This window comes from Streptomyces sp. NPDC085932, from assembly GCF_044540525.1.
GTDB lineage: Bacteria > Actinomycetota > Actinomycetes > Streptomycetales > Streptomycetaceae > Streptomyces > Streptomyces levis.
Genome location: NZ_JBITSJ010000002.1, coordinates 1 through 57,671, shown reverse-complemented (window position 1 = coordinate 57,671; position 57,671 = coordinate 1). Strand labels below are relative to the sequence as shown.

Below are 57,671 nucleotides of genomic sequence, written 5' to 3'. Positions count from 1 at the left end.
CCGGCGGCCGAGGACGGCGGGGCCGGCGCCCGGAGCCACCACGGTGGGGGCACCACCCCGCGGGGCTCCCACGGGTCCGCCGACTCCGCTGCCCCCGCCACCCCCGCCGACGCCCCGCTCCCCGCCGACGAGCGTCTCGGCCGTGGGCGCAAGGGCACGCCCCTCCGGGGCACGGACGTACCGCCCGGCACGCGGCGGCGTGGCGGGCTCGGGGCGTGGGCCCGGCGGTGGGCCGGAGGGCGTGCGGAGCAGCCTGTCCAGCCGAGCGGGGCGTACGACGAGGACGAGCCGGCCGGGCCGCCCCCGGCGGAGCACCCCGCGGCGGGCCCGGCCGTCCCCGAGACCTGGCCGGATCCGGCCGCACTGCTGCTGACGGCCCTGGGGCCCGGCCCCCGGCTCTGGGAGCGCGGCCCGGGCCACCCCGAGGCGCTCGCCGTGCGGCTCGGCACGGCGGACCGGGCGGCACCGGACGGCTCGGGTCTGCTGCCCGCCGTGCCGGTGACGGTCGGGCTGCGCGAGGTCGGCGCGCTGGGACTGGCCGGACCCCGGGCGCGACTGTCCGGGCTGGCCCGTGCGGTGCTGGCCCAGCTCGCCGCGCTGCACTCCCCCGACACGCTGGAGATCGTCCTGATCACGGCGGACCGCTCCCGTCCCCTGGAGGAGCGCACCGCCGAGTGGTCCTGGCTGGGCTGGCTGCCCCACGTCCGCCCTGGACACGCGCAGGACTGCCGCCTCCTCCTGGCCCACGATCGCGAACAGGCCGCGGCCCGCACGGAGGAGTTGCTGCGCCGCCTGGAGGACCAGCTGGCGGAGGAGGGGGCGAGCCCGGGCAGCGCCGGGGCCGGGCCGATCCCCGGCGCCCGCGGCTCCGGCACGTACGCCACCCGGTCCGACGACCGCCCGGGTGCCGCGTCCTCCTCCACCCGTGCGAGCGGCGGACCGGGCGCCCGCGCCCCACGCCCGGACGACCGCACACCGGGCCCGGGCGCACCGCTGCCCGGCGCACGGAGTGTGGACGGAGCGGGTCCCGCCGGCGGCTCCGCCTTCCCGGCCTCCCACCTCCGCGGGAGCGACAGCCCTGTCGACCGGCCCACAGGCCCGGGCGCACCGCTGCCCGGCGCACGGGTTCCCGGCGCCCCCGGCTCGCCGGCCCAGGGGAGCGCCGGCCCGGGCGCCGCACAGCCCGGCTCCCGGGCCCTCGGCGCCCACCCGGACGGATCCGGCTCCCCGGCTTCCCGCACCCCCGGTGCGCACCCCGCGGCGACCGCCGACCCGGCGGGCCCCGGCGGTGGGCGTCCGGCACAGCCGCGGTCCGGCACGCGGCGGCCCTCCTGGGCGCGGGACGACGCCGTCGGCTCAGCCGCCGCGGGCGGTTTCCCGGGGCCGTACACCGTGCTCGTCGTGGACGGTGACCCCGGCGGCGCCGATCTGCGGGACGCCGTGGCGCGGCTGGCCGTGGAGGGGCCCCGGGCGGGGATTCACGTGATCTGCCTGGCCGAGACCGCCGCCGCCTCGCCCGCCTCCCCCGTGAGCGAGACCTACGAGGCGGCCTGCTCCGTGGCGCCGACGTTCCGGCAGTGCGGCGCGGTCGCGCTGCTCAGCGGGGACGTGGCGACCGCGCTGCGGCTGATGCGTGTGGCCCACACCGGCGGGACGCCCGGCCCCGTCGGGCACGGCACCGTCGCCACCGTCGACGCCGTCTCCCCGGCCTGGGCCGAGCGGTTCGCCCGGGCGCTGGCGCCGCTGCGCACGGACGGCCCGGCGGGCGACCGGCAGCCGCGCGTCTCGGCACCGCTGCCGCAGGCGGCCCGGCTCCTGGACGAACTGGGTCTGGCCCGTGCCACCCCGGCCTCGCTGATGGCCCGCTGGGCGGACGCGGCCGACGACACCGACGCGCTGGGCGGCCGGGTGCGCGCGGTGCTGGGCGCCGGTCCGCGCGGCCCGGTCGGCGCCGACCTGGCGGCGCAGGGCCCGCACCTGCTGGTCGAGGGCCCGCCGGGCAGCGGCCGTACGGAGCTGCTGCGGGCGGTCGTCGCGTCCCTGGCCGCCGCCGAGCGGCCGGACCGGCTGGGCATCGTGCTGGTCGACGGCCGGGGCGGCCCGGGCGCGGGCGGCGGCCCGGGCGAGGGACTGCGGGTGTGCACGGACGTCCCGCACGTGAGCACGTATCTCACGGCTCACGATCCGGTGCGGATGCGGGAGTTCGCGCAGTCGCTGAGCGCGGAGCTGAAGCGCCGGGCCGAGCTGCTCGGGCGGAGCGACTTCACCGAGTGGCACACGGGACGTGAGCTGTCGGGCCGTATGGTCGCCCAGCGCACGGCGACGGCCCGCGGCACCCAGCCGGGCGAGTCCGCCACCGGCGATCTCGACAGCCCGTCCAGTTCCACCCTGCGGCTGCGACCCGGCAAGGCCCGGCGGCAGTCGGAGGCCGCGGCACCTCCCCTGCCCCGGCTCGTCGTGGTCGTGGACGACCTGGACGCCCTGGTCTCCCCCGCCCTCGGTTCGACGGGACGCCCCGCGGCCGGGTCGGTGATGCGCGCCCTGGAGGCCGTGGCCCGGGAGGGCGAGCGGCTCGGCGTGCACCTGGTGGCGGCCACCGGCCCGTGCGCCCGTACGGCGGAGACGGAGCCGGCCCGCCGGGCCACCCTCCGCGTCACGCTCGACGCCCCGGCGCAGGGCCCCGACGAGCCCGCTCCCGGCCGGGGGAGCCTGGCCGGTGCGGACGGGCGCGTCACGCCGTTCCAGGGCGGGCGGGTCACCGGCCGGATCCCCCGGACGGCGACGCTGCGCCCCACGGTCGTGGCGCTGGAATGGCACCGCATGGGTGACCCTCCGGCCCGGCGACCGGTGCGGGAGCTCGGAAACGGCCCGACCGACCTGGCACTGTTGGCCAGCGCGCTGGAAAGGGCGGCGCGGGAGGTCGCGGCGGCGCGGGTGCCGTCCCTTCTGTGAGGGGGACGGCCGCCGGCCCCGCCCGGCGTCGCGGGGCCCCGTCCCTGGTCACGAGGGAGTCACGATCCCCCGCTTGACAGCCGACGCCATCTTGCCGCCCCCGCACACCCGGGCGTAGACCAGATCGCACGGGAGCGCGCTCGACGTTCGACGAGGAACGAAGAACGGGGCAGTCATGCACATGACGAGCAGCACCATCCGGAAACGCTGGTCGCCCGAGCGGGACACGGCGACCCCCCACAGCCGCAGAGCCACCAGGGCCGCGGCAGCCGTCGCCGCGGGAGCGCTCGCGCTCTCGCTCACCGCCTGCGGAGGCGACGACGGAAACGACAGCGGTGGAAACACCGGCAACTCCGAGGAGACCGCCAACAGCGTCACCCTTCCGAAGCTCGACGGGACGAGCCTGGAGATCGCCGCCGTCTGGACCGGTACCGAACAGGCCAACTTCAAGAAGGTCCTGGCGGAGTTCGAGAAGCGCACGGGCGCCAAGGTCACGTTCGTGCCCGCACAGGACCCGATCATCAACTTCATCGGCTCGAAGGTGGCCGGCGGGCAACCGCCGGACATCGCGATGCTGCCGCAGCCGGGCGCCATCAAGCAGGCCGTGGACCGCGGCTGGGCCAAGCCGCTCGGCGCCGACGCCCAGAAGGAGCTCGGCGAGAACTACTCACAGGGCTGGCAGGACATCGGCAAGGTCGGCGGCAAGCAGTACGGCGTCTACTACAAGGCCGCCAACAAGTCCCTGATCTGGTACAACAACCAGGTCTTCGAGAACGCCGGGGCGAGCGAGCCCGAGACCTGGCCCGACCTGCTGAACACGGCCCAGACGGTCTACGACTCCGGCGTCACCCCGTTCTCCGTCGGCGGCGCCGAGGGCTGGACGCTGACCGACTGGTTCGAGAACGTCTACCTCTCCCAGGCCGGTCCGGAGAAGTACGACCAGCTGGCCAAGCACGAGATCAAGTGGACGGACCCGTCCGTGAAGGACGCGCTCACCACCCTCGCGCAGGTGTGGGGCAAGCCGGACTACATCGCGGGCGGGGCGAACGGGGCGTTGCAGACCGACTTCCCGGCCTCCGTGACGCAGGTGTTCACCGGCGGGGACCAGCCCAAGGCGGCCATGGTCGCGGCGGGTGACTTCGCGCAGGTCAACATCCCCTCCTCCATGAAGGTCGGCACGGACGCGAAGGTGTTCCCGTTCCCGGCGGTCGGGGACAACGGCCCGGTGGTCTCGGCGGGCGACGCGGCCGTGATCCTGGAGGACTCGAAGGGGGCGCAGGCCCTGGCCACCTGGCTCGCCTCGCCGGACGCGGCGACGATCCAGGCCAAGCTGGGCGGCTACCTCTCGCCGAACAAGAACGTGGAGAACTCCGCGTATCCGAACTCGGTGCAGCAGAAGATCGCCAAGGCGCTCATCGACGCCGGAGACGACTTCCGCTTCGACATGTCCGACCAGGCCCCGCAGGCCTTCGGCGGCACGCCCGGCAAGGGCGAGTGGAAGATCCTCCAGGACTTCCTGAAGAACCCGAAGGACGTGGCGGGCACGCAGGCGAAGCTGGAGGCCGAAGCGGCCGCGGCGTACGGGAACTGACGTCATGACGTCGGCCACGGCGGCAGGGGGCGTCGAGCCCCCTGCCGCTCCCAAGTCGCGCAAGAGTGTGACCGGCACGCGCAGGATGGTCGCGGCGCTGTTCCTGCTGCCCGCGCTCGTCCTGCTCGGCGCGCTCGTGGTGTACCCGATCGGGTACTCGGTGGTCCGCAGCTTCTACGACCAGTCCGGCGACGGATTCGCCGGCATCGACAACTACAAGGCCCTCTTCACCGACGAGGGCATCCGCACCGCGCTGAAGAACAACGTCTTCTGGGTGGTGTTCGCGCCGACGGTCGCGACGGCCCTCGGCCTGATCTTCGCGGTGCTGACCGAACGGGTGCGCTGGGGCACGGCGTTCAAGCTGGTCGTCTTCATGCCGATGGCGATCTCGATGCTGGCCGCGGGCATCATCTTCCGCCTGGTGTACGACCAGGACCCGGACAAGGGCGTGGCGAACGCGGTGTGGGTGGGCGTGCACGACACGTTCGCCCAGTCGTCGGCGTTCCCCAAGGCCCACCCGGGCCGGGAGTCGCCGCTGGAGCCGGCGGGCGGAGGCGCGTTCATCACGAAGTCGCCGGTCCGTGCGGGCGAGCCGGTCTCGCTGCCGCTGGTGGGCGTCGCGCCGGACCTGATGCCGGACGACGCGAAGCCGGCGGTGGCGCCGAAGCCCGAGCCGGACAAGGTCACCGGCACGACCTGGCAGGACTTCACGCGCGGCAAGGGCGTCGGCACCCTCAACAGCGTCGACGCCGCCGAACTGGGCTACGCGGGGATGCGCGTCGAGGCCGTGAAGGACGGCAGGGTCGTGGCCTCCACGACGGCCGGCGACGACGGCACCTTCACGCTGCCGGCCTCGGCCGACGGGGCGCAACTCAGGCTCCCCGAGAGCAACTTCAAGGAGCCGTACAACGGTCTGGACTGGCTGGGCCCGTCCCTGGTCACCCCGTCCATCATCGGCGCGTACATCTGGATGTGGGCGGGCTTCGCGATGGTGCTGATCGCGGCCGGACTCGCGGGCGTGCCCCGGGAGCTGCTGGAGGCCGCCCGGGTCGACGGCGCGACGGAGTGGCAGGTGTTCAGACGGGTCACGGTGCCGTTGCTGGCGCCGGTCCTCGCGGTCGTCGCCGTCACGCTGATGATCAACGTGCTGAAGATCTTCGACCTGGTCTTCATCATCGCCCCCGGCTCCGCGCAGGACGACGCGAACGTGCTCGCCCTGGAGCTGTACCGCAAGGGCTTCTCCGAGGACCAGCCGGGCATCGCCAGCGCCATCTCGGTGTTCCTGCTGCTGCTCGTGATCCCGGTGATGTGGTTCAACGTACGGCGGCTGAGGCGGGAGGTGCGGCGATGAGCGCGGACACGGACGGTCTGCGAGGCGAGGCGGCGCGGCCCACCGGCTCGGTGCGGGCGAAGCGCTCGCTGGGGTCCCGGCTGGTCGAGGGGGTCAGCGGCGGACTGGTGCGGGTGTTCCTCATCGTGGTCGGCCTGTTCTGGCTGGTGCCGACGATCGGTCTGCTGCTGGCCAGTCTCCGCTCGCCGGAGGACATCGCGGCGAGCGGCTGGTGGAAGGTGTTCACCGAGCCGTCGCAGATCACCTTCGACAGCTACTCCAAGCTGCTGGAGAACGACGACATCACCAGCAGCCTGCTGAACACGGTGTGGATCACCGTGCCGGCGACCCTGCTGGTGGTGATCATCGGCTCGCTGGCGGGCTACGCCTTCGCCTGGATGGAGTTCCCAGGGCGGGACTGGTGGTTCCTGGGCGTGGTGGGCCTGTTGGTCGTGCCCGTGCAGGTGGCGCTGATCCCGATCGCCGAACTCTTCGGCAACATCGGCATCTTCGGCTCGGTGATCGGCGTGGTGCTCTTCCACGTCGGCTTCGGACTGCCGTTCGCGGTGTTCCTGCTGCGGAACTTCTTCGCGGAGATCCCGCGCGAGCTGCTGGAGGCGGCGCGGCTGGACGGGGCGGGCGAACTGCGCCTGTTCTTCCGGGTGGTCATGCCGCTGGGCGGTCCGGCGATCGCCTCGCTCGGCATCTTCCAGTTCCTGTGGGTGTGGAACGACATGCTGGTGGCGCTGATCTTCTCGGACTCCGGGAGTCAGCCGATCACGGTCGCACTCCAGACGCAGGTACGGCAGTTCGGCAACAACATCGACGTGCTGGCCCCCGGCGCGTTCATCTCGATGGTGGTCCCGCTGGCCGTCTTCTTCGCGTTCCAGCGGCAGTTCGTGTCCGGCGTGATGGCGGGAGCGGTCAAATAGCGTCCGCAGCACGGCGCTTGGCGGGGCGGACCGGGTGCGGTCCGCCCGCCGGCGTTCCCCCGGATGCCGTAGCCGCCGTAACCAACAGGCCCCACCGGCCGTTCCCGGGCCGAACGCCCGCGCCGACCGATGGATGGCCTCTTGCCCAGGTTCAGTGTCATTGTCCCCGCGTACCAGGTTCAGGCGTACCTGCACGAGTGCCTCGAATCGGTGCTCTCCCAGTCCTGTCCCGATCTGGAACTGATCGTCGTCGACGACTGCTCGCCGGACGCGTGCGGAGCGATCATCGACGAGTTCGCCGCCCGAGACGCGCGCGTGCTCCCCGTCCACCTGCCGGAGAACGTCGGCCTGGGCCGCGCGCGCAACGCCGGCGTGGCCCGCGCGAGCGGCGACTACCTGCTGTTCCTCGACAGCGACGACACCCTCACACCCGACGCGCTGCGCGCCGTCGCCGACCGGCTGAAGGAGACGGGCGATCCGGACGTCCTGGTCTTCGACTACGCGCGCACCTACTGGACGGGCGAGGCGGTCCGCAACCAGGCGGCCCTGCAGCTGACCGAGCAGGGCCCGGCCCCGTTCCGCCTGGAGGACCGGCCGGGCCTGCTGCGGCTGCTGATGGTCGCCTGGAACAAGGCCTACCGGCGGGAGTTCGTCGAGAAGGAGGGCTTCGCCTTCCCGCCCGGCCTGTACGAGGACACGCCGTGGACGTACCCGGTGCTGATGACCGCGGAGTCCATCGCGACCCTGGACCGGGTCTGCGTGCACTACCGGCAGCGGCGCCTGGGCAGCATCCTGCGCACCACCAGCGAGCGGCACTTCGACGTGTTCGAGCAGTACGACCGGGTGTTCGCCTTCCTGGAGGAGCGCCCCGAACTGGCGCAGTGGCGGCCGGTGCTGTTCCGCCGCATGGTCCACCACCTGGGGATCGTGTACTCCCGGCGGGACCGGCTGCCGAAGGGCTCCCGGGCGGACTTCCTGCGCCGCGCCCGCGCCCACTACCGCCGCTACCGCACCCCCGGCGTGCCCGTCCCGCTGCGCGCCCGGGTGCAGCACGTCCTGATCCGCTTCGGCCTGCACCACACCTACCGGACGCTCCAGCTCGCGTCGGCCCTGCACCGCCGCGTCTCCCGGCGGACGGGGAAGCTGCTGCGGGGCCTGCGGACGGCCGCCCTGCGAGGCCACTACCGGGTACAGCGCTGTCTTCCGCTGCGCGCCGACCGGGCCGTCTTCGCCGCCGACGACGGCCGCGGCCACGGCTGCGACCCGGGCGCGCTGGAGACGGCGTTCCGCGAGCTCGCGCCGCACATCCGCACCGCGTGGGTCGCCCGCCCCGAGCACCACCACACGATCCCGCCGGGTCCGCGCCGCCTGGTCCCCGGCTCGGCCGCCTACTGGACGGCGCTCGCCCGCTCCCGGTACCTGGTCAGCAACACCGGCTTCGACCCGGGGCTCGCCAAGCGCCGGGGACAGGTCCTGGTCCAGACGGGGCAGGGCACCCCGCTGGGCCACATCGGCCTGGACCTCCAGGAGCGCCCGGCGGCCGCCCGGGGCCGGGACTTCGCCCGGCTGCTGCGGGACGTCGACCGGTGGGACTACGTGCTGTCCGCCAACCGCCACACCACCCTCACCCACGAGCGCGTCCACCCCGGCCGCTACACCACGCTGGAGTACGGCCACCCCCGCAACGACGTGCTCCTGACCGCCGGCCCGGCGGACGTGAGCCGGCTGCGCGCCTCGCTCGGCATCCCGGAGGGCACGGTGGCGATCCTGTACGCGCCGGCCCACCGCGACTACCGCCGCTCCCCGTACCGCAGCCTCGACCTGCAGCGGATCGCGCGCCGCCTGGGCCCGCGCTTCGTGGTCCTGGCCCACGGCCACCACGCCTACGACGCCCCGCTGACCACGAGCCGCGGCCGGGTCGTCGACGTCAGCGACCACCCGAGCGTCCAGTCGCTCTGCCTGGCCTCCGACGCCCTGGTCACGGACTACGCGTCGCTGATGTTCGACTACGCCAACCTGGACCGGCCGATCGTGATCCACACCGACGACTGGGAGGCGTACGAGGCGGCCCGCGGCACCTACTTCGACCTGCGCGCCTTCCCACCCGGGGCGATCGCGCGCGGCGAGGACGAGCTGATCGACATCTTCGCCACCGGCCACTGGCGCGGCTCCCGGTCGGCGCAGCTGCGCGCGGCGTTCCGCGAGCGGTTCTGCCCCCACGACGACGGCCGGGCCGCCGAGCGGGTCGTGCGCCGGGTCGTCCTCGGGGAGACGGAGCTGCCGCCGGTGGTGCCGCTCGGCGAGCGCCGTCCGGTGCCGTCGGCGGCGTCCGCGCTGACGCGCGAGCCGCTCGCCACGGTGCCGCACCCCGCCGGGGCACACCCGGCCGCGCACGCGGCCGCCCTCACCGACCACCTCTGACCACGGTTCCCACTCCGGGGAGAGTCCCATGCCCTCCAGCCCGTCGCGGCCGACGCCCAGCCGGCCGCCCTCCTGGCGCCCGTCCGGACACCCGGGCCGTCCGCGCGCGGCCTGAGGCGGCCCCGGTCCCCTCCGGCCCGGACAACTCGCAGAGCCCTCGACAGCAGCCGCGCACCACGGCAGTCCCGACCCGCAGCAATCTCGACAGAAAGAGCAGAATGCCCCGCTTCAGCATCGTCGTCCCGTCCCATGGCGTCGCGGGCCGGCTGTCCCTGGCGCTGGACTCGATCCTCGCCCAGTCGTTCGGCGACTTCGAGCTGATCCCGGTGTGCGACGCACCCGACGCGCCGGCGGCGGACGTCGTCGCCGGGTACGCCGAGCGGGACTCCCGGGTGACGCCGGTGCACTCGCCGCCCTCGGCCGGCCTGGCCGGGGCGCGCAACACCGGGCTGCGGGCGGCGGTCGGCGGCCATGTGCTCTTCCTCGACGGTGACGACGTCCTGGTGCCGGGGGCGCTGGCGGCGCTGGACGCCCGGCTGGGTGAGACCGGTGACGTGGACGTGCTGTACTGCGAGCACGAGCGCACGCCCTGGTGGGAGGGCGAGCCGAGCAACCCGGCCGCTCCCCTGCTGGCCCGGACGCCCGAAGGGGCCTTCTCCCCGGGCGAGGCCCCCCGGCTGACGGGGGTGGCGTTCCCGGCGTGGAGCGCGGTCTACCGCCGGGCCTTCCTCACCGAGCGGGACCTGGTCTTCCCCGGTGACCACTTCACCGACATCGGGTTCGGCGGTCTGGCCGCGCTGCGGGCGGAGCGGGTCGCGGCCCTGCGCACGGTCGTCGTCCGGCACCTGGTGCGGCGGCAGGGCAACCGGCTGAACCTGCCCGGCGCACACCACACCGAGCTGCTCGACCAGGCCGAGCTGGTGTTGACCGAGGCGGCGGAGCGGGGGCTGCCCGTGGAGCGGCTGGGGCCGTTGTTCGAGCAGCTGTTCGCCACCGTGCTGAAGACGGCCGCGCACCCCCGGCGGCTGCCGGCCGGGCGGCGCGCGTTCTTCCGGCGGGCGAGCACCCTCTACCGGCGCCACCGCCCGGCCGGCTACCGGGCGCCCGGTGGCAGTCTCGGCGTGCAGCACCGGCTGCTGGCGTCCGGCTCGTACGGGGCGTTCCGCGTGCTGCGCGCCGCGAACCAGAGGGCCGCGGGGGCCGCCGCGCTGCTCCCGCGCCCACGCGGGCTGCGCACCCGCCTGCGGTACGCGGCCCGGCTGCGCCTGCCGCTCGATGAGAACCTGGTCGTCTACTGCGCCTACTGGGGCCGCGGCTACGCCTGCAACCCGGCCGCGATCCACGCCAAGGCCCGCGAACTCGCCCCGCACCTGCGGGCCGTGTTCCTGGTGGAGCCGGACGCGGTGGCGAGCATGCCGCCGGACGTGGAGTACGCGGTGATCGGCAGCCGCACGTACTGGGAGGTGCTGGCCCGCGCGAAGTACCTGGTCAACAACGCCAACTTCGCGGACGCGGTGGTCAAGCGGCCGGGCAGCGTGCACCTGCAGACGCAGCACGGCACGCCGCTGAAGAAGATGGGCGCCGACCAGTCGACGTACCCGGTGGTGGCGGCGGCGACCGGGAGCTTCGCCAGGCTGCTGGCCCGCGTCGACCGCTGGGACTACAACCTCACCTCCAACCGCCACTCCACCGAGATGTGGGAGAGCGCCTTCCCCGGCTCGCACGAGACGCTGGAGTACGGCTATCCGCGCAACGACGTCTACTGCACGGCCTCCGGTGAGGACGTCGCCCGCGTCCGCAAGGAACTGGGCGTCCCGGACGGCAAGAAGGCCCTGCTCTACGCCCCCACCCACCGCGACTACGCCACCGGCTTCGCGTCGGGCCTGGACCTGGCGGAGTTCTGCGAGGCGATCGGCGACGAGTACGTGGTGCTGCTGCGCGCCCACTACTTCTACGACGGGGGCGCGTCCCGGGGCGGCGGCCGGATCATCGACGTCACGGGGCACCGCTCCTCGGAGGACGTGTGCCTGGCGGCCGACGCGCTGATCACGGACTACTCGTCGATCATGTTCGACTACGCCAACCTGGACCGGCCGATCGTCGTGTACGCCGACGACTGGGACGTCTACCGGGAGACCCGGGGCGTCTACTTCGACCTGATGGAGTCCCCGCCCGGCCGGGTCGCCCGGACCCCCGAGGAGCTGGCGGCCGTCTTCCGCGACGGCGGCTGGGCCGACGCGACGGCCACGGCGCTGCGGGCCGCGTTCCGCGAGCGGTTCTGCCAGTTCGACGACGGCCGGGCCGCCGAGCGGGTCGTGCGCCGGGTGCTGCTGGGCGAGCCGCCCGAGTCGATCCCGCCCGTGCTGCCGCTCGCCGAGCGCGTCCCGGCCCCCGCCGCCACCCTCACAAGGAGCTGACCGAAGAAGTGCCCCGCTTCAGCATCATCGTCCCCGTCTACAACGTGCAGGGCTTCCTGCGCGAGTGTCTCGACTCGGTGCTCGGCCAGTCCCACGGCGACTTCGAGGTGATCGCCGTGGACGACCGCTCGCCGGACGGCAGCGGCGCGATCCTCGACGAGTACGCCGCCCGCGACGACCGGGTGCGGGTGCTGCACCTGGCCGAGAACGTAGGTCTGGGCCGGGCCCGCAACGCCGGTCTCGCCGAGGCGGCCGGCGACTACGTCCTGTTCCTCGACAGCGACGACCGTTACACACCGGGCCTGCTGGCGGCCGTCGCCGCGCGCCTGGAGGTGACCGGGGACCCCGACATCCTGGTCTTCGACCATGTGCGCACCCACTGGTGGGGCCGGGGCGGGCGCAGCGAGGCGGCGGATCTGCTGGCCGCGGCGGGTCTGGACACCTTCACCGTCCGGGAGAGCCCGCAGTACCTGAAGCTGTTCCTGGTGGCCTGGAACAAGGCGTACCGGCGCGCGTTCCTCCAGGGGCACGGCCTGGAGTACGCGCCGGGGCTGTACGAGGACGCGCCGGTCACCTACCGGTCGATGGTGCTGGCAAAGCGCATCGCCTGCCTGGACCGGATCGGCGTGGAGTACCGGCAGCGCCGGCAGGGCGCGATCACCAAGACGCCGGGCCGCCGGCATTTCGAGATCTTCCCGCAGTACGAGGGTCTGTTCGCGTTCCTGGAGCAGCGGCCCGACCTCGGCTGGGCGCGGCCGCTGCTGCTGGAGCGGGCCCTGGACCACATGCTGTTCGTGCTGGCCCGCGAGGACCGGGTGCGGCCCGCGGACCGGGGTGACTTCTACCGCGAGATCCGCTCCTTCCACCGCAGGCACCTGCCCGAGGGCGGCTTCCCCGAGCCGGACGGCTGGCGCGGGGTGGAGATGCGGCTGCTGGCGTCGGCGCCGTACGCGGGCTACGCGGCGGCGCGCGGTCTGCGGGACCTGCGCGCGGCCACCCTGGGCGGTCGGCGCCGGGTGACCCGGAAGGCCTCGGAGACCGCCCTGCGGGGCTGGTACGGGGTCCAGTCGAAGCGCCCGCTCGACCCGCACCTCGCCGTCTACGCGGCGTCGCACCACCGCGGGGTGTCCGGCGACCCGGCCGCGATCTACGAGAAGGCGCGCGAGATCGCCCCGCACATCCGGGGCGTGTGGGTGGTGCGGGAGGACGCGGTGGACGCGCTGCCGCCCGGCGTCGACCACGTCACCCCGGGCTCGCGCCGCTACCACGAGGTCATGGCGCGGGCCACGTACTGGGTGAACAACGTCAACTGGCCCGGCACCCTCGCCAAGCGGCCCGGCAGCATTCACGTCCACACCCACCAGGGCACCCCGCTGAAGTACATGGGTGCCGACCTGCTGACGAAGCCGGGCGCCCGGCACGGTTTCGACGTGCCGCAGATGCTGCGCCGGGCCGACCGCTGGGACTACAGCCTGGTCGCGGGACGGCACGCGGAGCGGGCCTGGGAACGGGCGTACCCGTGCCACTTCACCTCGCTGCGCACCGGCAGCCCGCGCAACGACGTGCTGGTCGGGGCGGGTCCGGAGCGGGGCCGGGCGGTGCGCGAACGGCTCGGCATTCCCGCGGACCACACGGTGGTGCTGTACGCGCCGACCCGGCGCGACTACCGCAAGGGCGGCCATGTAGACCGGTTCGACCCGGCGCGGTTCGCGGCGGACCTGGGGCCCGGTCACACCCTGGTCGTGCGGCTGCACCCGTCGCTGGCCGCGGGTGTGGCGCGCGGCCTCGGCCTGTCCGACCTGCACCGGCGGGGCGTGCTGGTGGACGCGACGGACGAGCCGCACGTGGAGGAGGTGCTGCTGGCCTCGGACGTCCTGGTCACCGACTACTCCGCCCTGATGTTCGACTACGTCCTGCTGGACCGGCCGGTCGTGGTGCACGCCGACGACTGGGGCGCGTTCGCGGCCAGCCGGGGCGCGTACTTCGACATCACCGCCGACGCGCCCGGCCATGTGTCGCGTTCGTACCGGGAGCTGGCCTGGCTGTTCGCGTCCGGGACCTGGCAGGACGAGGAGGCGGCGCGGCTGCGGGCCGGTTTCCGGGAGCGGTACTGCGAGTTCGAGGACGGGCGGGCCGGCGAGCGGGTGGTCCGGCTGCTGATGCTGGGCGAGCGGGGCGGCGCGCTGCTGCCCGCGGCCCGCCGGACCGAGGGCGTTCCCGCCCGTGCCGAGGCGCTGATCGACAGATGACGACACCCACGACCCCCGAGGCCGTCCCCTCCCTGCCCGGCCAGCGGGCCGCCCCGACCCGGCCCCCGGCCACCGCCGGGCGGCTGGGGCCGCAGGTGCACCGCTGGCACGCGGCCCTGGTCGCCGTGCCCACCGCGGCCCTGTTCGTGCTGGGTTACCGGCGCCGCTGGATCTGCGACGACGGGCTGATCTACCTGCGCCCGGTCCGGCAGATCCTGGCGGGCAACGGGCCCGTGTTCAACGTCGGGGAGCGGGCGGAGAGTTCGACCGGCACCCTGTGGCAGTGGCTGCTGGCGCTGGCCGCCTGGGTCACCGGCGAGGACCCGGCGTTCCTCGCGGTGGGCCTCGGTCTGCTGCTGAGCACGGCCGGGTTCGCGCTGGCCCTGTACGCGACCTGCCGGCTGCACCGGGGCGCGGGGGTGCTGGTGCCGGCCGGGGTGTTCGTGCTGCTGGCCGTGCCGCCGTTCTGGTCGTACATGACCTCGGGTCTGGAGAGCGGGCTGGGTGCCTGCTGGACCGGCCTGTCGTGGTGGCTGCTCACGCGGGTCCGGCGGGGGCAGGAGGCCCGGGAGACGTACCTGGCCGCATTCGTGTTCGGGCTGGGGCCGCTGGTGCGGCCCGATCTGGCGGTGGTCACGGCGTGCTTCCTGGTGGCGCAGTGGTGGGTGCTGCGGCCGTCCCGGCGGGGCGTCGCGGCGCTGCTGGCCGCCGCGGGTGCGGTGCCGCTGGCGTACGAGGTGTTCCGGGCCGGGTACTACGGGATCCTGGTGCCGCTGCCCGCCATCGCCAAGGAGGCGAGCGCCAGCGACTGGAGCCGGGGCGCCGGGTACGTGCAGGAGACGCTCGGGCCGTACTGGCTGTGGCCGGTCGTCCCGGTGCTGGGCGCGCTGGCCGTGCTGCTGGTGCGCCGCGCCCGGCGGCAGCGGCGGGAGCGGTCGCCGGGCCGCGTCTCGCTCGCGGTGCTGCTGGCGCCGTTCGCGGCCGGTCTGCTGCTGGCCGGGTACGTCGTCCGGGTGGGCGGCGACTACATGCACGCCCGCATGATCCTGCCCGCGCTCCTGCTGCTGCTCCTGCCGATCCTGGTGGTGCCCGCGAACCGGGTCACGGGCACGGCGAGCGTCCTGCTGGTGGTGTGGCTGTGCGCGGCGGTCAGTCCGCTGCGGACCCCGTTCGACGTGCGCAGCACGCCCGGCTCGTTCAATGTGCGCAGCTCCGACGTGGAGGGCCTCGGCGACCACAACCCGGTGCGCACGGGCACCTGGGTGCGCAACTGGCCCGCCCTGCCGGAGGGGCGGCGGATGCTGGCGGAGGCCGCCCGTTCGCCCCGGCCGACGCTGCTGTACTTCGACGCCGGGCGGCGGCTGCACGCCACGCCGATGCGCGCGGACGCCCCGTACCACGTGGTGATCGTGGGCCGTCATCTGGGCGTCACGGGGGCGGCGGCGCCGCTCGACGCCTACGTCAACGACGCCTGGGGCCTGGCCAGCCCCGTCGGCGCCCATCTGGCCCTGGAGCGGTGGAGCTGGCCCGGGCACGAGAAGTTCCTGCGCAACCACTGGGTGTTCGCCGAGTGGGCCGTGCGGCACCCGCCGCACCGCGACCTGCTGCGCGCCGGGGCCACCCGGGAGACGGTCGAGGCGGCCCGGGCCGCGCTGGGCTGCGGGCGGCTCGCCGAGCTGACGGAGTCGGTGCGCGCGCCCCTCACCGCCGCGCGGTTCTGGGACAACCTCACCGGGTCCTTCGAGCGGACGCGGTTCCGGTTCGCTCGCTGGCCGGCGGCTGCGGAGAAGGCGCTGTGCGACGGGCCGGCGGCAGGTGGGCGAAGCGGCCTCACCCGATGAAGTGACGCGGGGTCAGGGCATGCGTGACGCCGGGAACATTCGGCGCATGCCCCAGACCCTTCACTCTCTCCTGTGAGCGCCCCGGTCCTCGTCCGGCGGGCGGTGCGCGGTGCGACGGCGCTGCGCGGCGGCCGGGTGGGACGGCCCACCCCGTACCAGCTCTACGGTGCCCTGTTCTGGCTGGTGATGACGCTGGCGTTCTGGCGGATCCCGCTGTGCTGCGACGCCGGGCAGCACGCGGCGGTGATCGAGCGCCTCAGGGACGACCTGCTGCACCCGGCCCACACCATGGCGGACCTGCCGGGCGAGGGCAGCCCCTACTACGGTCCGTACGCCGTCGCGCAGGGCGTGCTGGCGCGGCTGACGGGGCTGTCCGGCTGGGCGGTGGTGAAACTCGCCGGGCCGGTGCACCTGCTGGTGCTGCTGGCGGGGCTCGGCCGTTTCGTGCGGAGCCTGACCGCACGGCCCTGGGCGCCGGTGCTCGCCCTGCTGTTCATGACGCTGCTGTGGGGCACCACGCGGATCCTGTGGAGCGGCTATCTCGGGCTGATGTCGATGACGACGAACCTGGGCTACCCGTCCGCGCTGGCCATCGGCCTGACGTTCTGGGCGTGGGCCTGGACGGGTACCCGCGCCCGGGCAGACGCCGCCGTGCGGTTCGTCGGCCCGAGCGGGCTCGGCGGCTGGTGGGGCTATGCCGGGATCGGCGTCCTGTACGGGCTGATCCTGCTCACGCATCCCGTCACGGCCGCCTCGGCGCTCACCGGGGCGGTGGCGATCGTGGCGTCCCGGCAGCGCGGCTGGCGCCGGCCGGTCGTGGCGCGCTGGACGCTCACCGCCGCGGCCTGCGCCGCCGTCGCCCTGGCGTGGCCGTACTACGACGTGCTGGAGCTGGTGGGCGACACCGGGATGGACGCGATGCACCGGCAGTTGTACGAGCGGATGCTCGCCAACTCCTGGCTGGCGCTGCTCGGCCTGCCCGCGCTGTGGCTGCGGGCGCGGCGCTCGGCGCGTGACCCGCTGGTGTGGATGTTCGCGCTGGAGTGCCTGCTGGTGGCGTACGGCTGGGTGAGCGGGCACTACACGTACGCCCGGGCCCTGTGGGCCGCGCTGGTGCCGCTGCAGTTCGCGCTGGCGGTGGAGCTGGCCGCGCCGCGGCCCTGGCGCACGGCCCGCCGGGTGCTGTGCGGGGCGGCGGCGGCCGGGGTGTGCGCCGGGTTCCTCACCGTGCACGCCGGGGCGGTCGTGCCGCGCTCGGTCGACCCGGTGGGGTTCGCGCAGCCGACGCGCTGGCCGTCGTACGACTGGGCGGCGCGGCACATCGGCCGGGGCGAGGTGGTGCTCACCGACGGGTACTTCGCGAGCCACTCCCTCGCCGGACACGGGCCGAACCTCGCCGCGCCGATCTGGCCCGACCCGGCGCTGGACGAGGCGGAGCGCAAGCGCCGGGCGGCCGATGTGCGCGCCTACCTCGCCCGTGACTCGACCCGCGCCGAGCGGGCCGCCGTCGTCCGCCGCTACCACGTGCGCTGGCTGCTGCTGACGCGCTGGCACCCGGTGCCCGAGGAGGCCGTGGTGGTGGCGTGGAGCGGACGGACGGGGGAGGTCCTGGCGCGGGTCGGGACGCGATGCGCGGCGGCTACTCGATGACGAGGTCGACGTCGATGTTGCCGCGGGTGGCGTTGGAGTAGGGGCAGACCTGGTGGGCCTGCTCGACCAGCTTGCGGCCGGTCGCCTCGTCCACGCTGTCGGGGAGCTCCACCCGGAGGGTGACGGCGAGGCCGAAGCCCTCGCCCTGCTTGCCTATCGAGACCTCGGCGGTCACGGCGGCGTCGCTGACGTCGACCTTGGCCTGGCGGCCGACCAGGCCGAGGGCGCTGCCGAAGCAGGCCGCGTAGCCGGCGGCGAAGAGCTGCTCGGGGTTGGTGCCCTGGCCGTTGCCGCCCATCGCCTGGGGCACGCCCAGGGCGAGGTCCAGCACGCCGTCGGAGCTGACGGCCCGGCCGTCACGGCCGTGGGTGGCGGTGGCGACAGCGGTGTAGAGCGCGTCCATGGAAAACCTTCCCTCTCGGTCGTCGTTCGGCGGCCCGCTTCCGGGCCGCCTGACATCCAGAATTAGAGCACACAATTAAGTTGTGCGCAATTGAATGGCGAGCGCGAGCTACCCTGGAGGCATGAACACGCAGGACGACGACTGGCTCCGCCTGGACCAGCAGATCTGTTTCTCCCTGCACGCGGCCTCCCGCGCCTTCAACGGCGTCTACCGCGGGATCCTCAGGGACCTGGGGCTCACCTACCCGCAGTACCTGGTGATGCTGGTGCTGTGGGAGCACGGCGAGCTGCCGGTGAAGAAGCTCGGGGAGCACCTGCGGCTGGACTCCGGCACGCTGTCGCCGCTGCTGAAGCGGCTGGAGGCGGCCGGTCTGGTGCGCCGGGAGCGCAGCGCGCGCGACGAGCGCTCGGTGCAGGTGCGGCTCACCGAGGAGGGCACCGCGCTGCGGGGGCGGGCCCTTGAGGTGCCACGCCGGATCGCCGCCTCGACGGGTTTCGAGGCCGCCGAGATCCGCGCCCTGCGCGCCCGTCTCGACGAGCTCACCACCGCCCTGGACGCGGCGGCGCTTGCGGAGTCGCCGGGCGGCTCGCCGGCAGCCGGGCCGTCGTAGCGGCGCCGGGCGGCACCTCGGCGGACCGCCGCCGCACGTGCAGGCGCAGCACGACGTCGTCCCGGACGTGCTCCTCCCGGACGGTGAAGTCGCTCGCCAGCACGGCCAGCTTGGTGCGCTCCACGGGATCGGCAGGCGACCAGCCCGGCTCGAGCGCGTACCGCTCGGCGACCAGCCAGACGCGGTCCACGGAGGCGAGCCGCTGCCGCAGTTCCCGGGGCGTCGCCTCCCGCCCCCACAGCGTCCCGGACCGGGGCGCCGACTCGCGCAGTGCGATGTCCCGCACCCGCGCGAAGCCCTTCGGGTAGGCCAGCGCCGCGAGCCTGCCGACCGACGGCACGAACAGCACCGGGTCGCCGGGCCGCATCTGACGGACGGCGAGCGCGGAGACCACGGCGAGGTTGTCCGGGCGGTGCGCGGCCGAGCGGTCCTGGCGGTGCACGGGCAGCTGGTGCAGGAAGGTGGCGGTCAGCGCGAGGACGCCCGCGCATCCGGCCAGGGCGTGCGCGTGCCGGCCGCGGATCCGCATCCGCCGCCCGTCGAACCGCACCCGCCCCAGCGCCGCCGCCACCCGCCCGGCCCCGGCCGCGACCAGCAGGGACGCGCCCGCCAGCGCGTAGAGCACGTACCGGTCGTGGTACAGCGGCCGGACCTGGGAGGCGGTCAGCAGGACGCCCGGCGGCACCAGCAGCAGCGGCAGCGCGACCGCCGCCGTCCGCCGCGCCCGCAGCCCCACGGCCATCAGCAGCAACGCCCCCCAGAAGACGGCTCCGTCCGGGCCGGGCGCGAAGTTCCGGGCCAGCCGCTCGACCCGGTCCCAGCCGGGCGTCACCAGCCACGCCACCTGCCCGGCCTGCCCCTGCGACACCCACACCAGCGGCAGCAGGACCACCACCACGGTGCCCGCCGCGCGGCCCCAGCCCCACCACACCGCGCCCGGGACCCGCCACAGGGCCAGGGTCAGGACGTGCGCGCAGAGCACCAGCACGGCGAACTCGTGCAGCAGACAGCTCACGGCGAGCACCGTCCCGTACGGCCACCAGGCCCGGGCGCCTCCTTCGTCCACGGCCCGCACCAGCAGCAGCGTGGCCGCCGTCACGCCCGCCGCGACGAGCGCGTACGAGCGTCCCTCCTGGGCGTAGTGGCCGGTCATCGGCGTGATCGCGTAGAGGACGCCGGCCCACAGGCCGACCCGCGGCCCGGCCAGCCGGACGCCCAGGGCCGCGACCAGGCCGGCGGTCACCGTCGCCGCCGCCACCGACGGCAGGCGCAGCACGACCTCGTCCGGGTGCACGGCGAGGACGGCGTGCATGACCAGGTAGTACAGGCCGTGCACCGCGTCCACGTCGTGCAGCAGCCGCCAGATCTGCGGGACGGTGCGCCGGGCCACCTGGAAGGTGACGCTCTCGTCGCCCCACATGCCGCCGCGGTCCAGGCCCCACAGCCCGGCCGTGAGCATCACCGCCATCGGGACCGCCACGGGCGGCACGCGCGTGCCGAACCGGCCGCTCCCCCTCGCCTGTCCGATCGTCACGGCCCGATTCTGTGACGCAAGGGGCGCATTGGGGGCGTTTGATGGTGTGTTATCACTTTCATGTCATTCGCCCGGCTTACGATCCGCGGTGATGGATGCCCTGAGGAATGACGGGAGGGGCGTCGCCGTCGTGGTCATCGGCTACGACGACGCCGCCCACGTGACGGACGCCGTGCGCTCGGCGCTCGGCCAGGGACCGGCCGTGCGGGAGGTCGTCGCCGTCGACGACTGCTCCACGGACTGCAGCGCGGACCTGCTCGACCGGCTGGCCGCGGCGGAGCCCCGACTGCGGGTGATCCGCCGGCGGGCCAACAGCGGGGGCTGCGGCACCCCGCGCAACACCGGGCTCGACGCGGTGACCTCGCCCCATGTGATGTTCCTGGACAGTGACGACGTCCTGCCGCCCGGCGCGGCCGAGGCGCTGCTCGCCGCGGCGACGGGGACCCGCGCCGAGGTGGTGGGCGGCCTGTGCGTGCGCAGGGAGCTGCCCTCCGGCCGCGAGGTCCCCTGGCAGGGCGGCCTCTACGCCCACCACGCCGTCGTGCCGCGGCCCGCGCGGCGGCCCCGCCTGGTCCACGACACGCTCTGCGTCAACAAGCTCTACCGGACCGGCTTCCTGCGCGAGCACCGCATCCGCTTCCCCGAGGGCCGTTTCCCCTACGAGGACGTCGTCTTCACCGCGCGCGTGCTGGCCGCCGCCCCGCGCATCGCCCTGGTGCCGGACCGGGTGTACGTCTGGCACGTGCGGCGGTCCGCCGAGCGGCTGTCGATCTCGCTGGACCGGGCCGGCGTCGACAACTGGCGGGCCCGCACGGAGGCCTGCCGGCAGGCGTACGAGATCCTGCTGGGCGCCGGGCAGAAGGAACTCGCGCGGGCGGTGCGCGCCAAGTTCCTCGATCACGACCTGCGGATGTACCTGCGCGAACTGGGGTTGCGGGACGCCGCCTACCGGCGTGCGTGGTGGGAACTCACGCGGGCGCATCTCGCGGAGTACGACGCCGACGACTGGGCGCGCAACCCGGGTGCTCCCGGCCGGCTGGCCGGGCGGGTGGTCCTGGCCGCTCCGGAGCCGCGGGACCTGCCCCGGCTGCGGGAGCTGGCGGCCCGGCCTGCCCGGCTGTACCCGCCGTACGCCCGGGCCGCCGACGGCACGCCCGTCTGGTCCGGCGACCTGCCCCAGGTCTCCCTCGAACCCCTGCTGAGCGCTCCGGTGCGGGCGCTGCCGCTCGCGGTCGACGCCGCGCTGCGGCCCGGCGCCCGCCACACCCGGCTGCGGCTGACGCTGCACGAGCTGTACGGGCGGGTGGCACAGGCGGGACCGGAGGCGGTGGAGGTGGAGTGGTGCCACCGCGACGACGGGGACGTGGTGGTCCGGGCCGGGACCGCCCCCCTCGTGCCGCGCACGGGGACAGCCACACCCGCACCCGCCCCCGAGGCACCCCCCGACCCTCCCGGAACAGGGGCCGCCGCCGGCCCGGCCGGGGCCCCCGCCGCGTGGTCGGCCGAGATCGGTGTCGACCTGTCCGCTCTTCTCGCGCTCGGCGCGGGCACCTGGGATCTGCGCCTGCGGGTCCGTTTCCGCGACGGCGGGAGCCGTGAGGTCACGGCGCACGCGCTCACGGGCGCCGGTCTGCTGCGCCGCCGCGCCGTCCCGAGCGCCCGGCGCGGCGTGGTACTCGTACAGCCGTACCCCACCCACTCCGGCGCGCTGGCGCTGCGGGTGGCACCGGGCGTACGCGGTGTGCTGTCCGTCGTACGCCGGAGGCTGCGCCGCCTGCTTCACTGAGAGCGCGACGACGCACCACGACCACGACGGACCAGCGCCACGCACACCACCACGGGCCAACTGACGAGGGGACGGCCGCACATGACCTGGTTGATCACCGGCGGCGCCGGCTACATCGGCGCGCACGTCGTACGGGCGATGGCCGCCGCGGGGGAACAGGCGGTGGTGTACGACGACCTGTCCACCGGCATCGCCGAGCGCGTGCCCGACGGGGTGCCGCTGGTGGTGGGCTCGACCCTGGACGCCGAGCGGCTCGCGCGCGCCCTCGCGGACCACGAGGTCACCGGCGTCGTCCACCTCGCGGCGAAGAAGCAGGTCGGCGAGTCGGTCGAGCAGCCGCTGCGCTACTACCGGGAGAACGTCGAGGGCCTGCGGATCCTGCTGGACGCGGTGACGGCGGCCGGGGTGCCGTCCTTCGTCTTCTCCTCCTCGGCGGCGGTCTACGGCATGCCGGACGTCGACCTGGTCACCGAGGAGACGCCCTGCGCGCCGATGTCGCCGTACGGCGAGACCAAGCTGGCCGGCGAGTGGCTGGTGCGCGCGACGGGCCGGGCGACCGGGCTGTCGACGGCCTGCCTGCGCTACTTCAACGTGGCGGGCGCGGCGTGCCCGGAGCTGGCGGACACGGGTGTCTTCAACCTCGTGCCGATGGTCTTCGAGAGGCTCACGGAGAACGCGCCGCCGCGCGTCTTCGGCGACGACTACCCGACCCCGGACGGCACCTGCGTACGGGACTACATCCACGTCGTCGACCTGGCCGAGGCCCATGTCGCGGCCGCCCGGGTGCTGCGCTCCTCCCCCGGGCGCGACCTCACGGTCAACATCGGCCGGGGCGAGGGCGTCTCCGTGCGCGAGATGATCGACCGCATCAACGCGGTCACCGGCTACGACCTGCCCCCGGAGGTCACGCCCCGCCGCCCGGGCGACCCGGCCCGGGTCGTCGCCTCCGCCGACCGCGCCGCCGCCGAGCTGGGCTGGAAGGCCCGGCACGACGTCCAGGACATGATCGCCTCGGCGTGGCAGGGCTGGGTGCGGCTGCACCCGGAGGCGGCCGGGCGCTGACCACCTCCGCCGGATCCGGTCCCGGCGGGGGCAAGGGCCCGGACGGTCACGGGCACGGCCGCGCGGGCCGTCGCCCCGGCGGCCGTCACAGCGCCCGCAGCGCCCCCGCCGTCGCGGTCGCCAGCGACCCCAGGTAGCCCTTGGGCAGCCTGGGGTTGCGGATCACCACCGAGCGCCAGTACAGCGGGCCCGAGATCAGGTCGAGCGCCAGGTCGTGGTCGAGGCCCGCACGCAGTTCCCCGCGCCGCTGCGCCGCCGTGACGATGCCGGTGGCGACCCCGTCCTGCCCCTCCCGCAGGGCCTTCTGGAGGGCCTCGGCGATCTCGGCGTTGCGGGCCGCCTCGGCCTGGAGGTCGGGGATGATCTGCGAGGCGACGGGGTGGCGCAGGGCCCGGGACGTCACCTCGTACAGCAGCCGCAGGTCGCCCTCCAGGGAGCCGGTGTCCGGTGCGGGCAGGCCCTGCACGGCGAGGGCCGAGACGATGTCCAGGACCAGGTGCAGCTTGGAGCGCCAGCGGCGGTAGACCGCCGTCTTCCCGACCCCGGCCCGGCGCGCGATCCCCTCGATGGACATCCGCGCGTAGCCGACGGCCGCGAGTTCCTCGAACACGGCCGCCCGGATGGCTTTTGTCACGTCCTCCCGCAGCACGGCCGCGCCCGCGGGGGCCCGGCGGCGCGGGGACGGCTGGGGCTCCTCGGGCTTCGTCGTCATGCCGGACAGCATAGGCCGCCACGACGAAACGGTTGCGTTCCGACGCACGAACGGCTTACGCTCGCGTTGCGACGATACGGTCCCGTCCCGACGTAAAGAGTCGTCCAGGTCCCGGTAAAGCCCACCCCTTCCGGCCCTGCGCCACCTCAGCTCCCCTCCCTCCCCCGAGCGAAAGCAACGGATGTGAGTCAGGTCCTCCACGCACCGCCCCAGGCCCCGGTCCCCGCCGGTGACGACCTCGCGGCCCTCGCCGCCCGCCACGGCCTCTCGGTCAGCGGCGCCCGCCCGTCCCTGCCCGCGTACGTCCGGCAGCTGTGGGCCCGCCGCCACTTCATCACCGCGTTCGCCACCGCCAAGCTCACCGCCCAGTACAGCCAGGCCAAGCTCGGCCAGCTCTGGCAGGTGATGACCCCGCTGCTGAACGCGGCGGTCTACTACTTCATCTTCGGTGTCCTGCTCGGCACCAAGCACGGCGTGCCGGACTACGTCCCGTTCCTGGTCACGGGCGTGTTCGTCTGGACGTTCACGCAGAGCTCGATCATGGCGGGCACCCGCGCCATCTCCGGCAACCTCGGCCTGGTCCGCGCCCTGCACTTCCCGCGCGCCGCGCTGCCCCTGTCGTTCTGCCTCCAGCAGCTCCAGCAGCTGCTGTTCTCGATGGCCGCGCTGGTGGTCATCCTGCTCTGCTTCGGCGTGCCCGTCGGGGTGTCCTGGCTGCTGGCGGTGCCGGCGCTGTTCCTGCAGTTCACGTTCAACGCGGGCGTCTCCATGGTCATGGCCCGGATGGGCGCCAGGACCCCCGACATCGCCCAGCTGATGCCGTTCGTGCTGCGCACCTGGATGTACGTCTCGGGCGTCATGTGGAGCATCGACAAACTGGCGGACAAGGACAGCCTGCCGCGTGTGGTGACGGTCCTGCTGGAGACCAACCCGGCCGCGATCTACATCGACCTGATGCGCTTCGCCCTGATCGACAGCTTCCACGCGAGCCAGCTCCCCGCACACGTCTGGGCGATCGCCACCGGCTGGGCGCTGCTCGCCGGGGTCGGCGGTTTCATCTACTTCTGGAAGGCTGAGGAGACCTACGGCCGTGGCTGAGCACTCGAGCGAGAAGATCCCCACCGTCGTCGCCGACGGCGTCGACATCGTCTACCGCGTCAACGGCACCGGCGCCGGACGCGGCTCGGCGACGGCCGCCCTCAACCGCATCGTGCGCCGCAGGCAGACCGAGAAGGCGGCCGGGGTGCGCCGGGTGCACGCCGTGAAGAACGTGTCCTTCGTGGCGTACCGGGGCGAGGCGATCGGTCTGATCGGCACCAACGGCTCCGGCAAGTCCACCCTGCTCAAGGCCGTCGCCGGGCTCCTCCCCGTGGAGAACGGGCACATCTACACCGACGGCCAGCCCTCCCTGCTCGGCGTCAACGCGGCCCTGATGAACGACCTGACCGGCGAGCGCAACGTGCACCTCGGCGGCCTGGCCATGGGCATGTCCCGCGAGCAGATCAGGGACCGCTACCAGGAGATCGTCGACTTCTCGGGCATCAACGAGAAGGGCGACTTCATCACGCTGCCCATGCGCACCTACTCCTCCGGCATGGCCGCGCGACTGCGGTTCTCCATCGCCGCCGCCAAGGACCACGACGTCCTGCTCATCGACGAGGCCCTGGCCACCGGCGACCGCTCCTTCCAACGGCGCTCGGAGGCCCGCATCCGCGAGCTGCGCAAGCACGCGGGGACGGTGTTCCTGGTCAGCCACAACAACAAGTCCATCCGCGACACCTGCGACCGCGTGCTGTGGCTGGAGCGCGGGGAGCTGCGCATGGACGGGCCGACGGAGGACGTCCTGAAGGAGTACGAGGCGTTCACCGGCGAGAAGGCACCGAAGCCCAAGGCGAGGTCCTCCGCGTGAGGCGCGGCCGGTCACCTCGCGAAGCACGGCTGGCTGCTTGGAAGGGTCCCTCGTGAGGCGCACTCGATCGGCCCTTTTGTCGCATTGATGGCAGCATGACCGCGTAGGTGCAGCCGTGAGAAGGGGGCCCGTGATGGCCGAGCTCAGCGTCATCGTCCACGGGCCGAACGTGCAGGGCCATCTGACGGAACTCCTGGACTCCCTGGCCGCCCATCCGCTCCCCGACGCCGAGGTGATCGTGGCCGCGGTCGGCGACTGGGCCCGGGAGACGGCCGAGCGGCACGCCCCGGACGTCCAGGTGCTGCCGCTGCCGGACGGCACGGGCGACGCGGCGGCCCGGGCGGCGGGCGCGGCCCGGGCCGCCGGGCGCTGGCTGCACTTCGTCCACGCCAAGGACGGCCTGCCCGCAGGCGCCCCGCGCCTGGTCGCCGAGCGGGTGGCCGAGCTGCCGCCCGAGGTGGACGTCCTGCTGCTGGACCACGTCCGCAGCACCTGGCGCAGCACCGGCATGCCCTCCCCCGACGGCTCCCTGCTCGCCCGCGCGGGCCGGGCCGACGTCGCCCTCGACGACTGCGCCCCGCTGCTGCGGCTGACCCCCCTGCTCGGCACCCGGGTGCTGCGGGCGGACTTCTGGAAGGCGCACGAGCAGCACCTCACCACCGACGACGAGCCGTACGCCGCCCTGGCCGCCCTGCTGCTCGCCGACCGTGTCGCCTGCCTGCCGCACGCCGCCCACGAGGACCGCCGGCTGCGCCCCGCGAGCCTCCCGCCGGTCACCCCCGAGCAGCGCTACCGCCTCGTCGCGCGCTACGAGTCCCTCCTCGACCTCACGCGCGACCGCCGGGCCGTCCACACGGTGCTGTACGACGTCATGGTCCGCGACTGCCTGCGGACCTTCGCCCGCGGTGGCATGCCCGAGGAGGTCGCGCGGGAGTTCTTCCGCCGGGCGTCCCTGGCCGCCGTGCGCCGCCGCCCCGAGGGGTACCGGCCCCCGGCCGGCCTCGAAGGCGTCCGCCGCTCGCTGCTCCAGGAAGGCGCGTACGGCAAGTACCGGGCCTTCCAGGCCGTCAACCGCACCCGCCGCACCGCCAGGTCGGCCGTACGCGCCCGCAAGCGCCAGGTGGGGGCCCGGCTCCGCGACCACCAGTACCGCAGGGCCCTCGGCCGGCCGGTCAATCCGCACCTGGCGGTGTTCTCCGCCTACTGGAACCGCGGAGTCGCCTGCAACCCGGCCGCGATCGCCGCGAAGCTCGCCGCACTCGCCCCGCAGATCCACCCGGTGTGGGTGGTGAGCGCGGAGAACGCGGCCCTGCTGCCGCCCGGCACCGACCACGTCGTGCCCGGCACCCGCCGCTACTGGGAGGTGCTGGCCACCGCCAAGTACCTGGTCAACAACGTCAACTTCCCCAACGCGGTGGTCAAACGGCCCGACGCGATCCACGTCCAGACCCACCACGGCACACCCCTGAAGCGCATGGGCCTGGACCAGATGGCCTACCCGGCCGCCGCCCAGGGGCTGGACTTCCAGGCGCTGCTGGAGCGCATCGACAAGTGGGACTTCAGCGTCTCCGCCAACAGCCACACCACCCGCATGTGGGAGCGCGCCTACCCCTCGCGTTACGTCTCCCTGGACCACGGCTATCCGCGCAACGACGTCTACTACAGCGCCGGCGCCGCCGAGATCCGCGCGATCCGCGACCGCCTCGGCATCGCCCCGGGCCGCCGGGCGGTCCTCTACGCGCCCACCCACCGCGACTACGAGGCCGGCTGGACGCCCCGCCTGGACCTCGCCGCCCTCGCCGACCGCCTGGGCGAGGAGACGGTCCTCCTGGTGCGCGGCCACTACTTCTACGGCGGCGCCGCCTCCCCCCTGACCAACCTGCGCCGCACGGGCCGCATCCTCGACGTCTCCTCCTACGACCCGGTCGAGGAGCTGTGCCTGGCGGCGGACGCCCTGGTCACGGACTACTCCTCGATCATGTTCGACTACGCCAACCTGGACCGGCCGATCGTGATCCACGCCGACGACTGGGAGACGTACCGCACGACCCGGGGCGTCTACTTCGACCTCATGGCCGAGGCCCCCGGCCCGGTCGCGCGCACCCAGCAGGAGCTGACGGAGATCCTGGCCACCGAGGCCTGGCGCGACGAGGGCGCGGCCAAGACGCGGGCCGCCTTCCGCCGACGGTTCTGCGAGTACGACGACGGACGCGCCGCCGAACGCGTCGTGCGCCGGGTCTTCCTCGGCCAGGACGAGAAGGACCTGCCGCCGGTCCTGCCGGTCGAGGAGCGCACCCCGGCCCCCACCCCGCAGGAGGCGACCGCATGAGCACCCAGGACGTCCTGAGCACCCCCGACGTCACCGTGACGGTCATCGTCTACAACGACGCCGAACGCCTCCCCCGAGCCGTCGAGTCGGTCCGCCGCCAGACCCACGGCGCCATCGAGATCATCATCAGCGACGACCACTCCACGGACGCGACCCCGGCGGTGGCCCAGCGTCTTGCGGCCGAGGATCCCCGCATCCGCCACCTGCGCCTGGAGCGCAACAGCGGCGGCTGCAGCGCCCCGCGCAACCGCGCCCTGGAGATCGCCCGGGCCCCGTTGCTGATGTTCCTCGACAGCGACGACGAACTCCCCGAGGACGCCGTCGCCCTGCTGCTCGCCGCGCACCGCGAACGCGAGCTCGACTTCGCCATGGGGGCGGTGCAGCGGATCCGCGTGGACAACGGCCGCCGCTCGACGTGGATGCCGCACCTGGTCGCCGAGCGCCGCACCCTCGACGGCATCGAGTCCGACCCGCGCCTGCTCTTCGAGCACCTGTCGACGAGCAAGATGTACTCCCGCGCCTTCCTCGACCGGCACGGCCTGCGCTTCCCGGAGGGCATCCACTACGAGGACCAGCTGTTCTCGGCGCAGGCGTACTGCCTGGCCAAGACCTTCACGATCATCCCGGAGCCGGTCTACCGCTGGTACGTGGCCCCGTACGCGGCGTCCGACGCGGCCTCGATATCCAACCAGCGGCACAAGCTCGCCAACGTCCGCGACCGGATCCACGTCCAGCGGCTCATCGACGCGTTCCTCGCCGAGAGCGGCCACGAGTCGCTGCGCGAGGACAAGGACCACAAGTTCCTCAAGCACGACTTCCGCATGTACGCCGGTGACCTGCCCTACCGGGACGACACCTGGCTGGCCTCCTTCGCGGACCTCGTCACCCCCTACCTCGACACCCTCACCCCGGGCGCGTTCGCCCGGCTGCCGCGGGCCGAGCGCGTGGTCGTCCAGCTGATCCGGGACCGCCGTCTCGCGGACGCCCGCCTGGCCTCCAGGGGCCTGGGCCACGGCGTCGCCCCCCGCCAGGTCGCGACCGACGGGGACGGCCGCACGTACTGGGGCAACCAGGTCCCCGGGTCCGCCTGGGCCCGCCGGGAGCTGGACATCACCGACCTGGAGCTGGAGACCCGCCCGTTCCCGAGCGCCCAGTTCCGCCACGAGATCACCGACATCACCCGGGGCCCGGGCGCCTCCGTCGACCTCGCCGTCCGCACCTACGACCCGGCCCGGCGCCTCCCCATCGGCCCCCAGCGCGCCACGCTGCTCATCGCCCCCGGTGGCCGCCGCCTCCAGGTCCACTTCCGGCTCTCCCCCGTGCGCCCGGGCGTCTTCGAGGGCCACGTCCATCTGGACCTGGCGGCGGCCTCCCTGCCCCCGCAGGGCTTCGCGGGCGTCCGCCACCCGCTGCTCCGGCTGACGCACCAGGGTCTGTCCCACACGGGCCTGCTGCTGGCGCCCCTGTCCTTCCCGACACTGACGACCCGCGTGCCGTCCCACCGGCTGACGGTGGAGCCGGAGGGGCACGGTCCGGGCCGCCTCCAGGTCCGCTGGGAACCGGTGGGCGTGACGGCACGGGTGATCCGCCCGGTCGTGCGGCGCGTGGCCAGGCCGAAGGTGAAGCGGGCGGCCCGGCTGGTGGCGAGTGCCCTGCGCTGAGCGTCACCTGCGGCGGTGCCCTGTCCGAGAGGAACGCCCCGGGCCGTGATCGGCCCGGGGCGTCCTCGCCGGCGTACGCGTTATGAATGCGTCCGCAGCAGGGTCCTCATCGTGCGCATCGCCACCGACAGGTTCGCGAGGTCGAACGCGTCCGAGCCCTGGATCTCCTCCAGCGTGGTGCGCGCCCGGCCCAGGATCGCCGCGTTCTTCTCCTCCCAGGCCTTGTAGCGCTGCTCGGGTGTGGAGCTGCCGTTGCCCACGGCCAGGACGTCCGCGGTCAGCGCCGCGTGCGCCGCGTACAGGTCCTCGCGGATGGCGGCGCGGGCCATGGACTGCCAGCGGTCGGCGCGGGGCAGCTCGATGATGCGGTCCATGAGCTGGGTGATGCGGAGCCGGTCGGCGAGGTCGTAGTAGACCTCGGCGACGTCCATCGGCTCCCGGCCCATGCGGTCCGCGACCGAGACGATGTCCAGCGTCGGGAAGGCGGAGGAGAAGCCCGCCACGCGCGTGGCCAGCTCCTCCGGCACGCCCGCGCCGGTCAGCTCGTCGTAGATCTTCTGGTACCACTCCAGGTCGGCGCCGCGCAGCAGCTTCGGCAGCTGCCCCCAGACCTGCTCGACGCGCTCGGCGAAGAAGTCGACCGTGTCGGCGAGCTGGAGCGGCTGCGGGCGGTTGTTGAGCAGCCAGCGCGTGCCGCGCTCCACCAGGCGGCGGGAGTGCAGCCGGATGCGGGTCTGGACCTCGGCCTCGACCTTGTTGTCGAGGGACTCGACCGCGTCCCACACCGGGTACTGGCGGAAGATCGCCCGGGCCGCGGTCTGCGCCCGCACGATCTCCTCCAGCGACGCTCCGGTCTCCTCGCGCAGCCGGTGCAGGTAGGTCGTACCGCCCGTGTTGACCGTGTCGTTCACCAGGACCGTCGTGGTGATCTCGCGGCGCAGCGGGTGGCTGACCAGGTGCTCGGGGAACTGCTCGCGCAGCTTCGTCGGGAAGTAGGCGTGCAGCAGCGTGCTGAGGTACGGGTCGTCCGGCAGCGACGTGTGCAGCAGTTCCTCGGCGACCGTGATCTTCGTGTACGCCATCAGCACGGCCGTCTCCGGCCCCGTCAGGCCCTGGCCCTGCGCGAGCCGCTCGCGGATCTGCCGGTCGGTGGGCAGGAACTCCAGCGCCCGGTCGAGGTGCCCCTCGCGGACCAGGTGCTTCATGAAGCGCTGCTGGGCGTGGAGCATGGCGCCGGACTGGGCCAGGGCGTTGCCGATCGCCGTGTTCTGGGCGTAGTTGTTGCGCAGCACCAGTCGGCCGACCTCGTCGGTCATGTCGGCGAGCAGCTTGTTGCGCTGCTTGACGGTCATGTCGCCCTCGGCGACCAGGCCGTTGAGCAGGATCTTGATGTTCACCTCGTGGTCGGAGGTGTCCACGCCGGCGCTGTTGTCGATGGCGTCGGTGTTGATCCGGCCGCCGTGCAGCGCGAACTCGATCCGGCCCAGCTGGGTCAGGCCCAGGTTGCCGCCCTCACCGACGACCTTGACGCGCAGGTCCTTGCCGTCGACGCGGATGGCGTCGTTGGCCTTGTCGCCGACGTCGGCGTTCGACTCGGCCGAGGACTTCACGTACGTGCCGATGCCGCCGTTCCACAGCAGGTCCACCGGCGCCTGGAGGATGGCCTTCATCAGGTCGGCCGGGGTCAGCTTGGTGACCTTGGCCTCGATGCCGAGGGCCTCGCGGATGTGCGCGTTGACCGGGATCGCCTTGGCCGTGCGCGGGAAGACCCCGCCGCCCGCCGACAGCAGCTCGGTGTTGTAGTCCTCCCAGCTGGAGCGGGGCAGCTCGAACAGGCGGCGGCGCTCGGCGTAGGAGGTGGCGGCGTCCGGGTTCGGGTCGATGAAGATGTGCCGGTGGTCGAAGGCGGCGACCAGGCGGATGTGCTCGGAGAGCAGCATGCCGTTGCCGAACACGTCACCGGACATGTCGCCGATGCCGACGACCGTGAAGTCCTCGCTCTGCGTGTCGACGCCCATGTCGCGGAAGTGCCGCTTGACGGACTCCCAGGCGCCGCGGGCGGTGATGCCCATGCCCTTGTGGTCGTAGCCCGCCGAGCCGCCGGAGGCGAAGGCGTCCCCGAGCCAGAAGTTGTACTTCTCCGCGACCTCGTTGGCGATGTCGGAGAAGGTCGCGGTGCCCTTGTCCGCGGCGACCACGAGGTAGGTGTCGTCCTCGTCGTGCCGGACGACGTCGGCCGGGGGCACGACCTCGCCCGCGACCATGTTGTCGGTGATGTCGAGCAGCGCCGAGATGAACGTCTTGTAGCTGGCGATGCCCTCGGCCATCCACGCGTCGCGGTCCACGCTCGGGTCGGGCAGCTGCTTGGCGACGAAGCCGCCCTTGGCGCCGACCGGCACGATGACGGTGTTCTTCACCATCTGCGCCTTGACCAGGCCGAGGATCTCGGTGCGGAAGTCCTCCCGCCGGTCCGACCAGCGCAGACCACCACGGGCGACCTTGCCGAAGCGCAGGTGCACACCCTCGACCCGGGGCGAGTACACCCAGATCTCGAACGCCGGGCGCGGCGCCGGCAGGTCGGGGATGGCCTGCGGGTCGAACTTCATGGAGACGTACTCGTGCGGCCTGCCGCCCTCCGCCTCCTGGAAGAAGTTGGTCCGCAGGGTCGCCTTGATGACCGTGAGGAAGGACCGCAGGATCCGGTCCTCGTCGAGGCTGGCGACCTGGTCGAGGGCCGCGTCGACCTCCTCCAGCAGCGCGTCCACGATCTCGTGGCCCGCGCGCTGCCGGTCCGGCGACATCCGCGCCTCGAACAGGGAGACGAGCAGCCGGGTGGTGTGGACGTTGTTGCGGAGGGTGTCCTCCATGTAGTCCTGGCTGAACGTCGAGGCCGCCTGGCGCAGGTACTTCGCGTACGCCCGCAGCACCATCGCCTGCCGCCAGGTCAGCCCGGCGCTGAGCACGAGGGCGTTGAAGCCGTCGTTCTCCGCCTTGCCGGTCCAGGTGGCGGCGAAGGCGTCCTGGAACCGCTCGCGGGCGTCGTCGCCGAAGTAGTCCGCGCTGCCGCCCTGCGGGCGGGGGATGCGCAGGCCGAAGTCGTAGATCCAGGCCACGCTCCGGTCGGAGCAGCGCAGCTCGTACGGCCGCTCGTCGACGACCTCGACGCCGAGCCGGTTGAGGACCGGCAGCACCGCCGAGAGGGAGATCGCGTCGCCCGTGCGGTAGATCTTGAAGCGGCGCTCCTCGGGGGCGGCGCCCACCGGCTCGTAGAGGCTGAGCGCGAAGTCCTTGCCCTCCTCGGCGTTCAGCTGCTCCAGGTGGACGAGGTCGGCGACCGCGGCGCGCGGGTTGTGGTCGGCCTTGTAGCCCTCGGGGAAGGCGTGCGCGTAGCGGCGCATCAGCTCGGCCGCCTGCTCCTCGCCGAGCTCGGCGTTGAGCGCCTCGGCGAAGGCGTCCTCCCAGGAGCGGGCGGCCTCCACCAGGCGGGCCTCGATGCGCTCCTTGTCGGCGTCGGACAGGTGCTCCAGCTCGGTGCCCTGCGGGACCCGGACCACGAAGTGCAGCCGGGACAGGATCGACTCGGTGTTCCACGCCGTGAAGTCGACGCTGATGCCGCCGAGCTCCTCCTTGAGGATCTCGATGATCCGCAGGCGGACGGCGGTGGTGTAGCGGTCGCGCGGCAGGTAGACGAGGGCCGAGTAGTAGCGTCCGTACTCGTCCTGGCGCAGGTACAGCCGCAGGCGCCGCCGCTCCTGGAGGTAGAGGACGGAGGTGACGATGGCGCGCAGTTCCCCGACCGGGGTCTGGAACAGCTCGTCGCGCGGGTACGTCTCCAGGATCTGCAGCAGGTCGCGTCCGTCGTGGCTGTGGGGCGAGAATCCGGCCTGCTCCAGGACCTCCTCGACCTTGCGCCGGATCACCGGGACGCGGCGCACGGACTCGGTGTAGGCGGCGGAGGAGAACAGTCCGAGGAAGCGCCGCTCGCCGATGACGTTGCCCTCGGCGTCGAACTTCTTGACCCCGATGTAGTCCAGGTACGACGGCCGGTGCACGGTCGCCCGGCTGTTCGCCTTGGTGAGGACGAGCAGCTTGTGCTCGCGGGCCTTGGCCCGGGCGTCGGCGGGCAGCCGCTCGAAGGACGGGCTGACCGGGTGGCTCTCCTGGTCGGAGTGGTGCGGGTCGGCACGCAGGATGCCGAGACCGGTGCCGGGCACGGCGGCCAGCGAGTCGTCGTCGCGCAGCTGGTACTCGCGGTAGCCGAGGAACGTGAAGTGGTCGTCGGCCAGCCAGCGCAGCAGCTCGCGGGCCTCCTCGACCTGGGGTCCGGGCAGGTCGCCGGGGATCGGCTCGTCCGGCAGCCCCTCCGCCAGCCGGATCGCCGCGTCCCGCATCTTGCCCCAGTCCTCGACGGCCTCCCGGGCGTCGGACAGCACGCGCAGCAGGTCGGCGGTGATCTGCTTCAGATCGGCCCGGTCGGTCTCGCGGTCGATCTCTACGTGGATCCAGGACTCGACGTGCGCGTCGTGCGGAAGGCCCGCGGCGCCGGTCGGGGGCGTGGGCAGCACCTCGATCAGCTTGCCCGTGACGTCGCGCCGCACGACGATCTGGGGGTGGATGACGACGTGGATGCCGCGTCCCTGCCGCGTCAGCTCGTTGGTGACGGAGTCGACCAGGAAGGGCATGTCGTCGGTGACGACCTCGACGACCGAGTGGCTGCAGGTCCACCCGTTCTCCTCGACCGTCGGCGTGTGAACCCGCACGTTGGCCGTGCCCTGGGGGCGGTTCTCGGCCAGCCGGTAGTGCGACACGGCGGCTCCGAAGACGTCGACCGGGTCGCGGTCGGCGAGGTCCTCCGGGGCCGTGTGCAGGTAGTAACGCTGGAGGAACGTGAGCAGGGACTCGCGGTCCGGGGCTTCCTGGGCGTCTGGGGTCTCCTCGCCCGTCGACCCGGTCGGTAGGTGCCCCCCGACCGGGCTGTTCTCAGCTACCCGGGCGGCCCTCTCGAGCAACTCGGCCTTGGCTTCGTCCAGCTTGGTCTGCATTGTCCTCTGGCTCCTGTCGCGCGCCGTTGCGTGACGTAGAAGGAAGTACGGCCTCTGCGCTTACGACGTCACGTCGTGACACGGGGTATCCGGTCTGTACCGACGCTATGCCGCAAGGTGAGATGAGCGGGGGTGTCTGAGCCATTCTTGAGCTGCTCCACCGGTGTGACGCTGCTCTCCGCGACGCCTGGTTCCTGGTGGTGCTCGGCGTCCCGGGAGCCCTCGATGCCCCGTCCCGCCCGCGAGGACCAGCGACTGCCGCCCGGACACGGATGTCGTCCGTGCTCTCCGGGCGCAGGGCGAGGACGTCGGCGTCCCCGCGAACTATCGCGCTGATCACGCCACCAAGGCTATCGCTCCTTACAGGGCCCCCGTCATGAGCCGTATGTGTACAAAACCAGTCCCGGAAGTTTGACGTTCTGCACAGTGCGCGCACCGCCCGCTTCGGCAGTACCGCGGAAGGAGCCGATCAGGCGGCCAGGCGCTGCGCCTCGTCGACCGCTTCCTCCAGCGTGTCCACGACCGGCACCCCCACCGCCTCCAGGCTGGCCCGGCTGTGCGATCCCCCGGTGTACAGCACGGCCCGGGCGCCCACGTGCAGCGCGGCCACGGCGTCGTCCGCGGCGTCCCCGATCACCACCGTGCGCTCCGGAGCCACCCCGCTCAGCGACCCCAGATGCCGCACCATGTGCTCGGCCTTGCTGCCGCCCGACGGACCGGTCCGGCCGTCCACGCGTATGAAGTGCGGCTCGATCCCGAAGCCGCGCACCAGCGGCACGAGCTCCTCGTGCACGTACATGCTCAGGATCGACTGGCTGCGGCCCGACGACCGCCACCCGGCCAGCAGCTCCTCGACGCCCGCCGTCAGCCCGCACCTGACCCGGTGCTCCGCGTAGTACCGGTGGAAGATGCCGTCCATCAGCTCCCACTCGGCCTCGGTGGGCAGCCGCCCCATCAGCCGCTCGTAGAACTTCGGCACCGGTACGCAGTACAGCTCCCGGTACTTCTCCAGTGTCAGCGGCTCCAGGCCCAGCTCGGCGAAGGCCGCGTTCGTCGCCCCGATGATCGCGTCGATGTCGTGGAACAGCGTGCCGTTCCAGTCCCAGACAATGTGCGCGCCCGTCTTCGTCCCCATGCCCCAAAACGTACCCGGCCCCACTGACAATCAAGAGAACGGCGCCTCAATGCGCCCCTGGGCGGGAGGTCCGCCCCAGGGGGGTCGCTCAGTCGCCGCGCCCCACAAGGTTGGGGATCTCCTGCGTGGCGAACCACAGCAGTTCGTGGTCCTCCGCGCCGTCCACGACGAACTGCGCGTCGTCGTCCCCGCCGTCCGCCGCCGGCAGCGCGTCGGCCGCCGCCGTCACGTCGGCCTCCGCGTCGGGCGCGTCGACGTGCACGGACGCCGCCTTGGCCAGGGCCACGGAGCCGGAGACCCGCACCTCGCCCAGCGCCGCCGGGTCGAGGCCCCGGTCGGGATCGGTGCTCGCGACCCGGTCGGGCACGTCCACGGCCACGACGACCCGGCGCCGGGGTGCGTCGGGCCGGCCGGCCAGCAGCCGCAGCGAGGCCAGCGCGGCCCGGCTGAGTGCCGCGTACTCCAGTTCCTCGATGTCGTCGGAGAGGTACCACTCGCGCAGCGCGGGCGTCACGGCGTAGGCGACGAACGGCCCGGCCCCCAGCTCGCCCGTCTGGTACGCCTTGGCGAGACCGGGGAGGGTCATGGGCACGTAGACACGCATGCTGGCCGCTTTCGTGGTCGTCCGGAGAGGGCCTTCAGAATACGTGCGCCGCGTCCCCTTTCGAGTCCCGCCCCGTGACGCCGGACGCGTCCACCCGGGGCCGCGGATTCACCCGACCCGGCCCCGCGAGCACGGGCTTCACGCCCCGCACATCACCCGGATAAGTGAACCTCCCTGCGCCCTCGACACGCAGTCCGCCTGCTTGCTCCGGCCCCTTTCATCCCCGTACAAGATCACCACCCGAAGTTACTCACCGGTATCCACCGGCCCACGGAACGGGGACCCCCATGCACAAGGTCATGACCAGGACCGCCCGCCGCCCGCTCACCGCCCGCACCGAGCACGTCCCTGATGCCTCTGAGGCCCCTGGCACCTCTGGCATCCCTGCACCCCCGATCGCCTCAGCCACGCGGGCCACGGCTGCCCGTCTCGCCTCGACCACCCCTGGTGCCCCTGGCACTCCAGCCGTCCCAGCCACCCGGGCGACCCCGGCCGATACGACGCCCGGCACCGAGACTCGTGAGGCCATCACCGCCCTGACCGGCGCCCCCACCACCCCGCCGCCCCTCGCCCCCACCGGCCCGCCCCGCTCGCCCGGCGGCGGCCCGGGCCGTGCCCCCGGAGCCGGCGGTCGCCCTCCGGCCTCCACCCGTGCCAAGCGCCCCTACACCCGCCCCGCCGACACCCGTCCGCCCACCTCCCCGGGCAGTCGCCGACCGGCCTCCCCAGGCCCGCGCACGACCCCCCGCCGGAACCCGCACGGCACCACCCCACCGTCCGCGATGCCCTCCGCTCCGACGACTCCGCGGGCGCCCGCACAGACCACGCCCCGCGTCCCCGCCCAGACTCCCCGCCGGCCGCTGCCCCGCCCGCTCCCCACCGACCTCTTCGCGGACCTGCTGGTCGCCGTCCTGAGCGGTCACCGCCCCGTCCACTCGATGCTCCGCCACACCCGCGGCCGCGCCTACGACGAACTGACCTGGCTGGCCGAACGCGGCCCCCTGCGCACCCGTGGCGCCCGCCCCGTCGTCCGGGACATCGGTTACTTCGAACCCCGTCCGGGCGCCATCGAGGCCTTCGCCCGGATCGGCGCCGGCGACCGGCTGCGCGCCATGGCCTTCCGCCTGGAACTGGGCCAGGACCTCCGCTGGCGCTGCACGGCGGTGGAACTCGGCGGTCCCCGCCCGCCCCGCACCGACACCGACACCGACACCGACTGATCCGCGCCGACACCGATTGATCCCCGTCGACACCGACTGATCCGCCCCGGCTCCGGTCGATGGTCCCCGGATCCCGCCCCGGCCTGATCGGTCCGGGCACGGCGAAGGGCCGGACACCCTGAGGTGTCCGGCCCTTCAGGCCGTCACGGCGCTGCCGCGTCCGTCACTTCTTGCGGCGGCCCCGGCTCTTCGCCTGCTTGCGGCGCTCCGCACGCGTGAGGCCGTCGGCCTCGGAACGCACCGGCTCGCCGTCCTCGGTGAAGTCGCCCTCGATCGTGCCGCCCTCGCCGTCGACCGTCGGCGCCGAGAAGTGGAGGTTGCGCCGCTGCGGAACGTCCAGCCCCTTGGCGCGGATCTCCGGACGGGAACCCGCCTGCGCCGGCACCGAGTCCTGCTTCTCCAGGTCGGCCACGGGCTTGGCGTCCTCGACGGGGACCTCCTCGACCTGCTGCTCGACCTGGACCTCCAGGTTGAACAGGTAGCCGACGGACTCCTCCTTGATGCCCTCCATCATGGCGGTGAACATGTCGAAGCCCTCGCGCTGGTACTCGACCAGCGGGTCCTTCTGCGCCATCGCGCGCAGGCCGATGCCCTCCTGGAGGTAGTCCATCTCGTAGAGGTGCTCGCGCCACTTGCGGTCCAGGACCGACAGCACGACCCGGCGCTCCAGCTCCCGCATGATCTCGGAGCCGAGCTGCGCCTCACGGGCCTGGTACTGCTCGTGGATGTCGTCCTTGATGGAGTCACTGATGAACTCGGCGGTGAGACCGGCCCGGTCGCCGGCCGCCTCCTCCAGCTCCTCGACCGTGACGTTGCACGGGTAGAGCTGCTTGAAGGCGCCCCACAGCCGGTCGAGGTCCCAGTCCTCGGGGAAGCCCTCGGCGGTCTCGGCCTGGATGTAGGCGTCGATGGTGTCGTCCATGAAGTGCTGGATCTGCTCGTGCAGGTCCTCACCCTCCAGGACGCGGCGCCGCTCGCCGTAGATGACCTCGCGCTGGCGGTTGAGGACCTCGTCGTACTTCAGGACGTTCTTACGCGTCTCGAAGTTCTGCTGCTCGACCTGCGACTGGGCGGAGGCGATCGCGCGCGTGACCATCTTGTTCTCGATCGGCACGTCGTCCGGCACGTTCGCCATGGACATCACGCGCTCGACCATCTGGGCCTTGAACAGCCGCATCAGGTCGTCGCCGAGGGAGAGGTAGAAGCGGGACTCGCCCGGGTCGCCCTGACGGCCGGAACGACCGCGCAGCTGGTTGTCGATGCGCCGCGACTCGTGCCGCTCGGTGCCGAGCACGTAGAGGCCGCCGAGCTTCTCGACCTCTTCCTTCTCCGCCTTGACGGCCTTCTCGGCCCGCTCCAGCGCCTCGGGCAGGGCGTGCGCCCACTCCTCGATGTGCTCCTCGGGGTCCAGGCCGCGCTGGCGCAGCTCGGCCTCGGCGAGGTCCTCGGGGTTGCCGCCGAGCTTGATGTCCGTACCACGGCCGGCCATGTTCGTGGCGACCGTGACCGCACCCTTGCGGCCCGCCTGGGCGACGATCGTCGCCTCCCGGTCGTGCTGCTTGGCGTTGAGCACCTCGTGCTGGATGCCGCGCTTGCTCAGCTGCTGCGAGAGGTACTCGGACTTCTCGACGGAGGTCGTGCCGACGAGGATCGGCTGCCCCTTGCGGTGCTTCTCCTCGATGTCGTCGACGACGGCCTCGAACTTGGCGACCTCGGTCCGGTAGATCAGGTCGGACTGGTCCTTGCGGACCATCGGCCGGTTGGTCGGGATCGGCACCACGCCGAGCTTGTAGATCTGGTGGAACTCGGCGGCCTCGGTCATGGCCGTACCGGTCATGCCGCACAGACCCGGCTGTTCCTTGCCGTTGTGGTCGTGGCGCTTGTAGAGGCGGAAGAAGTTCTGGAGGGTGATCGTGGCGAGCGTCTGGTTCTCGTCCTTGATCGGCACCCCCTCCTTCGCCTCGATCGCCTGGTGCATGCCCTCGTTGTAACGGCGGCCGGCGAGGATACGTCCGGTGTGCTCGTCGACGATCATGACCTCGTCGTCGATGATGACGTAGTCCTTGTCCTTCTTGAACAGTTCCTTCGCCTTGATGGCGTTGTTCAGGTAGCCCACGAGCGGGGTGTTCACCGACTCGTAGAGGTTGTCGATGCCCAGCCAGTCCTCGACCTTGGCGACACCGGACTCGTGGATGGCGACCGTGCGCTTCTTCTCGTCGACGTCGTAGTCGCCGGTCTCCTCGATGCCCTTGAGGGGCTGGCCGGCCTCGCCGCGCTTGAGGCGCTTGACCAGCTTGGCGAAGTCGCCGTACCACTTGGTCGCCTGGTCGGCCGGGCCGGAGATGATCAGCGGCGTACGGGCCTCGTCGATGAGGATGGAGTCGACCTCGTCGACGATGGCGAAGTTGTGGCCGCGCTGGACGAGCTCGTCCTTGGACCACGCCATGTTGTCGCGCAGGTAGTCGAAGCCGAACTCGTTGTTCGTGCCGTAGGTGATGTCGCAGGCGTACTGCTCACGGCGCTGAGCCGGCGTCATGTTGGCGAGGATGCAGCCGACGCTCAGGCCCAGGAAGCGGTGGACGCGGCCCATCATCTCGGAGTCGCGCTCGGCCAGGTAGTCGTTGACCGTGATGATGTGGACGCCCTCGCCGGACAGCGCGTTCAGGTACGCCGGCAGCGTGCCGACGAGGGTCTTGCCCTCACCGGTCTTCATCTCGGCCACGTACCCCATGTGCAGGGCGGCGCCGCCCATCATCTGCACGTCGTAGTGGCGCTGGCCCAGGACGCGCTTGGCGGCCTCACGGACGGTGGCGAAGGCCTCGGGCAGCAGGTCGTCCAGGCTCTCACCGTCGGCGTACCGCTGCTTGTACTCATCGGTGAGGGCCCGCAGCTCGGCGTCGGAGAGGTCGACGAAGTCCTCTTCGATGGAGTTGACCTGGTCCGCGATGCGGTGCAGCTTGCGCAGGATCTTGCCTTCGCCTGCACGCATGATCTTCGAGAGGACGGACACGGGGGTTGGTCTCCTTGCCGGTCGGGCCTGGGACGGTCGGTTACCACTTGACTTACTGAGCAACGGCCATCGTATGCGAGGACCCCACCGCGCCGGGAGGGCCTGCCGTGACGGCGACCGTCCGTTGCTTCCATTCTGTTTCACGTCTGCTTCCAAGGGGACAACGTCCGGGCCCCGCGGATGGTGCCGCAACCCGCCACCGAATTGCACGAGGCGTGATCACCCCCTCACCGAACGCAAAGGGATGGCACCCCGGCGCCCTCCCGAGCAGAATCGGCCGATGGACCCCGTCACCCTCACCACGGCCCGCCTCCTGCTGCGCACGGTCGGCCCCCGGGACACCGACGCGGTGTACGAGGCCTGCCAGGACCCGGACATCCAGCGCTGGACCACGATCCCCTCGCCGTACCTGCGCGAGCACGCCGAGAGCTTCACGGAACAGCTGGCTCCGGACGGCTGGGCGGACGGCTCCATGTTCACCTTCGGCGTCTTCCTCCACTCCGGGGACCTCACGGGCATGCTGGGACTGACGATGCGCGCCCTGGGCATGGCGGAGATCGGCTTCTGGGCCGCGAAGCCGCACCGTTCCCGCGGCTACATCACGGAAGCGGCCCTCGCCGCCTGCCGCTGGGCCTTCGTCCACGGCGCGATCGACCGCGTCGAATGGCGCGCCGAGGTGGGGAACCGGGCCTCGCGTGCGGTGGCGGAGCGCGCGGGCTTCACGATCGAGGGCACCCTGCGCGCCGCGACGAACAACAAGGGAGTGCTCCGGGACACCTGGATCGGCTCCCTGCTCCCGTCGGACCTCGGCCTCCCGTCGACGGCGCCGTACCTGCCGGCCGCCCGCTGACGGCGTTTTCGCAGGCCGGCCCCCGATGTCAGTGCCACCGCATATCGTGCGACCCATGACCACCCCGCGCCCCGCAGCAGAGCTCTCCGCAGACGAGGCCCGCAGAATCGCCCTGCGCGCCCAAGGGTTCCTCGGCGCCCCCGACCGCCGCTCCGGCGTCCGCGGCGTCCTGCGCCACCTCGGTGCGATACAGCTCGACACGATCTCGGTCCTGGCCCGCTCCCACGAGCTCGTCCCCTACGCCCGCCTGGGCGCGGTGGGCAGGAAGACCGTGGAGAGCGCGTACTGGACCCCGGATCCCTCCGGCGCGCCCCACGCCTTCGAGTACTGGTCCCACGCCGCGTGCATCCTCCCCATCGAGGAGTGGCCCCACTTCGCCTTCCGCCGCCGCGCCTACCGCAACCGCCCGCACTGGAACCACGACCTGCCCGACGGCGTTTACGACCAGGTCGTCAAGCAGCTGCGCTCGGAAGGCCCCCTCACGGCCACGGAGTTGGGCGGCGCGAAGAAGACGAACGACTGGTGGGACTGGTCCGGCGCCAAGGTCGCCGTCGAACGCGCCCTGATGTACGGCGAGGTGGTGTGCGTGGAGCGCCGCGGCTGGAAGCGGATCTACGACCTAGCCGAGCGCGCGATCCCGGACGCCCTGCTGCACGACGAGCTGGACGACACCGAGTGCCTGCGCCGCCTGGTCCGTCTGGCGGGCCAGTCCCTCGGCGTCGGCACCCGCGCGGACATCGCCGACTACCACCGCCTCAAGGGGGAGCAGGTCGACGCGGTGATCGCCGATTCGGGGCTCGTCCCGGTCACGGTCGAGGGCTGGGGCAAGCCGGCGTGGGCCGACCCGGCGGCCCTGGAGACACCCCCGCGCGGCCGCCACCGCACCACGCTCCTGTCGCCGTTCGACTCCTTGATCTGGGAGCGGGCGCGCACGGAGCGGATCTTCGGCTTCACGCACCGCCTGGAGGCCTACGTCCCCAAACCGAAGCGGGTGTACGGCTACTTCGCGATGCCGGTCCTGGCCGGCGGCCGGCTGGTCGGCCGCGTGGACCCGGCGCGCGCGGGCAGCACACTGGTGGCCAGGCAGGTCACGCTCGACGGCCCGAAGGCGGTCCCGGCTGTCGCCCAGGCCCTGGTCGAGGCCGCGTCCTGGGTGAACTGCACGGACGTCCGCGTGGAACGGATCGACGCACCGGAACTGCGCGAGCCGCTCGTACGGGAGCTGGCCCGTCTGACGGCCTGACGACCCGACGGCCTGACGGGCTCGGGGGCCCGAACGGCCTGCCGGCTGTGCCCGCCCGACGTCAGCGGATCTCGAGGATCTTCTCCCGCATCGCGTACACCACGGCCTCCATCCTGGAGTGCAGCTGCAGCTTCTCCAGGATGTTGCGCACGTGGTTCTTCACGGTGTTCTCGGAGATGAACAACTCCTTGGCGATGTCACGGTTGTTCATTCCCGTGGCGACGAGCTTGAGGACTTCCAGCTCGCGGTCCGTCAGGCGCGGCGCGGGCACCAGGCGGCGCTCGTCCGTGCGCTGGATCATCGACTTGAACTCCGTGAGCAGTTTCGAGGCCATGGACGGGCTGATCTGGGACTGCCCGTCGGCGACCGCGCGAATGGCGGTGGCCACCTCGTCCGTGGAGATCTCCTTGAGGAGATAGCCGGTCGCGCCCGCCTTGATGGCGTCGTAGAGATCGGCTTCCTCGTCGCTGATCGTCAGCATGATGATCTTCGCGCTGGGTGCCACCTCCTTGATGGAGGTGCAGGCCTCGATGCCGCCCCGCTTGGGCATGCGCACGTCCATCAGGACGATGTCGGGCAGCAGGTCGGCGGCCTTCTCGACGGCCTCGGCGCCGTCACCCGCCTCTCCGACGACCTGGATGTCCTCCTCGGCCGCGAGCACGATCTCCAGGCCACGGCGGAACAGGGCGTGGTCGTCCACCACGAGGACCCTGATCGGTTCCTTGCGTGGGGTCTCCGAGTCCGGGCCCATGGCGACGACGCCGTCGTGGGCATCCTCGTCACGCATCGGTCCGAAGCTGTCCGCCATCGTTCCTCCCCCTGAAGGCTGTGGCCTGTGGTCCTGAGCCATCGCCAACCCAGAGCAACGACCCACCGGTTGGGCCGTGGCCACCATGATTTCATGCCCGGACGGCGGCGAGGTGCCGGAGCGGGGCGCGAAGTGGTCGCACAGGGGTGCCCCTGGGGGCGCACACGCGCTCCAGGGGCACCCACTCCGCTGTCACCCGGCCCGGTCAGCCGCCGAGCGCACCGCCCGCGTCCGGGGAGTGCGCCTGCGTGACCATCGTGTCCGTCCGGAGGTGGATCACGCCGTAGTCGTAGGCGTGCCGTCGGTAGACGACACTCGGTTCCTTGGTCTCGGAGTCGACGAACAGGTAGAAGTCGTGCCCGACCAGCTCCATCTCGTAGAGAGCCTGGTCGAGGGTCATGGGGGCTGCGACGTGGGTCTTCTCGCGGACGACGATGGGGCCGTCACCTTGTACTTCCAGCGAGCCGATCTTCTTCGTGGGGACCGCTTCCGGCTCTTCCTCGGCGGCCGGCGCGAGGCCGTTTCCGTTCAGCGTCGCCACGCCCGGGACGTGGTCGGCGACCTCGGCGGCCGGGATCCGGCGCGCGCCACGGCGCGAGTACCGCTTGTCGTGTTGCCTGCGCAGCCGGGCTTCCAGCTTCTCCGCCGCCAGGTCGAGCGCCGCGTACGGGTCGCTCGCCGCTGCCTCCGCCCGGATCACCGGACCGCGGGAGCGGAGCGTGATCTCCACTCGGTCACAGCGGTCGGCCTGCCTCGGGTTGGGCTCCTTGGACACCTCGACGTCGAGGCTGATCACCTTGCCATCGAGCTTCTGGATCTTCTCCAGCTTCAGCTTCTCGGCCACGTGCTTCCGGAACCGCTCGGGCACCTCGGTCTTGCGGCCCTTGACGACGATGTCCACGCAGAACTCCGTTCCCGGATCACTCCGCTTCGGTGCGGAGCATCTCCCTTTTGCACCAGGTTCCGGTGAGCCCCGGAACCTCGGACTCGGTGACTTCCACCTCCTCCCCCGTGGGCGAGATCTCCACTCCACCGTCGCGAGTGATGAAGAAAAACCCGCGTCACGGCATTCGGATTTGAGAGGCGTGGCCTGCGGCTTTCCCTCTCAACCGAACATATCTCGCCCGGGCGGATGTCGTCACCCTCTACCGCGGCGTACCTCCGTTCAGGTGAATAGGCCCTCTCATTACCTGCAACGACGCAAGATCTCAGTCAGTTCCGGTTTATTTGGAAAGAGTCCGGTGATGCCGCGACCACTGCCGCGCACACCACGTCCGCCACTCCGCCGGCGCCGTCCGCGCGCGCCATTCCCTGCCGGCCGGGCCGCCGGCCCGTCCTCTCCCACCTTGATCCGACGTTCTGTTCCTCTCTGCTTTCCCAGCTCTCTCCCCCGTACACGGCCTCGGTCCACCCAGCGTTCGAAATCGGCCCCGTCACCGCCCCGTACGGCGTCCCCGCCCCGTCCCGGACCGCTCGCAGGGCCCGTGCGGCCTCCGACAGGGAAGCGCCCGTGGTCATCACGTCGTCGACCAGGACGACCGGTCCCGCACGGAGCAGCCGGGCACCTCCGGGCGCGACCGTCAGGGCGCCGGCGAGATTGTCCCGTCGCTGCCGGGAGTTGAGCCCGGACTGGTCGGCCACGGTCCGCCGGTGCCGCAGCACCCCGAGCACCCGGGCCGGGACCCCGCCGCGCCGCAGGTCCGCGGCCGCCGCGAGGGCGATCCGGCGGGCCGGGTCGTGCCCCCGGGCGCGCACGGCCCGCCGCCCCGACGGCACGGGCACCAGCAGCACGGGAGCCCCGCCGTCTCGCACCACGGCCCCGGCGCCCCACCGGACCGAGCCCTCTCGCAGCCCCGCGCGCACGGCTTGTGCCAGGGCCGCTCCCAGCGGGGCCGCGAGTGCCAGGGCGCCGCGCTCCTTGTGGGCCAGCAGCGTCGCCCGCACCTCGTCCGCGTACGCGGCCGCCGCGTGCACCACGGGCAGCCCGGGCGGCTCCGGCACCGGCCGCACCCGCCGTGCCGCGGCTGCGCCGAGCACCGCACGACACCGCGCGCAGAGCACCGTACGAGGCGCGCCGCAGCCTCCGCACTCGCCCGGCAGCACCAGGTCGCTGAGGTCCTGCCACCACCCCCGCATGCCCACCACTCTGCCGCCCCGGCCGAGGCCCTGCCACCCCTGTGGACAACCGCGGACGACTGCCTGTGGACAACGCGAACGGCATGCGGATCAGTCGGAGGCGCGGCCGAGGACGCCTCACCATGCGCGGTCCGGACCACGTCACAACACGCGGTCCGGAACCCGTCGGAGCACGCGCGCCTCACCCCGGATAGACCGGCGCCGTCCCCTCCGTGACCTTCTGCCACTGCGCACCCGTCGGCAGCCGGACGATGCCGTCCACCGAGTTCGCCACCAGCGGCAGCCCGTCGTCCTCGGCGGCGGTGACCTCCTTGACGCCGGTCAGGGCCGCGGGCGCCGGAGCGTCCGGCGTGGAGCCGTCGACCTGGACGTAGCGCATCTGCTCGACGCCCCCGTGCTCGCGCCCGACCACCACGAGCCGGCTGTCCCCGGCCCAGGACATGGCCGTGACCTCCTCCAACTCGGGGGTCGCGGAGCGCAGTTCCACCACACGGACGGCCGGCCGCTCGCCCGGCTTCTCCTCCCGCTCGATCAGCCCGATGAGCAGGGTCTTCTTGCCGTCCTTCTCCACGACCAGCGCGATGCGCACTCCGTCGGCGGCCACCCGCACGGACTGGATCCGCCCGTCCAGATGCGGCGTGCGCACCTCGATGGGATCGCCCTTGCCGTCCTCCAGGAGCAGCAGCCGGGGATCGCGCGGGTTGCGGTCCGCCACCCACAGGCCGTCGTCCGCGTCCCAGCTGGGCGTCGTCAGCCGGTCCGCCTCGCTGCGGCCCTGACTGCGCAGCACCGGCTCGCCGAGCGAACCGCCCGAGACCAGCGAGCCCACGTACAGCGACTTGCCGTCGAGGCTGACGCCCGCGGCGGTGTGCTCGTCACGTGAGACGGCCACCGATCGCAGGGCCGTGTCGCCCTCGCCCAGCGCGCCCGGCGCCGGGTCCGGCTTGGTCTCGTCGCTGCCCGCCGGGATCCGTACGAGCCGGTCCTTGCCGTCCACGAAGTACAGGTAGTCGGGGTGGCGCGCCGCGCTGCGGGAGGCCGCGGCCTCCGCCGCCTCCTGGGTGAGCGAGCACAGCTCGGTCCCGTCGGCGCGCAGCTCCACCTCGTCGACCGCGGGGCTGAGGCTCCGCAGCGTGAACAGCAACTGGGCCGCCATCTCCTCGCACCGGTTGGTGCCGATGCCCGCGGCCTTGTCGTTGAGCGGGACCGTCAGCAGGTTGCGGTCGTCAGGCGTGAGCGCGCCGGCACCCTTCGCCAGCGCCGTACCGGTGGGGAAACTCGACCTGACGACAGGGTCGAGCCACCGCGTGGGCCCGCTCAGCACCGAGCGCACCATCTGCGTCATGGGATCCACGCGCCGACGCACCCAGACCGGGTCCGCCACCGCGGTGGGCTGCGACTTCGCCCCGGCCGCCACGGTGTTCGAGGCGAAGTAGTACTTGCTGACGGACATGTAGTTGCGCTGGAAGTCCGACTGGCCCATGACGACGCCCTGCGGCAGGGCGTCGATCCGCCACTGCCCGCTCTTCTCGTCCTGGGTCAGATGCACGGTCCTGCCGTACGTCCCGGTCGCGGGCGCGTACGACTGCTGCGCGTCCACGGTGGCCACCTTGGTGCCGGTCAGCATGTACGAGATCTCGCCGGTGTCCTCACGGCCGTTCGGCCCCTCGGGCTTGGCTCCCGGCCCGTCCGTGAGCACCGTCGTGAACAGCTCCGGCCGCCAGGTCTTCGCGGCGTCGCCGGTCAGGTACTGGCGGGCCGTCTTGTAGTGCGGATCGTCGCTGGTCAGCGCCTCCAGGAAGCCCTGCACGATCTCCGAGGGCGGGGCGTCCTCCCCCGGCGGCACGGCGAACACGCGCACCTGGGTGTCCTGGCGCGGTGTGGCCTCCACGCTCCGCAGGTCCCCGCTGTCCGGCATCGACGCGCAGCCCGCCAGCACCAGGACGCCTCCGGCGGCGTACGCCATCACGCGCGCGGGCCTGTGCCGGCCGCGCCTTTCGCGGTCAGCGCCCACGAGATGCCTCCCCTTGCCTGTTCGCCTCTCCCGGCCGGTTCTCCCCGCCCGGAGCGGCCGCGCCACCGTCCGGGCGCGCTTCGCCCGTCCCGGGGCCGGCGGGGTCCCCGGGACGGCCGGAACCGCTCGCTGCGCCGTTCTCGGCGCTCTCGGCGGGACTCCCGACCCGCCCACCGCGAGCGGTCCCCGCGGAACCGCTCGTGTCGCTCTTCTCGACGGCCCCGGCCTGGCCGCTGTCCTCGTCGGGCCGCCGGGTGCCCGAGGCGGGCCGTGGCACCACGCGCGCGCCGTTGCCCGGCAGCGCCGTCGGGTCGGCCGTGGCGTCGGCCGCCCTCGGCGGTATCGGGTCCCGCTTGGCCGCCGCTGACGCCGACCCGCTCGCCGGCTGCGCCGGCACCGTCGCCCGCTTCTCGCCGTCCCCGCCGCACGGCAGACCGGCGTCGTCGAGGCCGCGGTTGCGCCGCGAGTCCTTGGGCTCCAGCGGTATCGGCGAGCCCCGCAGCGGCTCGTCCGCGGTCCTGGGCAGCGTCAGCCGGAACTGGGAACCGCCGCCCGGCTCGCCCCACGCCTGCAGCCAGCCCCCGTGCAGCCGCGCGTCCTCCAGCGCGATCGACAGCCCCAGGCCCGTTCCGCCCGTGGTACGCGCGCGTGCCGGGTCGGCCCGCCAGAAGCGGCTGAAGACGCGGGTCGCCTCGCCCGGCTTGAGCCCGACCCCGTAGTCGCGCACCGCGACGGCGACCGCGCCGCCGGCCGCGGCGAGCCTGACGACGACGTCCTTGCCCTCGCCGTGCTCCACGGCGTTGACGACGAGGTTGCGCAGCACCCGCTCCACGCGCCGGGCGTCGGCCTCGGCGACGACGGGCTGCTGGTCGCCCAGGACACGGATCCGTGTGCCCTTGCGCTCCGCGAGCGGCTCGGCCCCGCTGACCACCCGCCGCACGACGTTCCTGAGGTCTATCGGCTCCGCCTCCAGCGCCGCCGCACCCGCGTCGAACCGGCTGATCTCCAGCAGGTCCGCGAGCAGCGACTCGAACCGGTCCAGCTGGTCGGCGAGCAACTCCGCCGACCGCGCCGTCACCGGGTCGAAGTCCACACGCGCCTCGTGGATGACGTCCGCGGCCATCCGCACGGTCGTCAACGGCGTCCGCAGCTCGTGCGACACGTCCGACACGAACCGGCGCTGCATCCGCGACAGGTCCTCCAACTGGCTGATCTTGAGCTGGAGGTTCTGCGCCATCTTGTTGAAGGCCTCGCCCAGCCGCGCGATGTCATCCTCGCCGGTGACCTTCATCCGTTCCTGGAGCCGCCCGGCCGACAGCCGCTCGGCGATCCCCGCCGCCATCCGCACCGGCGTGACGACCTGCCGCACCACGAGCCAGGCGATGGCCCCGAGCAACACGACGACGAACAGCCCCGCCGTCGCCAGCGTGCCCTTGACCAGGCTCAGCGACTTCTCCTCCTGGGTGAGCGGGAAGAGGTAGTACAGCTGGTACGGATCGCCGTTCGGGTCGTTGACCTGCTTGCCGATGACCAGGCCCGGCTGGGAGTCCTTGACCTCGTTGTTGTACGTGATGCGCGTGTAGCTCTGCGCGGCCGTCGTACTGCTGCCGATCCGCTCCCGCAGATCCGCGGGCACGCTCCTGCTCCAGTCCACCTCACCGGAGGCGCGCTGTCCGCGTCCGCCGGCGCCGTCCGCGTCGGAGGCCGGGAGCGTCACCACGTCGAAGGCGCCCTGGCCACCGCTGGACAGCGAGGACACCAGATCGCTCAGCCACTGGGTGACGTTCTGCGCGGGACGGCCGTCCGCCGTGGCGACGTCGTCGCCGGTCCCGCTGGCCGCCTCGTCGGCGCGCTGCTTGGCCACCGCGAACCCGCCCGTGGCCTGGCTCTGGGACGCCTTCACCTTTGCGTCCAGCAGGCCGTTGCGCACCTGCCCGATGACCACGAAGCCCAGCAGCAGCACCACGCCGAGCGACATCAGCAGGGTCGTGACGACGACCTTGAGCTGGATGTTGCGCCGCCACAGCCGCATGACCGGCAGCAACGGCCGGCGCACCCAGCGCATGAACAGGCGGATGACCGGGCTGCCCTGGACGCCGCCCTGGAGCAGCCCGCTCTCCAGGAACCGTCCCCAGCGGGAACCGGGCTTCTTCCGCCGGACAGGCCGCCCCGGGCGGGCCCCGGACCGGCCGGGCGCCGAAGCGGCACTGTCGCCGGACATGTCAGCTCGGCCCTGCCTTGTACCCGACACCACGGACGGTCACCACGATCTCCGGCTTCTCCGGGTCCTTCTCGACCTTGGAGCGCAGCCGCTGCACATGCACGTTGACCAGCCGCGTGTCCGCGGCGTGCCGGTAACCCCAGACCTGCTCCAGCAGCACCTCGCGCGTGAACACCTGCCACGGCTTGCGCGCCAGCGCGACCAGCAGGTCGAACTCCAGCGGCGTCAGCGCGATCGACTGCCCGTCCCGCTTCACGGAGTGTCCCGCCACGTCGATGACCAGGTCACCGATGGCGAGCTGCTCCGGGGCGGGCTCCTCCGACCTCCGCAGCCGCGCCCGGATCCGGGCCACCAGCTCCTTCGGCTTGAACGGCTTCACGATGTAGTCGTCGGCGCCCGACTCCAGGCCCACCACGACGTCGACCGTGTCGCTCTTGGCCGTGAGCATCACGATCGGCACGCCGGACTCCGCCCTGATCAGGCGGCACACCTCGATGCCGTCCCGGCCGGGCAGCATCAGATCGAGCAGCACCAGATCCGGCTTGGCCTCCCGGAACGCGGCCAGCGCCTTGTCCCCGTCGGCCACGAACGACGGCTCGAAACCCTCACCACGCAGCACGATGCCGAGCATCTCGGCCAGTGCGGTGTCGTCGTCGACGACAAGGACTCGTCCCTTCATAAACGACATCATCCCATTCTCATAACGGTGGCGAAGGCAGTGGTGAGGTAGGTCACCGGCCAGTGACCATAGTCGCAGCAAGCGCTACTGTCTGCCCTCGCCCGCCCCGCTGATGATCACCTCCGACGTTCCCCGCGATGCCCCCGGCGGGCGGGGAACCGGCGTACGGCCCCCGCTCCGGCAGCCGCGCGAACCCTCAGCCCGCCGCCACCCGGCGCGACCGAGCGCACACCTCCGCCAGCGCCTCGGCCGTCACCGGCGAGACCACGCCCTCCTCCGTCACGATCGCCGTCACCAGCTCAGGCGGCGTCACGTCGAAGGCCGGGTTGTACGCCTGCGTCCCCAGCGGCGCCACGGGAATCCCGCCGCCCGCCTCCGTACCGGCCACCGGCGCCTGCGGCGCCACCAGCTCGGTCACCTCGTGCCCGGCACGCTGCTCCACCTCGATGGACGCGCCGTCCGCCGTGTCCAGGTCCACCGTCGTCACCGGCGCCACCACGATGAACGGCACGTGGTGGTACCGCGCCAGCACCGCCAGCGGATAGCTCCCCACCTTGTTCGCCACCGAGCCGTCCGCCGTGATCCGGTCGGCCCCGATCAGCACCGCGTCGACCTCACCGGCAGCGAACAGCGACCCCGCCGCGTTGTCCGTGAGCAGCGTGTACGCCATCCCGCTGCGGGCCGCCTCGTACGCCGTCAGGCGCGCGCCCTGCAGCAGCGGACGCGTCTCGTCCACCCACAGCCGCCGCAGCCGGCCCACCCGGTGTGCCGCGAGCGCCACCGCGAACGCCGTGCCCTCCCCGCCCGACACCAGCGAACCGGTGTTGCAGTGGGTCAGAATCCGGTGCCCGCCTCCGGGCAGCAGCTCGTCCAGCAGCGCCAGCCCGTGCTCGGCCATCCGCCCGCTGGCCTCGGCGTCCTCCCGGTGCAGCTGCCGCGCCGCGGCCAGCGCCGCCGCGGCTGCCTGCCGGACGTCACCGCCCTTGGCCAGGGCCGCCTCGTGCGCCGCCTGCGCCCGCCGCACCCCCACGGCCAGGTTCACCGCGGTCGGCCGGGCGGTCGCCAGCGCGGACGCTGCCTCGTCCACGTCGAAGCCCCGCACGGCGGCGAGCGCGACACCGTACGCCCCCGCGATGCCGAGCAGCGGCGCCCCGCGCACGGCCAGCGAGCGGATCGCCTCGACCAGCGCGGACGCGTCCGTACAGACCAGTTCGACCTCCTCTGCCGGCAGCCTCGTCTGGTCGAGCAGAACCAGAACGGGCCCCTCCGGTGGCTCTTCCCAGCGGATCGCCGGGATCTCGGTCGGCCGCTTGTCGTCGCCGCTGTACGCGTACTGATCAGCCATGCGATCAGTCTGCCCCCAAACGAGCGGACAATTGAAGGTACGCAGCCCGGACCGCGGCCGGTCACACCAAGACCACCCCATGGCACGATGGCTGCCAACCTGCCGCCGCGACCGCGGACGGGCACCGTGAAGGAGCGACGATGAACGACACTCCGGGCTGGGCCTCGCCCGGATCCGCCCCGTCCGACGGGCAGAAGCCTGACGCGTCCGGCCCTGCCGAGCCCGCGGACCGCCCCGGTCCCGCACAACCCGCCGACCAGCCGGGCCACGCCCCGCAGGGCCCCGGCCCGCAGTGGTCCAAGGAGCAGCCGCCACCGGCCCAGTGGTCCGCCCCCAGCGCCCCGACCGGTCCCGGTCAGGCACCCCCGCCCCCGCCGCCCGGCCCGGGCTGGGGCACCCAGCCCCCCGGCGGCTACGGACCCGGCGGCCCGGGCGGCTACGGACCCGGCGGCCCTGGAGGCCCCGGTGGCCCCGGCGGGTACGGCCCCGGCTACGGACACCCCGGTGGCCCCGGCGGCTGGGGCAGCGGCTGGGGCGGCCCCCCGCCCGCCGCCAAGCCCGGCGTGATCCCGCTGCGCCCGCTCGGCGTCGGCGAGATCCTCGACGGCGCGGTCTCCACCATGCGCACCTACTGGCGCACCGTCCTGGGCATCTCCCTCACCGTCGCCGTCCTCACCGAGATCATCGTCGTGCTGTTCCAGGGCCTCGTCCTGGACGACTCCAGCACCGACGCCCTCAACGACCCGAGCGCCACCCTCAGCGAGCTGAGCCGCGCCATGGGCGACGCGCTGCTCAACTCCACCGTCATCTTCGTGATCTCCCTGGTCGGCACCGTCATCGCCACCGCCCTCCTGACGACCGTCACCAGCCGGGCCGTGCTCGGCAAGCCGGTCACCATCGGCGAGGCCTGGCGCGATGCCCGCCCGCAGATCGTCAAGCTGTTCGGCCTCATCTGCCTGCTGCTGCTCATCACCGCGGGCGTCGTCACGGCCGGCACCCTGCCCGGCATCCTCGTCTCCCTCGCCGGCAGCACCGGAGCGGGCGTCGCCCTCACCGTGCTGGGCATCATCGGCGCCGGCATCGCCGCCCTGTGGCTGATGATCCGCTTCTCGCTCGCCTCGCCCGCCCTCATGCTGGAGAAGCAGGGCATCAAGAAGGCGATGAGCCGCTCCACGAAGCTGGTCCGGGGCACCTGGTGGCGGATCTTCGGCATCCAGCTGCTCGCCACGATCATCGCCAACGTCGTCGCCTCGATCATCGTCATCCCCTTCACCTTCCTCGCCGGGGCCCTCAGCGGCGACGGCATCACGGGCTGGCTCAACTCCGGTGTCGGCGACCTCGGCTGGACGTTCCTCATCGTCAGCGGCATCGGCTCGGTGATCGGCTCCATGATCACGTTCCCGATCACGGCCGGCGTCACCGTGCTCCTCTACATCGACCAGCGCATCCGCCGCGAGGCCCTCGACCTCGAACTGGCCCGCGCCGCCGGTGTCCAGGGCTACGGCCCCACCGCCCCCGGCGCCACCCCGGGGAGCTGATGCGGTGAGCTCGGCGGGGGACCTTCTCACCACGGCGCTGCCACGCGCCGCCCTACGGACGCTGCTGCGGGCCGGCGACACCTCCGCGCTGTCGCCGGCCCTCTCCACCGACGAACCGCCCCTCACCGTCCCGCGCGACCCCGCGCGCGAGGCGGCTCGCCGCGAGCTGTCCAAGCGGATGTACCACGAGGACGACCCCAGCCTGTTCCAGCGTGCCCTCGACGCCTTCTGGGACTGGCTCGGCGAACTCCTCAACGCCGCTTCGACCGCCACGCCCGGCGGCACACTCGGCCTGGTCGTCATCGTCCTGGCCGTCGTCGCCGTCCTGGCCGCCCTCTGGTGGCGCCTGGGCACCCCGCGCCGCCAACCCGCCTCGTCCGCCACCCTGTTCGACGACCGCCCGCGCAGCGCCGTCGACCACCGCGCCGCCGCCGAGGCACACGCCGCCCAGGGCCACTGGAACCAGGCCGTCCAGGAACGCATGCGCGCCCTCGTCCGCGCCCTCGAGGAACGCGCACTCCTCGATGTCCGCCCCGGCCGCACCGCCGACGAGGCCGCGGCCGAAGCCGGCCGCGCCCTGCCCGCCCACACGGACCGACTGCGCACGGCCGCCCGCGACTTCGACGACGTCACATACGGCGGCCGCTCCGCGACCGAGCAGTCGTACCACCGCATGGCGGAACTCGACCGCGACCTGGAACGCACCAAGCCCCAGCTCGCGGCAAGCAGCGCGAGCACGGCCCCCACCACCCGCCAGGGAGCCGCCGAATGACCACCGAGGCCACGCTCCCCTCCACCTCGGCCTCGCCCACCGCCCGCCAGTTGTGGACCCGCACGCGCGGGATCGCGCTCGCCCTCGTGGTGCTCGTCGCCGGAGCCGTCGCCATCGCCGTGATCCGCTCCGACGCCCGCCACGGCGAACTCGACCCGCGCTCCGCGGACCCGGGCGGCAGCCGCGCCGTCGCCGAACTCCTCGCCGACCGCGGCGTGGACACGCGCGTCGTCACCACCCTGGACGAGGCAGCCGCCGCGAACGGCCCGGACACCACTCTCCTGGTCGCCGTCCCGGACCTGCTGACCCGCGGTCAGCAGTCCCGGCTGCACAAGGCGTTCGCCGGCTCCGGCGGCCGCACCGTCCTGGTCGCACCCGGCAGCGCCTCCGTCGAACGACTCGCCCCCGGCGTCACCGCGGACCCCGCCACCAGCCTCGACGCGACGCTCTCCCCCGACTGCGCCCTGCCCGCCGCCCGCCGCGCCGGCCCCGCCGAGACGGGCGGCGTCCGCTACACCACCACCCACCTCGACGCCGACGAGTGCTACCCGAGCGAACGCCTGGCCACCCTCCTGCGCATCCCGGCCGACCGCGCAGACGGCGACACCGTCGTCCTCGGCGCGCCCGACATCCTCGTCAACGACCGCCTCGACGAGCAGGGCAACGCCTCGCTCGCCCTCCAACTCCTCGGGTCCCGCCCCCATCTGGTCTGGTACCTCCCCTCGCTCTCCGACACCTCGGCCACCGCCACCGACGAGGAGCGCGGCTTCTTCGACCTGCTCCCCTCGGGCTGGCTCTGGGGCACCCTGCAGCTCTTCATCGCCGCAGCCCTGGCCGCCCTGTGGCGGGCACGCCGACTCGGCCCGCTCGTGCCCGAAAGACTCCCCGTCGCGATCCGCGCCTCGGAAACCGCCGAGGGCCGCGCCCGCCTCTACCGCAAGGCCGACGCCCGCGACCGCGCGGCCGACGCTCTCCGCTCCACCACACGCACCCGCCTCGCCCCCCTCGTCGGCGTCCCCGTCACCCAGGCGCACACGCCCGAGGCCCTGCTCCCCGCCCTGTCCACCCGCCTCCACGGCGACGGACACGACCCGCACACCCTGCTCTTCGGACCGCCACCCGGCGACGACGCAGCACTCATCGCACTCGCCGACCGACTCGACGCCCTCGAAAGAGAGGTACGCCGTCCATGATGGACCCGACCACTGACAACGCCGGGCAGACCGGGGACCCGGGCACCGCCCGAGCCTCCCTGGAGGCCCTGCGCGCCGAGATCGCCAAGGCCGTGGTCGGCCAGGACCCCGCCGTGACCGGTCTCGTCGTCGCCCTGCTCTGCCGCGGCCACGTCCTCCTCGAAGGCGTCCCCGGCGTCGCCAAGACCCTCCTGGTCCGCGCCCTCGCCTCCGCCCTCGAACTCGACACCAAGCGCGTCCAGTTCACCCCCGACCTCATGCCGAGCGACGTCACCGGCTCCCTGGTCTACGACACCCGCACCGCCGAGTTCTCCTTCCAGCCCGGCCCGGTCTTCACCAACCTCCTCCTCGCGGACGAGATCAACCGCACGCCTCCCAAGACCCAGTCGTCCCTCCTGGAAGCCATGGAGGAACGCCAGGTCACCGTCGACGGCACGCCCCGCCCGCTGCCCGACCCGTTCCTGGTGGCGGCGACGCAGAACCCGGTCGAGTACGAGGGCACCTACCCCCTCCCGGAAGCCCAGCTGGACCGCTTCCTCCTCAAACTCACCATCCCCCTGCCCTCCCGCCAGGACGAGATCGACGTCCTCACCCGCCACGCCGAGGGATTCAACCCCCGCGACCTCAAGGCCGCCGGCGTACGCCCCGTGGCGGGCCCGGCCGACCTGGAGGCCGCCCGCGCCGCCGTCGCCAAGACGACCATCTCCCCCGAGATCACCGCCTACGTCGTCGACATCTGCCGCGCCACCCGCGAGTCGCCGTCCCTCACCCTCGGCGTCTCCCCCCGCGGCGCCACGGCCCTCCTGGCCACCGCCCGCGCCTGGGCCTGGCTCACCGGCCGTGACTACGTCATTCCCGACGACGTGAAGGCCCTCGCCCTCCCCACACTCCGCCACCGCGTCCAGCTCCGCCCGGAGGCCGAAATGGAAGGCGTGACCGCCGACTCGGTCATCAACGCGATCCTCGCCCACGTCCCCGTCCCCCGCTGATGGCACTCACCGGACGCGCCGCCCTCCTCGCGGCCCTGGGCTCCCTCCCGGTCGGCATCTGGGAGCCCGGCTGGACGGGCATCCTGGCGGTCAACGCACCGCTGGCCCTGGCCTGCGCCTGCGACTTCGCCCTGGCCGCTCCCGTACGCCGCCTGGGCCTGACCCGCTCCGGCGACACCTCGGTACGCCTGGGCGAATCCGCGGACGTCACGCTCACGATCACCAACCCGACCCGCCGCCGCCTGCGCGCCCACCTCCGCGACGCATGGCCCCCGAGCAGCTGGCAGCCGGGCACGGAAACCACCGCGTCCCGCCACCGCCTCACCGTCCCCCCGGGCGAGCGCCGCCGTGTCACGACCCGTCTGCGCCCCACCCGCCGAGGCGACCGCCAAGCGGACCGGATCACCATCCGCTCCTACGGCCCCCTCGGCCTCTTCGCTCGCCAGGGCACGCACAAGGCCCCCTGGACGGTACGGGTCCTGCCCCCGTTCACCAGCCGCAAGCACCTGCCCTCCAAGCTGGCCCGCCTGCGCGAACTGGACGGCCGCACCAGCGTGCTCACCCGCGGCGAAGGCACCGAGTTCGACAGCCTGCGCGAATACGTCCCCGGCGACGACACCCGCTCGATCGACTGGCGTGCCACGGCCCGGCAGACAGCCGTAGCCGTCCGCACCTGGCGCCCCGAACGGGACCGCCACATCTTGTTGGTCCTCGACACGGGCCGCACCTCCGCCGGCCGCGTGGGCGACGCACCCCGCCTCGACGCCTCCATGGACGCGGCCCTGCTCCTCGCCGCTCTGGCGTCCCGCGCGGGCGACCGCGTCGACCTCCTCGCCTACGACCGCAGGGTCCGCGCCCTCGTCCAGGGCCGCACGGCAGGCGATGTCCTCCCGTCCCTGGTCAACGCGATGGTCACCCTCGAACCCGAACTGGTGGAAACGGACGCCCGGGGCCTCACGGCCACGGCACTGCGCACGTCCCCCCGCCGTTCCCTCATCGTCCTGCTCACCACCCTGGACGCGGCCCCCATCGAAGAGGGCCTCCTCCCCGTGCTCGGCCAGCTGACCCAGCGCCACACGATCCTCGTGGCCTCCGTGGCGGACCCCCATATCGCCGACATGGCCAAGGCCCGCGGAAACGTCGACTCCGTCTACGAGGCCGCCGCAGCCGCCCACGCCCAGTCCGAACGCCACCGCACGGCGGAACAACTCCGCCGTCACGGTGTCACGGTCGTCGACGCCACACCGGACGACCTGGCGCCGGCCCTCGCGGACGCCTACCTCGCTCTGAAAGCAGCAGGACGCCTCTAACCGCCCATTCGACGGATCCCGAAAGGGGCCGGAAACGCGAAAAGGCCCACACCATAAGGTGTGGGCCTTTCCCAATGATTGTTCGGCGGCGTCCTACTCTCCCACAGGGTCCCCCCTGCAGTACCATCGGCGCTGTAAGGCTTAGCTTCCGGGTTCGGAATGTAACCGGGCGT

The 57,671-nt window shown here is 73.0% G+C and carries 38 protein-coding genes and 1 rRNA gene (1 of these 39 running past the window's edge); 24 read left to right on the top strand and 15 right to left on the bottom strand.

The window, feature by feature from the left end; translation table 11 throughout:
* The 9 genes from ACIGAQ_RS09445 to ACIGAQ_RS09405 form a co-directional block, all read left to right on the top strand.
* Window positions 1–2,952: the 3' portion of an FHA domain-containing protein gene (locus ACIGAQ_RS09445; RefSeq protein ID WP_399780822.1), read on the top strand. It extends 1,287 nt beyond the left edge of the window; 2,952 of the gene's 4,239 nt are visible here — the last part of the coding sequence; its start codon lies off the left edge, out of view; the stop codon is at window positions 2,950–2,952.
* Between the two features lie 175 nt (window positions 2,953–3,127).
* Window positions 3,128–4,543, top strand: a complete 1,416-nt coding sequence (locus ACIGAQ_RS09440; protein ID WP_399780819.1) for an ABC transporter substrate-binding protein — start codon at window positions 3,128–3,130, stop codon at window positions 4,541–4,543.
* 4 nt (window positions 4,544–4,547) lie between these two features.
* Window positions 4,548–5,894 (top strand): carbohydrate ABC transporter permease, encoded by a 1,347-nt coding sequence (locus ACIGAQ_RS09435; protein WP_399780816.1) that lies wholly within the window; start codon window positions 4,548–4,550, stop codon window positions 5,892–5,894.
* The gene (locus ACIGAQ_RS09430; RefSeq protein WP_311688366.1) at window positions 5,891–6,805 is read left to right on the top strand and encodes a carbohydrate ABC transporter permease; all 915 of its coding nucleotides are present in this window, start codon (window positions 5,891–5,893) and stop codon (window positions 6,803–6,805) included. The genes ACIGAQ_RS09435 and ACIGAQ_RS09430 overlap by 4 nt, the downstream gene beginning before the upstream one ends.
* 141 nt (window positions 6,806–6,946) lie before the next feature.
* Window positions 6,947–9,226 (top strand): CDP-glycerol glycerophosphotransferase family protein, encoded by a 2,280-nt coding sequence (locus tag ACIGAQ_RS09425; protein ID WP_399780813.1) that lies wholly within the window; start codon window positions 6,947–6,949, stop codon window positions 9,224–9,226.
* Window positions 9,227–9,444: 218 nt separating this feature from the next.
* The gene (locus ACIGAQ_RS09420; RefSeq protein ID WP_399780810.1) at window positions 9,445–11,643 is read left to right on the top strand and encodes a CDP-glycerol glycerophosphotransferase family protein; all 2,199 of its coding nucleotides are present in this window, start codon (window positions 9,445–9,447) and stop codon (window positions 11,641–11,643) included.
* 8 nt (window positions 11,644–11,651) lie between these two features.
* Entirely contained in the window at window positions 11,652–13,892 is a 2,241-nt protein-coding gene (locus ACIGAQ_RS09415) for a CDP-glycerol glycerophosphotransferase family protein (protein WP_399780807.1), read from the top strand.
* A complete protein-coding gene (locus tag ACIGAQ_RS09410; RefSeq protein WP_399780804.1) occupies window positions 13,889–15,733 on the top strand; it encodes a hypothetical protein in 1,845 nt (614 codons plus the stop codon). Before ACIGAQ_RS09415 ends, ACIGAQ_RS09410 begins: the two co-directional genes overlap by 4 nt.
* Window positions 15,734–15,805: 72 nt before the next feature.
* On the top strand, window positions 15,806–17,383 hold the full coding sequence (locus ACIGAQ_RS09405; RefSeq protein ID WP_399780801.1) for a hypothetical protein: 1,578 nt from the start codon (window positions 15,806–15,808) through the stop codon (window positions 17,381–17,383).
* Here ACIGAQ_RS09405 and ACIGAQ_RS09400 read toward each other — a convergent pair.
* Window positions 17,373–17,786 (bottom strand): organic hydroperoxide resistance protein, encoded by a 414-nt coding sequence (locus tag ACIGAQ_RS09400; protein ID WP_094052181.1) that lies wholly within the window; start codon window positions 17,784–17,786, stop codon window positions 17,373–17,375. The genes ACIGAQ_RS09405 and ACIGAQ_RS09400 overlap by 11 nt on opposite strands.
* 94 nt (window positions 17,787–17,880) lie before the next feature.
* On the opposite strand from ACIGAQ_RS09400, the gene ACIGAQ_RS09395 reads away from it, so the two are divergent.
* Window positions 17,881–18,396 carry a MarR family transcriptional regulator gene (locus ACIGAQ_RS09395; protein ID WP_362275437.1) on the top strand — a complete coding sequence of 172 codons (516 nt, stop codon included), beginning with the start codon at window positions 17,881–17,883 and terminating at the stop codon, window positions 18,394–18,396.
* Here ACIGAQ_RS09395 and ACIGAQ_RS09390 read toward each other — a convergent pair.
* Window positions 18,326–19,864 (bottom strand): glycosyltransferase family 39 protein, encoded by a 1,539-nt coding sequence (locus ACIGAQ_RS09390; protein ID WP_399783094.1) that lies wholly within the window; start codon window positions 19,862–19,864, stop codon window positions 18,326–18,328. The genes ACIGAQ_RS09395 and ACIGAQ_RS09390 overlap by 71 nt on opposite strands.
* 157 nt (window positions 19,865–20,021) lie before the next feature.
* Here ACIGAQ_RS09390 and ACIGAQ_RS09385 point away from each other — a divergent pair, with 157 nt between their 5' ends.
* Together ACIGAQ_RS09385 and galE are read left to right on the top strand one after the other, a co-directional pair.
* The gene (locus ACIGAQ_RS09385; protein WP_399780798.1) at window positions 20,022–21,716 is read left to right on the top strand and encodes a glycosyltransferase family 2 protein; all 1,695 of its coding nucleotides are present in this window, start codon (window positions 20,022–20,024) and stop codon (window positions 21,714–21,716) included.
* Window positions 21,717–21,797: 81 nt separating this feature from the next.
* Window positions 21,798–22,778 (top strand): UDP-glucose 4-epimerase GalE, encoded by a 981-nt coding sequence (galE, locus tag ACIGAQ_RS09380; RefSeq protein WP_399780795.1) that lies wholly within the window; start codon window positions 21,798–21,800, stop codon window positions 22,776–22,778.
* An 85-nt stretch (window positions 22,779–22,863) separates the two neighbouring features.
* Here galE and ACIGAQ_RS09375 read toward each other — a convergent pair whose 3' ends face one another.
* Complete coding sequence (locus ACIGAQ_RS09375; RefSeq protein WP_399780792.1) at window positions 22,864–23,490, bottom strand: TetR/AcrR family transcriptional regulator; 627 nt, start codon at window positions 23,488–23,490, stop codon at window positions 22,864–22,866.
* A 183-nt stretch (window positions 23,491–23,673) separates the two neighbouring features.
* Between ACIGAQ_RS09375 and ACIGAQ_RS09370 the strand changes: the two genes are divergently transcribed.
* The 4 genes from ACIGAQ_RS09370 to ACIGAQ_RS09355 all read left to right on the top strand — a co-directional run bounded on the left by ACIGAQ_RS09370 (window position 23,674) and on the right by ACIGAQ_RS09355 (window position 29,389).
* A complete protein-coding gene (locus tag ACIGAQ_RS09370; RefSeq protein ID WP_311688356.1) occupies window positions 23,674–24,588 on the top strand; it encodes an ABC transporter permease in 915 nt (304 codons plus the stop codon).
* On the top strand, window positions 24,581–25,399 hold the full coding sequence (locus ACIGAQ_RS09365; protein ID WP_399780789.1) for an ABC transporter ATP-binding protein: 819 nt from the start codon (window positions 24,581–24,583) through the stop codon (window positions 25,397–25,399). Before ACIGAQ_RS09370 ends, ACIGAQ_RS09365 begins: the two co-directional genes overlap by 8 nt.
* 133 nt (window positions 25,400–25,532) lie before the next feature.
* A complete protein-coding gene (locus ACIGAQ_RS09360; protein WP_399780786.1) occupies window positions 25,533–27,728 on the top strand; it encodes a CDP-glycerol glycerophosphotransferase family protein in 2,196 nt (731 codons plus the stop codon).
* Entirely contained in the window at window positions 27,725–29,389 is a 1,665-nt protein-coding gene (locus ACIGAQ_RS09355) for a glycosyltransferase family 2 protein (RefSeq protein ID WP_311688353.1), read from the top strand. The genes ACIGAQ_RS09360 and ACIGAQ_RS09355 overlap by 4 nt, the downstream gene beginning before the upstream one ends.
* 80 nt (window positions 29,390–29,469) lie before the next feature.
* Here ACIGAQ_RS09355 and ACIGAQ_RS09350 read toward each other — a convergent pair whose 3' ends face one another.
* The 3 genes from ACIGAQ_RS09350 to ACIGAQ_RS09340 form a co-directional block, all read right to left on the bottom strand.
* Entirely contained in the window at window positions 29,470–34,431 is a 4,962-nt protein-coding gene (locus ACIGAQ_RS09350; RefSeq protein ID WP_311688352.1) for an NAD-glutamate dehydrogenase, read from the bottom strand.
* Window positions 34,432–34,900: 469 nt separating this feature from the next.
* A complete protein-coding gene (locus ACIGAQ_RS09345; protein ID WP_311688351.1) occupies window positions 34,901–35,566 on the bottom strand; it encodes an HAD hydrolase-like protein in 666 nt (221 codons plus the stop codon).
* Window positions 35,567–35,654: 88 nt separating this feature from the next.
* Window positions 35,655–36,170, bottom strand: a complete 516-nt coding sequence (locus ACIGAQ_RS09340; protein WP_399780781.1) for a DUF6912 family protein — start codon at window positions 36,168–36,170, stop codon at window positions 35,655–35,657.
* Window positions 36,171–36,952: 782 nt separating this feature from the next.
* Between ACIGAQ_RS09340 and ACIGAQ_RS09335 the strand changes: the two genes are divergently transcribed.
* Complete coding sequence (locus ACIGAQ_RS09335; RefSeq protein WP_399780778.1) at window positions 36,953–37,390, top strand: Rv3235 family protein; 438 nt, start codon at window positions 36,953–36,955, stop codon at window positions 37,388–37,390.
* 163 nt (window positions 37,391–37,553) lie between these two features.
* Here the strand turns inward: ACIGAQ_RS09335 and secA are convergent, their stop codons facing one another.
* Window positions 37,554–40,400 (bottom strand): preprotein translocase subunit SecA, encoded by a 2,847-nt coding sequence (gene secA / locus ACIGAQ_RS09330; RefSeq protein WP_362275462.1) that lies wholly within the window; start codon window positions 40,398–40,400, stop codon window positions 37,554–37,556.
* A 280-nt stretch (window positions 40,401–40,680) separates the two neighbouring features.
* Here secA and ACIGAQ_RS09325 point away from each other — a divergent pair, with 280 nt between their 5' ends.
* The gene (locus tag ACIGAQ_RS09325) at window positions 40,681–41,250 is read left to right on the top strand and encodes a GNAT family N-acetyltransferase (protein WP_362275465.1); all 570 of its coding nucleotides are present in this window, start codon (window positions 40,681–40,683) and stop codon (window positions 41,248–41,250) included.
* A 55-nt stretch (window positions 41,251–41,305) separates the two neighbouring features.
* Complete coding sequence (locus ACIGAQ_RS09320) at window positions 41,306–42,493, top strand: DNA glycosylase AlkZ-like family protein (RefSeq protein WP_311688347.1); 1,188 nt, start codon at window positions 41,306–41,308, stop codon at window positions 42,491–42,493.
* Between the two features lie 61 nt (window positions 42,494–42,554).
* Here the strand turns inward: ACIGAQ_RS09320 and ACIGAQ_RS09315 are convergent, their stop codons facing one another.
* The 7 genes from ACIGAQ_RS09315 to mtnA form a co-directional block, all read right to left on the bottom strand.
* The gene (locus ACIGAQ_RS09315; RefSeq protein ID WP_311688346.1) at window positions 42,555–43,301 is read right to left on the bottom strand and encodes a response regulator transcription factor; all 747 of its coding nucleotides are present in this window, start codon (window positions 43,299–43,301) and stop codon (window positions 42,555–42,557) included.
* Window positions 43,302–43,506: 205 nt separating this feature from the next.
* Entirely contained in the window at window positions 43,507–44,202 is a 696-nt protein-coding gene (gene hpf, locus ACIGAQ_RS09310) for a ribosome hibernation-promoting factor, HPF/YfiA family (protein ID WP_311688345.1), read from the bottom strand.
* A gap of 311 nt (window positions 44,203–44,513) precedes the next feature.
* Window positions 44,514–45,437 carry a ComF family protein gene (locus tag ACIGAQ_RS09305; RefSeq protein WP_399780772.1) on the bottom strand — a complete coding sequence of 308 codons (924 nt, stop codon included), beginning with the start codon at window positions 45,435–45,437 and terminating at the stop codon, window positions 44,514–44,516.
* A 181-nt stretch (window positions 45,438–45,618) separates the two neighbouring features.
* Window positions 45,619–47,451 carry an LpqB family beta-propeller domain-containing protein gene (locus ACIGAQ_RS09300; protein ID WP_362275475.1) on the bottom strand — a complete coding sequence of 611 codons (1,833 nt, stop codon included), beginning with the start codon at window positions 47,449–47,451 and terminating at the stop codon, window positions 45,619–45,621.
* A complete protein-coding gene (gene mtrB / locus ACIGAQ_RS09295) occupies window positions 47,441–49,672 on the bottom strand; it encodes an MtrAB system histidine kinase MtrB (RefSeq protein ID WP_399780769.1) in 2,232 nt (743 codons plus the stop codon). Before mtrB ends, ACIGAQ_RS09300 begins: the two co-directional genes overlap by 11 nt.
* A 1-nt stretch (window position 49,673) precedes the next feature.
* On the bottom strand, window positions 49,674–50,363 hold the full coding sequence (gene mtrA, locus ACIGAQ_RS09290; RefSeq protein WP_009188938.1) for a two-component system response regulator MtrA: 690 nt from the start codon (window positions 50,361–50,363) through the stop codon (window positions 49,674–49,676).
* 184 nt (window positions 50,364–50,547) lie between these two features.
* Window positions 50,548–51,696 carry an S-methyl-5-thioribose-1-phosphate isomerase gene (gene mtnA / locus ACIGAQ_RS09285; RefSeq protein WP_311688341.1) on the bottom strand — a complete coding sequence of 383 codons (1,149 nt, stop codon included), beginning with the start codon at window positions 51,694–51,696 and terminating at the stop codon, window positions 50,548–50,550.
* Window positions 51,697–51,836: 140 nt separating this feature from the next.
* On the opposite strand from mtnA, the gene ACIGAQ_RS09280 reads away from it, so the two are divergent.
* From ACIGAQ_RS09280 to ACIGAQ_RS09260, 5 genes are read left to right on the top strand one after another with little or no spacing between them, the layout of a single operon-like run.
* Window positions 51,837–53,234, top strand: coding sequence for a glycerophosphoryl diester phosphodiesterase membrane domain-containing protein (locus ACIGAQ_RS09280; protein ID WP_399780764.1), 1,398 nt, complete (start codon window positions 51,837–51,839; stop codon window positions 53,232–53,234).
* A 4-nt stretch (window positions 53,235–53,238) separates the two neighbouring features.
* Window positions 53,239–54,006, top strand: a complete 768-nt coding sequence (locus tag ACIGAQ_RS09275; RefSeq protein WP_399780761.1) for a DUF4129 domain-containing protein — start codon at window positions 53,239–53,241, stop codon at window positions 54,004–54,006.
* Window positions 54,003–55,199 (top strand): DUF4350 domain-containing protein, encoded by a 1,197-nt coding sequence (locus ACIGAQ_RS09270; protein WP_399780758.1) that lies wholly within the window; start codon window positions 54,003–54,005, stop codon window positions 55,197–55,199. Before ACIGAQ_RS09275 ends, ACIGAQ_RS09270 begins: the two co-directional genes overlap by 4 nt.
* Window positions 55,199–56,188, top strand: coding sequence for a MoxR family ATPase (locus ACIGAQ_RS09265; protein WP_311688337.1), 990 nt, complete (start codon window positions 55,199–55,201; stop codon window positions 56,186–56,188). The genes ACIGAQ_RS09270 and ACIGAQ_RS09265 overlap by 1 nt, the downstream gene beginning before the upstream one ends.
* On the top strand, window positions 56,188–57,498 hold the full coding sequence (locus ACIGAQ_RS09260; protein ID WP_399780755.1) for a DUF58 domain-containing protein: 1,311 nt from the start codon (window positions 56,188–56,190) through the stop codon (window positions 57,496–57,498). Before ACIGAQ_RS09265 ends, ACIGAQ_RS09260 begins: the two co-directional genes overlap by 1 nt.
* Before the next feature lie 80 nt (window positions 57,499–57,578).
* Here ACIGAQ_RS09260 and rrf read toward each other — a convergent pair.
* Window positions 57,579–57,671 (bottom strand): 5S ribosomal RNA (rrf, locus tag ACIGAQ_RS09255); the annotation flags it as partial.

What these genes read in the sequence shown, in the direction of transcription:
- ACIGAQ_RS09440 (WP_399780819.1), top strand. Translation starts at nt 3,128, where the DNA reads ATGCACATGACGAGCAGCACCATCCGGAAACGCTGGTCGCCCGAGCGG.
- ACIGAQ_RS09435 (WP_399780816.1), top strand. Translation starts at nt 4,548, where the DNA reads ATGACGTCGGCCACGGCGGCAGGGGGCGTCGAGCCCCCTGCCGCTCCC.
- ACIGAQ_RS09430 (WP_311688366.1), top strand. Translation starts at nt 5,891, where the DNA reads ATGAGCGCGGACACGGACGGTCTGCGAGGCGAGGCGGCGCGGCCCACC.
- ACIGAQ_RS09420 (WP_399780810.1), top strand. Translation starts at nt 9,445, where the DNA reads ATGCCCCGCTTCAGCATCGTCGTCCCGTCCCATGGCGTCGCGGGCCGG.
- ACIGAQ_RS09410 (WP_399780804.1), top strand. Translation starts at nt 13,889, where the DNA reads ATGACGACACCCACGACCCCCGAGGCCGTCCCCTCCCTGCCCGGCCAG.
- ACIGAQ_RS09400 (WP_094052181.1), bottom strand. Translation starts at nt 17,786, where the DNA reads ATGGACGCGCTCTACACCGCTGTCGCCACCGCCACCCACGGCCGTGAC.
- ACIGAQ_RS09395 (WP_362275437.1), top strand. Translation starts at nt 17,881, where the DNA reads ATGGCGAGCGCGAGCTACCCTGGAGGCATGAACACGCAGGACGACGAC.
- ACIGAQ_RS09390 (WP_399783094.1), bottom strand. Translation starts at nt 19,864, where the DNA reads ATGGCGGTGATGCTCACGGCCGGGCTGTGGGGCCTGGACCGCGGCGGC.
- ACIGAQ_RS09385 (WP_399780798.1), top strand. Translation starts at nt 20,022, where the DNA reads ATGGATGCCCTGAGGAATGACGGGAGGGGCGTCGCCGTCGTGGTCATC.
- galE (WP_399780795.1), top strand. Translation starts at nt 21,798, where the DNA reads ATGACCTGGTTGATCACCGGCGGCGCCGGCTACATCGGCGCGCACGTC.
- ACIGAQ_RS09375 (WP_399780792.1), bottom strand. Translation starts at nt 23,490, where the DNA reads ATGACGACGAAGCCCGAGGAGCCCCAGCCGTCCCCGCGCCGCCGGGCC.
- ACIGAQ_RS09360 (WP_399780786.1), top strand. Translation starts at nt 25,533, where the DNA reads ATGGCCGAGCTCAGCGTCATCGTCCACGGGCCGAACGTGCAGGGCCAT.
- ACIGAQ_RS09355 (WP_311688353.1), top strand. Translation starts at nt 27,725, where the DNA reads ATGAGCACCCAGGACGTCCTGAGCACCCCCGACGTCACCGTGACGGTC.
- ACIGAQ_RS09350 (WP_311688352.1), bottom strand. Translation starts at nt 34,431, where the DNA reads ATGCAGACCAAGCTGGACGAAGCCAAGGCCGAGTTGCTCGAGAGGGCC.
- ACIGAQ_RS09345 (WP_311688351.1), bottom strand. Translation starts at nt 35,566, where the DNA reads ATGGGGACGAAGACGGGCGCGCACATTGTCTGGGACTGGAACGGCACG.
- ACIGAQ_RS09340 (WP_399780781.1), bottom strand. Translation starts at nt 36,170, where the DNA reads ATGCGTGTCTACGTGCCCATGACCCTCCCCGGTCTCGCCAAGGCGTAC.
- ACIGAQ_RS09335 (WP_399780778.1), top strand. Translation starts at nt 36,953, where the DNA reads ATGCCCTCCGCTCCGACGACTCCGCGGGCGCCCGCACAGACCACGCCC.
- ACIGAQ_RS09325 (WP_362275465.1), top strand. Translation starts at nt 40,681, where the DNA reads ATGGACCCCGTCACCCTCACCACGGCCCGCCTCCTGCTGCGCACGGTC.
- ACIGAQ_RS09320 (WP_311688347.1), top strand. Translation starts at nt 41,306, where the DNA reads ATGACCACCCCGCGCCCCGCAGCAGAGCTCTCCGCAGACGAGGCCCGC.
- ACIGAQ_RS09315 (WP_311688346.1), bottom strand. Translation starts at nt 43,301, where the DNA reads ATGGCGGACAGCTTCGGACCGATGCGTGACGAGGATGCCCACGACGGC.
- ACIGAQ_RS09305 (WP_399780772.1), bottom strand. Translation starts at nt 45,437, where the DNA reads ATGCGGGGGTGGTGGCAGGACCTCAGCGACCTGGTGCTGCCGGGCGAG.
- mtrB (WP_399780769.1), bottom strand. Translation starts at nt 49,672, where the DNA reads ATGTCCGGCGACAGTGCCGCTTCGGCGCCCGGCCGGTCCGGGGCCCGC.
- mtrA (WP_009188938.1), bottom strand. Translation starts at nt 50,363, where the DNA reads ATGATGTCGTTTATGAAGGGACGAGTCCTTGTCGTCGACGACGACACC.
- mtnA (WP_311688341.1), bottom strand. Translation starts at nt 51,696, where the DNA reads ATGGCTGATCAGTACGCGTACAGCGGCGACGACAAGCGGCCGACCGAG.
- ACIGAQ_RS09280 (WP_399780764.1), top strand. Translation starts at nt 51,837, where the DNA reads ATGAACGACACTCCGGGCTGGGCCTCGCCCGGATCCGCCCCGTCCGAC.
- ACIGAQ_RS09270 (WP_399780758.1), top strand. Translation starts at nt 54,003, where the DNA reads ATGACCACCGAGGCCACGCTCCCCTCCACCTCGGCCTCGCCCACCGCC.
- ACIGAQ_RS09265 (WP_311688337.1), top strand. Translation starts at nt 55,199, where the DNA reads ATGGACCCGACCACTGACAACGCCGGGCAGACCGGGGACCCGGGCACC.
- ACIGAQ_RS09260 (WP_399780755.1), top strand. Translation starts at nt 56,188, where the DNA reads ATGGCACTCACCGGACGCGCCGCCCTCCTCGCGGCCCTGGGCTCCCTC.